Origin of the sequence: Photorhabdus sp. RM323S (assembly GCF_042879375.1) — a bacterium.
In the GTDB taxonomy this organism is placed as follows: Bacteria; Pseudomonadota; Gammaproteobacteria; order Enterobacterales; family Enterobacteriaceae; genus Photorhabdus; species Photorhabdus tasmaniensis.
In genome coordinates this window covers 1-40,996 of sequence record NZ_JBHFKZ010000048.1, presented here as the reverse complement: position 1 = coordinate 40,996, position 40,996 = coordinate 1, and the positions used below count along the sequence as shown (strand labels likewise).

At 42.3% G+C, this 40,996-nt stretch carries 38 protein-coding genes, 2 tRNA genes and 1 pseudogene; 19 read left to right on the top strand and 22 right to left on the bottom strand.

Annotated elements, in window-relative coordinates; all coding sequences use genetic code 11:
• The coding region (locus ACGF7G_RS17195; RefSeq protein WP_387467065.1) for a type VI secretion IcmF C-terminal domain-containing protein at window positions 1–658 on the top strand (658 nt) is incomplete at its 5' end.
• Between the two features lie 111 nt (window positions 659–769).
• Here the strand turns inward: ACGF7G_RS17195 and pykF are convergent.
• From pykF to ACGF7G_RS17175, 4 genes are all read right to left on the bottom strand, one after another.
• Window positions 770–2,179, bottom strand: coding sequence for a pyruvate kinase PykF (gene pykF / locus ACGF7G_RS17190; protein ID WP_387467064.1), 1,410 nt, complete (start codon window positions 2,177–2,179; stop codon window positions 770–772).
• Window positions 2,180–2,594: 415 nt separating this feature from the next.
• Window positions 2,595–2,671 (bottom strand) — tRNA-Val (locus ACGF7G_RS17185).
• Window positions 2,672–2,703: 32 nt separating this feature from the next.
• Window positions 2,704–2,780: transfer RNA gene (locus tag ACGF7G_RS17180), tRNA-Val, on the bottom strand.
• A gap of 170 nt (window positions 2,781–2,950) precedes the next feature.
• Window positions 2,951–4,324, bottom strand: coding sequence for an MATE family efflux transporter (locus ACGF7G_RS17175; protein ID WP_387467063.1), 1,374 nt, complete (start codon window positions 4,322–4,324; stop codon window positions 2,951–2,953).
• Window positions 4,325–4,550: 226 nt separating this feature from the next.
• On the opposite strand from ACGF7G_RS17175, the gene ACGF7G_RS17170 reads away from it, so the two are divergent.
• Both ACGF7G_RS17170 and ACGF7G_RS17165 read left to right on the top strand, forming a co-directional pair.
• Window positions 4,551–5,207 (top strand): riboflavin synthase subunit alpha, encoded by a 657-nt coding sequence (locus ACGF7G_RS17170; protein ID WP_133812841.1) that lies wholly within the window; start codon window positions 4,551–4,553, stop codon window positions 5,205–5,207.
• 427 nt (window positions 5,208–5,634) lie between these two features.
• Window positions 5,635–6,612 carry a leucyl aminopeptidase gene (locus tag ACGF7G_RS17165; protein WP_387467062.1) on the top strand — a complete coding sequence of 326 codons (978 nt, stop codon included), beginning with the start codon at window positions 5,635–5,637 and terminating at the stop codon, window positions 6,610–6,612.
• 52 nt (window positions 6,613–6,664) lie between these two features.
• On the opposite strand, the gene cfa is transcribed toward ACGF7G_RS17165, so the two are convergent.
• Both cfa and punC read right to left on the bottom strand, forming a co-directional pair.
• A complete protein-coding gene (gene cfa, locus ACGF7G_RS17160) occupies window positions 6,665–7,816 on the bottom strand; it encodes a cyclopropane fatty acyl phospholipid synthase (RefSeq protein ID WP_387467060.1) in 1,152 nt (383 codons plus the stop codon).
• Between the two features lie 270 nt (window positions 7,817–8,086).
• The gene (punC, locus tag ACGF7G_RS17155) at window positions 8,087–9,286 is read right to left on the bottom strand and encodes a purine nucleoside transporter PunC (RefSeq protein WP_387467058.1); all 1,200 of its coding nucleotides are present in this window, start codon (window positions 9,284–9,286) and stop codon (window positions 8,087–8,089) included.
• A gap of 146 nt (window positions 9,287–9,432) precedes the next feature.
• On the opposite strand from punC, the gene punR reads away from it, so the two are divergent.
• Window positions 9,433–10,341 (top strand): DNA-binding transcriptional activator PunR, encoded by a 909-nt coding sequence (gene punR, locus ACGF7G_RS17150; protein WP_387467056.1) that lies wholly within the window; start codon window positions 9,433–9,435, stop codon window positions 10,339–10,341.
• 6 nt (window positions 10,342–10,347) lie between these two features.
• Here the strand turns inward: punR and purR are convergent, their stop codons facing one another.
• On the bottom strand, window positions 10,348–11,373 hold the full coding sequence (purR, locus tag ACGF7G_RS17145) for an HTH-type transcriptional repressor PurR (RefSeq protein WP_387467055.1): 1,026 nt from the start codon (window positions 11,371–11,373) through the stop codon (window positions 10,348–10,350).
• A 494-nt stretch (window positions 11,374–11,867) separates the two neighbouring features.
• Window positions 11,868–11,990: pseudogene (locus ACGF7G_RS17140) on the bottom strand (hypothetical protein); the annotation flags it as partial.
• Window positions 11,991–12,140: 150 nt separating this feature from the next.
• Between ACGF7G_RS17140 and ACGF7G_RS17135 the strand changes: the two are divergent.
• Window positions 12,141–12,488, top strand: coding sequence for a Grx4 family monothiol glutaredoxin (locus ACGF7G_RS17135; protein ID WP_387467068.1), 348 nt, complete (start codon window positions 12,141–12,143; stop codon window positions 12,486–12,488).
• 114 nt (window positions 12,489–12,602) lie between these two features.
• Here the strand turns inward: ACGF7G_RS17135 and rnt are convergent, their stop codons facing one another.
• Window positions 12,603–13,259 carry a ribonuclease T gene (rnt, locus tag ACGF7G_RS17130; RefSeq protein WP_387467053.1) on the bottom strand — a complete coding sequence of 219 codons (657 nt, stop codon included), beginning with the start codon at window positions 13,257–13,259 and terminating at the stop codon, window positions 12,603–12,605.
• Window positions 13,259–13,672: a lactoylglutathione lyase gene (gene gloA, locus ACGF7G_RS17125; protein ID WP_387467051.1), complete on the bottom strand. Its 414-nt coding sequence runs from the start codon at window positions 13,670–13,672 to the stop codon at window positions 13,259–13,261. Before gloA ends, rnt begins: the two co-directional genes overlap by 1 nt.
• A 172-nt stretch (window positions 13,673–13,844) precedes the next feature.
• Between gloA and ACGF7G_RS17120 the strand changes: the two genes are divergently transcribed.
• Window positions 13,845–14,084, top strand: coding sequence for a DUF1289 domain-containing protein (locus ACGF7G_RS17120; RefSeq protein ID WP_387467049.1), 240 nt, complete (start codon window positions 13,845–13,847; stop codon window positions 14,082–14,084).
• Window positions 14,085–14,643: 559 nt separating this feature from the next.
• Window positions 14,644–15,075 carry a transcriptional regulator SlyA gene (slyA, locus tag ACGF7G_RS17115; protein ID WP_036849508.1) on the top strand — a complete coding sequence of 144 codons (432 nt, stop codon included), beginning with the start codon at window positions 14,644–14,646 and terminating at the stop codon, window positions 15,073–15,075.
• 87 nt (window positions 15,076–15,162) lie between these two features.
• Here the strand turns inward: slyA and ACGF7G_RS17110 are convergent, their stop codons facing one another.
• Complete coding sequence (locus ACGF7G_RS17110; protein WP_023045584.1) at window positions 15,163–15,633, bottom strand: glycine zipper 2TM domain-containing protein; 471 nt, start codon at window positions 15,631–15,633, stop codon at window positions 15,163–15,165.
• Between the two features lie 344 nt (window positions 15,634–15,977).
• Here ACGF7G_RS17110 and anmK point away from each other — a divergent pair, with 344 nt between their 5' ends.
• The 4 genes from anmK to pdxY all read left to right on the top strand — a co-directional run bounded on the left by anmK (window position 15,978) and on the right by pdxY (window position 20,274).
• Complete coding sequence (anmK, locus tag ACGF7G_RS17105) at window positions 15,978–17,090, top strand: anhydro-N-acetylmuramic acid kinase (RefSeq protein WP_387467067.1); 1,113 nt, start codon at window positions 15,978–15,980, stop codon at window positions 17,088–17,090.
• A gap of 48 nt (window positions 17,091–17,138) precedes the next feature.
• Entirely contained in the window at window positions 17,139–17,792 is a 654-nt protein-coding gene (gene pdxH, locus ACGF7G_RS17100) for a pyridoxamine 5'-phosphate oxidase (protein WP_387467046.1), read from the top strand.
• Window positions 17,793–17,911: 119 nt separating this feature from the next.
• Complete coding sequence (gene tyrS / locus ACGF7G_RS17095) at window positions 17,912–19,186, top strand: tyrosine--tRNA ligase (protein WP_387467044.1); 1,275 nt, start codon at window positions 17,912–17,914, stop codon at window positions 19,184–19,186.
• A 224-nt stretch (window positions 19,187–19,410) separates the two neighbouring features.
• Window positions 19,411–20,274, top strand: coding sequence for a pyridoxal kinase PdxY (gene pdxY, locus ACGF7G_RS17090; protein WP_387467042.1), 864 nt, complete (start codon window positions 19,411–19,413; stop codon window positions 20,272–20,274).
• Between the two features lie 71 nt (window positions 20,275–20,345).
• On the opposite strand, the gene gstA is transcribed toward pdxY, so the two are convergent.
• The 9 genes from gstA to pspF form a co-directional block, all read right to left on the bottom strand.
• On the bottom strand, window positions 20,346–20,951 hold the full coding sequence (gstA, locus tag ACGF7G_RS17085; protein WP_387467040.1) for a glutathione transferase GstA: 606 nt from the start codon (window positions 20,949–20,951) through the stop codon (window positions 20,346–20,348).
• 383 nt (window positions 20,952–21,334) lie between these two features.
• Window positions 21,335–22,093 (bottom strand): hypothetical protein, encoded by a 759-nt coding sequence (locus ACGF7G_RS17080; protein WP_387467038.1) that lies wholly within the window; start codon window positions 22,091–22,093, stop codon window positions 21,335–21,337.
• Window positions 22,094–22,504: 411 nt separating this feature from the next.
• A complete protein-coding gene (gene fabI, locus ACGF7G_RS17075; protein ID WP_387467036.1) occupies window positions 22,505–23,293 on the bottom strand; it encodes an enoyl-ACP reductase FabI in 789 nt (262 codons plus the stop codon).
• A 165-nt stretch (window positions 23,294–23,458) separates the two neighbouring features.
• On the bottom strand, window positions 23,459–24,277 hold the full coding sequence (sapF, locus tag ACGF7G_RS17070; protein ID WP_387467034.1) for a putrescine export ABC transporter ATP-binding protein SapF: 819 nt from the start codon (window positions 24,275–24,277) through the stop codon (window positions 23,459–23,461).
• The gene (sapD, locus tag ACGF7G_RS17065) at window positions 24,278–25,270 is read right to left on the bottom strand and encodes a putrescine export ABC transporter ATP-binding protein SapD (protein WP_387467032.1); all 993 of its coding nucleotides are present in this window, start codon (window positions 25,268–25,270) and stop codon (window positions 24,278–24,280) included.
• Complete coding sequence (sapC, locus tag ACGF7G_RS17060) at window positions 25,270–26,160, bottom strand: putrescine export ABC transporter permease SapC (RefSeq protein WP_387467030.1); 891 nt, start codon at window positions 26,158–26,160, stop codon at window positions 25,270–25,272. Before sapC ends, sapD begins: the two co-directional genes overlap by 1 nt.
• Window positions 26,147–27,112 (bottom strand): putrescine export ABC transporter permease SapB, encoded by a 966-nt coding sequence (sapB, locus tag ACGF7G_RS17055; protein WP_133812860.1) that lies wholly within the window; start codon window positions 27,110–27,112, stop codon window positions 26,147–26,149. The genes sapC and sapB overlap by 14 nt, the downstream gene beginning before the upstream one ends.
• Entirely contained in the window at window positions 27,109–28,773 is a 1,665-nt protein-coding gene (sapA, locus tag ACGF7G_RS17050) for an ABC transporter substrate-binding protein SapA (protein WP_387467029.1), read from the bottom strand. Before sapA ends, sapB begins: the two co-directional genes overlap by 4 nt.
• 257 nt (window positions 28,774–29,030) lie before the next feature.
• Window positions 29,031–30,035 (bottom strand): phage shock protein operon transcriptional activator, encoded by a 1,005-nt coding sequence (gene pspF, locus ACGF7G_RS17045; protein WP_387467028.1) that lies wholly within the window; start codon window positions 30,033–30,035, stop codon window positions 29,031–29,033.
• A 183-nt stretch (window positions 30,036–30,218) separates the two neighbouring features.
• Between pspF and pspA the strand changes: the two genes are divergently transcribed.
• The 6 genes from pspA to tyrR all read left to right on the top strand — a co-directional run bounded on the left by pspA (window position 30,219) and on the right by tyrR (window position 35,866).
• Entirely contained in the window at window positions 30,219–30,893 is a 675-nt protein-coding gene (pspA, locus tag ACGF7G_RS17040; protein WP_387467026.1) for a phage shock protein PspA, read from the top strand.
• 36 nt (window positions 30,894–30,929) lie between these two features.
• On the top strand, window positions 30,930–31,148 hold the full coding sequence (pspB, locus tag ACGF7G_RS17035; protein ID WP_021325598.1) for an envelope stress response membrane protein PspB: 219 nt from the start codon (window positions 30,930–30,932) through the stop codon (window positions 31,146–31,148).
• Complete coding sequence (gene pspC / locus ACGF7G_RS17030) at window positions 31,148–31,501, top strand: envelope stress response membrane protein PspC (protein WP_387467023.1); 354 nt, start codon at window positions 31,148–31,150, stop codon at window positions 31,499–31,501. The genes pspB and pspC overlap by 1 nt, the downstream gene beginning before the upstream one ends.
• 66 nt (window positions 31,502–31,567) lie before the next feature.
• A complete protein-coding gene (locus ACGF7G_RS17025) occupies window positions 31,568–32,965 on the top strand; it encodes a YcjX family protein (RefSeq protein ID WP_387467021.1) in 1,398 nt (465 codons plus the stop codon).
• Window positions 32,962–34,026, top strand: coding sequence for a YcjF family protein (locus tag ACGF7G_RS17020; RefSeq protein WP_387467019.1), 1,065 nt, complete (start codon window positions 32,962–32,964; stop codon window positions 34,024–34,026). The genes ACGF7G_RS17025 and ACGF7G_RS17020 overlap by 4 nt, the downstream gene beginning before the upstream one ends.
• Window positions 34,027–34,282: 256 nt before the next feature.
• The gene (gene tyrR, locus ACGF7G_RS17015; protein WP_387467018.1) at window positions 34,283–35,866 is read left to right on the top strand and encodes a transcriptional regulator TyrR; all 1,584 of its coding nucleotides are present in this window, start codon (window positions 34,283–34,285) and stop codon (window positions 35,864–35,866) included.
• 41 nt (window positions 35,867–35,907) lie between these two features.
• On the opposite strand, the gene tpx is transcribed toward tyrR, so the two are convergent.
• On the bottom strand, window positions 35,908–36,411 hold the full coding sequence (tpx, locus tag ACGF7G_RS17010; RefSeq protein WP_132351589.1) for a thiol peroxidase: 504 nt from the start codon (window positions 36,409–36,411) through the stop codon (window positions 35,908–35,910).
• A 170-nt stretch (window positions 36,412–36,581) separates the two neighbouring features.
• Here tpx and ACGF7G_RS17005 point away from each other — a divergent pair, with 170 nt between their 5' ends.
• Together ACGF7G_RS17005 and zntB are read left to right on the top strand one after the other, a co-directional pair.
• A complete protein-coding gene (locus tag ACGF7G_RS17005; RefSeq protein ID WP_387467016.1) occupies window positions 36,582–38,204 on the top strand; it encodes an ABC transporter substrate-binding protein in 1,623 nt (540 codons plus the stop codon).
• A 17-nt stretch (window positions 38,205–38,221) separates the two neighbouring features.
• Window positions 38,222–39,205 (top strand): zinc transporter ZntB, encoded by a 984-nt coding sequence (gene zntB, locus ACGF7G_RS17000; protein ID WP_387467014.1) that lies wholly within the window; start codon window positions 38,222–38,224, stop codon window positions 39,203–39,205.
• A gap of 355 nt (window positions 39,206–39,560) precedes the next feature.
• Here the strand turns inward: zntB and ttcA are convergent, their stop codons facing one another.
• Window positions 39,561–40,493: a tRNA 2-thiocytidine(32) synthetase TtcA gene (gene ttcA / locus ACGF7G_RS16995; RefSeq protein WP_387467066.1), complete on the bottom strand. Its 933-nt coding sequence runs from the start codon at window positions 40,491–40,493 to the stop codon at window positions 39,561–39,563.
• Window positions 40,494–40,996: the final 503 nt, after the last annotated feature.

Genomic DNA, 40,996 nt, shown 5'->3' with positions numbered 1-40,996 from the left:
GATGTTGGGGCAGTTTATCCGTCCGGACACCGGGCGCATTGAGCAGTTTTTGACGCGTCAGTTAGGCGGGGTGTTGCACAAAGCGGGCAACCGCTGGGTGCCGGACCGGGTGAACGGTCAGGGATTGCGTTTTAATCCGCGTTTCCTGAAAGCGGTGGATCAGCTCAGTCAGTTATCGGATGTGCTGTTTGCGGACGGCAGTCAGGGGCTGCGGTTTGAACTGCGTGCGCGAGCGGCGCGGGATGTGGTGGAAACCAACCTGACGATAGACGGTCAGAAACTGCGTTACTTCAACCAGATGGAAAGCTGGCAGCGTTTTCGCTGGCCGGGAGAGACCTATAAACCGGGGGTGATGTTGACCTGGACCAGTGTCAATGCGGGCGCGAGGCTGTTTGGTGATTATTCGGGAAGCTGGGGGTTGATCCGCTGGTTGGAACAGGCGAAAGCAGAAAAGCTGGATGAAAGCCGTTACCGGCTGACGTTTACTATGCCGGACGGTTTACCGATAACCTGGATATTACGCACGGAAATGGGCCGCGGGCCGCTGGCGTTGCTGAAACTGCGGGGATTTACGCTGCCGAAAGAGATTTTTATGGTAACGCCGGATGATGACACGCCTATGCCAGCGACTGATGATGGTGATTGGGAGGATGAGTAATGTTGCCTTGGTGGTTTGGTGTTACATCAGATTAGCAGGGAAAATCAACTATCTAATGTCCTGAAACACCGCCGTTTTTGCGGTGTTTCAGAAATAAAGCTACATATTAAATTAAAGGACGTGAACAGACGATGTGTTAGTTGTGCCGCTTGGCACCAGAGCACCAGATACCATAACCACGATTTCGCCTTTCTTCGCCAGCCCACTGGCCAGTGCTGCTTCTTTACCGATGCGATAGAAATCGTCGGTAGATGCGATTTCTTTAACGATTTGAGTAGCAACACCTTTAACTAATAGCAATTGGCGTGCGGTCAATTCATTGGTGGTTAATGCCAGAATAGGTGCACCAGGGAAGTACTTACGGATAGATTTAGCAGACTTACCGCCATAGGTTGCGACTACAATTAGGGGGGCTTCCAGCTTTTCGGCTGTCTCAACGGCACCACGGCATACCGCTTCAGTTACGCGCAGTCTACGGCAATTGACTGCTTCAATGCGGCTTGGCATGACACGATCTGTGCGCTCACAAATCGTTGCCATGATAGTCACGGCTTCTACCGGATATTTGCCTTTTGCACTTTCACCGGAAAGCATAACTGCATCAGTACCATCCAAAATGGCGTTAGCTACGTCACCGGCTTCAGCGCGGGTAGGGCGTGGGTTTTTGATCATGGAATCGAGCATTTGGGTTGCAGTGATAACAACTTTGCGAGCCATGTTACATTTTTGGATCATCATCTTCTGGGCGAAGATAACTTCTTCTACCGGGATTTCAACACCGAGGTCACCGCGGGCAACCATGATCCCGTCAGAAGCTTCCAGGATCTCATCAAAGTTGTTCAGACCTTCCTGATTTTCAATCTTAGAGATAATTTGAATATTTTCACCACCGTGCGCTTGCAAATGTTTGCGGATTTCCAGAACGTCAGAGCGTTTACGGATGAAAGAAGCGGCGATGAAATCAACACCTTGTTGGCAACCAAAGACCAAATCTTGTTTATCTTTTTCTGCCAGTGCTGGCAGGCTGATAGATATACCTGGCAGGTTAACACCTTTATTTTCACCTAAATCACCGTTGTTCAAAACCTGACAAATGACTTCTGACTGAGTGACTTCTTTAACTCTCATACCGATCAAGCCGTCATCAACGAGAACGGTGTTACCTGGAGCTAAATCCGCAGGGAAACCATTGTAAGTTACAGCAACGCGGTCTTTATTACCGATAACGGTTGTGTCGGTGGTAAAAGTGAAAGTCTGACCAGCAGTCAGGGAAACATCATTGCCACCTTCCAGCTTCATGGTTCGAATTTCAGGGCCTTTCGTATCCAGCAGAATAGCTGCCTGTTTACCTGTCTTAGTCATAACTGAACGGATATTTTGAATACGCTGGCCGTGCTCTTCATAGTCTCCGTGCGAAAAGTTGAGGCGCATAACATTCATGCCTGCATCCAACAGTTCGGTCAGTTTTTCTTCGGATTCTGTTTTTGGTCCGATAGTACAAACAATTTTGGTTTTTTTCATGACAACTTATCTACAGGTTTTAATGGATAAAATAGTGAACCACCAACTTTATGGTTTGCGCAGATACCATAGGGTGCTGAATGTTGCGCAACATCATTAAGGACAGGTGACGGGGAAGACATGCAGTGTTTTTTGTGTGAAATCAGGCATATGTAATTATATGAGTTTATGCATACTACCAATCTGTCATTTTTCAGCATTCAGCAAATTAATGGGCTGAAACCATTCAACTATAAATTGGGTCGTATTATAGAGATTTATTTCTGTGAAATGAATCAAAAAATGATTATATGAATTAATTATAACGTTAGGACGAAGAAATAATGCAAATAACAGCAGGGATGATAACTTACTGCTCAATTTTTTATGGAAAATCAACTGATTATTTCAGAACGGAAGAATGATTTCAGAGATTTGGTGCGTCCGAGTGGACTCGAACCACCGACCCCCACCATGTCAAGGTGGTGCTCTAACCAACTGAGCTACGGACGCACTAAAAAGAGAGCGCTATCAATCAAGCAATTTGGTGCGTCCGAGTGGACTCGAACCACCGACCCCCACCATGTCAAGGTGGTGCTCTAACCAACTGAGCTACGGACGCAATCTAAATTGCATTGGTGACAACGGGGACGAATATTAGCGGCGAGTGAGCCTTCTGGCAAGGGGAATAATACAAATTGTTGTTCAACTGTTCGTATTTGCATCGGCTACAGTGAATTTGTCGTTTATTTTACCAGTTAAATATTCGTCCCCGGTTTTAGGGAAGGCAAATCAGTGGTTTGAGCGCCGCAGAACGACCTCGTCTGATTGTTTTTGTGTCCATAAAATACGGGAGGATATCATCACTGCTGATGCGGTCAGGCCAATAATAAAGCCAATCCAAAATCCTTGTGGCCCCATAGCGGGTACAACATGATCGGTTAATCCCAGAATGTAACCACTTGGCAGCCCGAGAATCCAGTAGGCGATGAACGTGATATAGAAGATAGAGCGCGTATCTTTATAGCCACGTAAGACACCGGAGCCCACCACCTGTATGGCATCAGACAGTTGGTAAAAAGCGGCAAACAGCATCAGATTTGATGCCATGATGATAACTTCAGGGTTATCGTTATACATCAAGGCAATCGGTTCGCGCAGAATGATAGTAAAAGCCGCGGTTAAGCAGGAAAACATTAAACCGACGGCAATACCGGTATATGCTGATATCCGGGCATTTTCGATAGATTTTTGCCCCAGATTGTAGCCAATGCGGATTGTGGTTGCTACAGCTAAGGATATTGGAAACATAAACATCAATGAACTGAAATTCAGTGCTATCTGGTGCCCAGCAACTGCGGTAATGCCCAAAGGGGTGATCAATAATGCCACTATTGCAAATAGCGTAATTTCAAAAAATACCGCCATAGCAATAGGCAAGCCGAGGGCTGAAATACGTTTCAAGGTATGCCATTCTGGTGCCACCAAACGATGTTTAGGGCGGATATCCTTTTGTGATGACGAATGTTTCACATACCAGCGCAGTGACAGGAACATGGCCCAGTAAACACTGGCGGTAGCGACACCACAACCAATACCACCCAGAGCGGGAGCACCGAATTTACCGTAAATGAGTACGTAGTTAATCGGAATGTTAATTAATAATCCTAAAAAACCAATGATCATTCCCGGTTTGGTTTTCGATAAACCTTCACATTGATTACGGAGTACCTGATAAAACAGATAGCCCGGTGCACCCCACATTATTGCGTGGATAAATCCAACCGCTTTTTCTGCCAAAAGCGGGTCTATATTGTGTTGCCTGTCAATAAGAAATTTGCTGTGGTATAAAATAACAATAATGATGATTGAGAGGAAAGTCGCTAACCAGAACCCTTGCTGAGTTTGATTGGCAATCAGGTTTCTGCGCCCAGAACCGTTCATTTGCGCAATAATGGGTGTCAACGCTAATAGTAAGCCGTAACCAAATAAAATCACTGGCAGCCAGATAGAGGTACCAACAGCCACCGCGGACATTTCTGTTGCACTGACGCTACCCGCCATAACGGTATCCACAACCCCCATTGCAGTTTGTGAGAATTGGGCAATAATGACGGGGATCCCCAAAGCGAGCAGACTACGCGCTTCTTTTAAATACTTCTGCACGTATTACACCTTTTTTAAAAGTAAAAGAATATTAAGAAAAACTCCTGCATATAAGAAACGATTTTTGAAAAATCAACCGTTTACTAACTGGGGTATTGTATCTGTTTAATTCTATATTAGCCAACAATAATGCTGAATTTATATTCAAACGCTCAGGTGGTATTTATAAGTGACAACTTGATATAAACTCACTAATAATTTTATATGGTCATCAAGAGGTTCTTTTATGTTCACGGGTATCGTTCAGGGAAAAGCGCCATTAGTTGCTATTGATGAGAAAAATAATTTTCGGACTCATGTCGTTAAATTCCCGGCTGAATTATTGCGAGGTATTGAAACAGGCGCATCGGTTGCTAATAACGGTTGTTGTCTGACGGTAACCAAAATAGAAGGCGATGAGGTCAGTTTCGATTTAATGAAAGAGACGCTGCGCTTGACCAATCTTGGTGATTTACAGGTAGGGGATGATGTGAACCTGGAGCGGGCCGCTAAATTTGGTGATGAAATTGGTGGACATTTGATGTCCGGTCATATCATCACTGTTGCCGAGATCGCTAAAATTTTCACTTCAGAAAATAATCATCAAATCTGGTTCAGGATCCACGATAAGCAATTGATGAAATATATCCTGCATAAAGGATTTATCGGCATCGATGGGATTAGCCTGACGATTGGTGATGTCGTGAATAATCGTTTTTGTGTCCACCTTATCCCTGAAACACTGGAGCGTACAACATTAGGTAAAAAACGTCTTGGTCATAAAGTGAACATTGAGATTGACTCACAGACTCAGGCGCTTGTCGATACAGTGGAACGCGTTCTTGCTCAGAAAGAACGGGAACGCGTTATCTCTCAGCAACCAGCCACTGTTATTGGCGAATAATCAATAAATTAACAAGCGACAGGAAGACTTGGCTTGTCGCTTCCGAACAAAATGAGCCTGTATTCCAACAAGGCTCGTTGAGCCTATTAGTGATCCTTTTGTGATTTGCATCTCAGTATTCTGTGTATTATGTTACTTAATATAGTTTGTGTTGTTATTATTGTGTTAATGCGCTTTGTCGTAAAGTGCAGGTTAACCTTACAATTATATTCTTAGAGACGACTTTAATGGAAAACGCGATTGAATTAGATGAATGGCTTGAAGAACCTACACATGATGATGCTGTTGAAATGATGAATGCACAAGCTATTGTACCTTTCGGTACAGCACTTTGGCCTTAATGGTTCCTATAATAGAGCCTTTAGCGGTTCTCTATAATTGAAGTAAGGGGGCTTCCCCTTACTTAAAAATAAATAGGATTGCCCTCATGGATAAAAGTTTTGAAAATATGTATCGCTGTTTATCATATCACCCTGCAATTTCGGATAAAGTAAAAAAGGGTGAATGTATAAAGATATTGATTGGATCTGATACTGAGCATAGCGAAATTGCACAAAAGATGCATGGGTATAAAAAGAATTTTAATGTAAAATCTGATTTCGTTTCTTTAGAAGAAACATCAGTAGACGATATAAAACAAAAAATATCCGATTGTGATTTATTTATCTTTCTTTATGCATCATCAACATTAAAGAATGCATCTCCACAAGGGCCAGAATATTTAATCAAAATAAGAAAATTTATTACTGAATCGTGGAAGAAATCAGTACTGTTTAAAGATTATGGCCCTCATTTTATTGAGGCATTCAGTGAACCACAAACATCAATAACAGAAAGGAACAAAAAGCTGATTGAACTATCAAGTCAATCACAGAAGATTCAATATACAGATAATCAAGGAAACTCAATTATAGGTTATTTGGAGAAAGACCATAAGTGGACGTCCATTGATGGTAATGGAAATCTTGATGTTATTCCTGGGGAAATTGCGAGCCATATAAAGAATCTTAACGGTAGTGTTAGTTTTAGTGGCACTTTTTTGAGTACTGCGCCATTTGCCATAAAATATGGGGTTGTCAATGATATGATGACGATAAATATAAAAGAGGGTGAAATCATTGGGTTTGATTGTGACAATGCAGAATTTAATAGAGACTTTAATTTATATCTAAACCATAATCACGGAAATCGAGTTGTTGAAGAGTTTGGTATTGGCACCAACACGGGAGTGAAAGCGCTTTACGGCAGAAATGCGGGTTTTGAAGAACGCCATCCTGGTTTACATCTTGGCTTAGGAGGTGGTGTAAAGGGAAGCCATCATTTAGATTTGATATTTTCTGGTGGAAAAATAGCATTTGATCAAACGACCTTTTTTGATAATGGCTATGTTGGTTATTTTCGTTAGTGAAAAATACATCTATAAGCCACAGTGGGTTCCCACTGTAGCTTTGGATTAATCACCGGGCTACCCGTAACCCGCCTTCAATACCTTTTGGGCTGAACATGATTTGCCATAATTGAATATCGCGCGCACGAAATGCACCTGCACAGGCGTTCAGGTAATAGCTAAACATACGTTTAAATGTTGGACTATAGCTATTTTGTATCTCCGGCCAACAGGCAATAAATCTTTCATGCCAGGCCATCAGTGTGCGATCATAATCTGCACCAAAATTATGCCAATCTTCCATAACAAAACGTTTTTTGCTGGTGTGTGCTATTTGCTCAATAGAAGGTACGCAGCCATTGGGAAAAATATATTTGCTGATCCACGGGTCAGCGCTGACTTTACTTTTGTTGGAGCCAATGGTGTGCAGCAGGAATAAACCATCAGGTTTTAGGTTTCTTTGAACAACGTTGAAGTAAGTTGAATAATTCTTCGGGCCGACGTGTTCAAACATACCAACAGAAACAATCCTATCAAATTGCTTATGTAAATCCCGATAATCTTTCAGAATAATGTTTACGTCCAGATTTTCACATTGTTGCTGTGCATATTTCTGTTGTTCAGCTGAAACGGTTACACCGGTTATGGAAACACCATAGTTTTTCGCAGCATAAAGTGATAACCCTCCCCAACCACACCCAATATCCAACAAGGTCATACCGGGAGAGAGTTCTAATTTCTCGCAGACGAGCTTCAATTTATCAAGTTGAGCCTGTTCCAATGTTTCAGCTTGTTTCCAGTATCCGCAGGAATATTGCATATGAGGGTCAAGCATACGGGTAAAAAGATCATTGCCTAAATCATAATGTTTATGACCGACAATCCATGACCGTTTTGGTGTTTGTAAATTACGTAAGCGGGTTATTGCGATTTTCAGTGTATCTTTGAAACTACTGGGAATTTTATTTTCTAATCCAGCACGTAAAACGCGATAAAAGAAAATATCTAACCGTTCACAATCCCACCAGCCATCCATATAACTTTCACCTAATCCCATTGAACCCTGTTGTAAAACTCGTTTATAGAAATCAGGGTTTTTTACTTGGATATCATAGGGATTGTGACCATTAATTTGAACCCCTGCTTCTTGTAGCATTTCATTGGCAATTCGCTGCCAGGAATTAGTGACGGTTTTTTGGTTTTCAATGTGCGATGAACTCATATACTCTCCAATGTTAGGGCGATGGAATATTGAGGATCTCGTTTTAGCTAACAAAGCAGAGTGCAAAATGCAAAAGCGAGAAATCCTAAAAATCACTAATCCATAAGTTTAATATGGGAATTATTGCTCCTAAAAACCTCAAATTCAGGTTATTTAGAATAAGGAACTTATACGAGTATAAAAGCGGAAAATTGTTTCATCAATTAATAAATAAAGACTGTCATGAATTGATAATTAACAGTCTTTATTGAAGTAACGATTTGATTAATATCAGGAATGTTTTTCAACAGCTTGAATACAGCGATCAGCTTTTTTTTTCCACTGTATAAAATATCCTAGTGCCATCAGAATAACGGTAGAAGCCATGACAGTAGTTGTCGATATAAGCGGATTGTTAATAAATGCTGAAACAATCAGGCTGGCAATAAAACAGAGCCCTAATTGGAGGGTGTTTTGCAATGCAGCTGCTTTTCCACTGTCTTGTGGATAAGTGGATAAAGCATTAGCGACTGCAATGGGATATGAAGCACCATTCATCGCGGCCATAAAGCAGAAAGGGACCAGAATCGTCAACATGGTCGGCTCGCTGAATTTTGCGATTAAATATAGCACAATCATGCTGACAGCATAGCCAACCAACAGATAAGGGAAAACAATTTGACTTCTTATTTTGGTCAAAATACTGCGGCATCCATAACCACCGGCCATAAAGGCTAATGTTTGTGGTACATAACTCAAACCGATATCGTTTGGGCTATAGCCCATATTAGCGAGAATAAAAGGTGAACCTGTTAGCCAGGCGAAAAAACCAGCGCTACATGATGCAAATATCAGGACGTTGCCACTAAACATCGGCGATTTTAGTATCGTAAGGAAAGATACATGGCTTTTCTGCGTTTCAGTCTCACTGTTTTTTTTGCGGTTTTCTTGCAGGAACAGAGTAGGCAGCAGCAGTAATAACGTAATTGCCAGTAATACCAGGAAAATGATACGCCAGCCGCCATGTTGTAACAGCCAGGCACCCATCAAAGGCGCCAGGGCAGGGGAAAGTGCGACCAGGGGCATGAGTGTGGCAAAAACGCGTTTAGTCTGGTTGGCGTCATAACGATCAATAACTAATGCTTGCCATGAAACCGCAGCTGAACAAACACCTATGGCTTGGATAAAACGCAAAACTAAAAGTTGTGTGGCATCTGTTATCCAAAGCATACCCAGACAGCTAACAGAAAACATTGATAACCCAGCGATGATAATAGGCTTTCTGCCAAAGCGATCTGAAAGAGGTCCCCACAAAAGTTGAGCAAAGGCAAAACCTGCAAGAAAGATACTTAGACTGGCACTAATTGCTCCCGCCGATGTGCCCAATTCTTGTTGCATAGAACCGAATGCTGGCAGATACATATCAATAGCCAGATAACCCAGCATACTCAAGCCTGCAAGGTAGAACATGAACTGACTTGAGTTTTTCATTTGATTACTCTCTTTGGATGTCATGATTGAAACAACTTGCTGTGTAGGTAGATAAGAAAATTTGTGTATATTCTATATGTCGTGATTTTTACTTGTGAAACGGTAATATTTGGATAATGCTGTGAAAAAAACTGAAAGGTAAAATTATGTGGTCAGAATATTCACTTGAAGTTGTGGATGCAGTTGTCAGAACGGGAAGTTTTAGTGCCGCTGCATCGGAACTTCACCGTGTCCCCTCGGCAATCAGTTATACCGTAAGACAACTGGAGGAGTGGCTTGCCGTCCCGTTGTTTGAACGTCGTCATCGGGATGTGGAATTGACAGAGTCAGGCACTATTTTTATCAAAGAGGCCCGCATTGTTATCAAAAAAATGAATGACACTCGTCATCAGTGCCAGCAGGTTGCAAATGGCTGGAGAGGACAATTCAGCATTGCTATTGACCGGGTTGTTAAACCAGAACGCAGTCGTCAACTTATTCTTGATTTTTATCACCATTTTCCTGATATAGAGCTGTTTATTCATCAGGAAGTCTTTAATGGTGTATGGGACGCGCTGGTGGATGGTCGGGTTGATGTTGCAATTGGTGCTACCCGTGTCGCTCCGGTAGGGGAAAGGTTCAATTTTCGGGATATGGGATTTATGTCTTGGCTGTGTGTCGTCAGCACCGGTCATGCTCTGACTCAACTGACCGGTCTACTGACTGATGATCAAATGCGACCTTATTCAAGTTTGTGTCTTGAAGATACATCCCGCAATTTACCGAAGCGTGACACTTGGACTTTGGATAATCAGCGCAGGCTGGTGGTCCCTGATTGGGAATCTGGTCTGGCTTGTCTGAATGAGGGGTTATGTGTGGGGATGGTGCCTAAGCATAGGGCAATGCCGCTGATCCGGCAGAAGAAACTGGAAGCATTGGCATTAGAGCAGCCTTTGCCTGATAGCCCATGTTGTTTAACATGGGTGCAAAATAGCCATTCTCCGGCATTAAGTTGGCTTCTTGGCTATCTCGGCGATAGTGAAACTCTTAATGCTGAATGGCTTCAGGATGAATAGGGAGGATTAACGGCGATAGTCGATAAATGGGCCATCGGTGACAGAACGCCGTTCAACCAAACGTGGATGTACTTCAATAGTTTGAGCATCTTCACGTTTACTGACTATTCTGTCTAGCAACATAGAAAACGCCATTTGTCCCAGACGTTCTTTTGGCTGATGGATAGTTGTCAATGCCGGAGAGAAATAACGGGCGTTGCGTATATTATCGTAACCGATCACAGAAATATCCTGTGGGATGCGTAATCCTAATTCATCAGCAGCACAAATAGCCCCCATTGCCATAACATCACCACCACAGAAGACCGCCGTCGGACGCTGTTTTTGATTTAGAATTTGATGCATGGCTTTGTAGCCCGATTCTGGTTCAAAATCCCCCTGAACAATCCACTCTTCTCTGATTGGAATGCTGGCTTCTTTTAATGCTTTCAAGAACCCCTGATGACGGCCACCACCGGTGTTTCGTGCCAGGGGACCAGGGATCGCACCAATATCACGATGACCACGCTCAATAAGATAGCGACCAGCCAGATAACCGCCGTGGAATGCGTTATCAATAATAGTATCAATGAAATCACCTCTGGCTTGTCCCCAATCCATGACGACCATGGGAATATTGCGATAATCTTCCAACATTCCTAATAACTGTTCCGGGTATTCTGAACACATCACCAGCAATCCATCCACCCGTTTTTGTGCCAACATGGCCAGATAGGCTTTCTGTTTATCAATGTTATTGTGTGAGTTACACAAAATTAGCGTATAGCCTTTGCTATAACAACTGTTTTCAACGGATTCAATAACTTCAGCAAAATAGGGAGCTTCGCTGGACGTGGCCAGTAATCCGATCGATTTTGTATGGTTAACTTTCAGACTGCGGGCAACGGCACTGGGTGAATAACTCAGCTCTTTGATAGCAGCCCAAACGGCAGCCTTGGTATCTTCGGCGACGAAACGGGTTTTATTAATAACATGGGATACAGTAGTGGTTGAAACGCCAGCGTTCTTAGCCACATCTTTGATCGTTGCCATGAGATGAAAGACTCCTGACCTTTTGGTCTAAATTTAAAACTCTTTGTTAATCGTTTGCCAGTATCTTTATACATTAGGGTATCCGCTGGCAATAAATTAGCGATAAATCCTGAATTTTGTCTGATCTGGCTCAAAAGTGAAAGCAATAATCAATGGTATAAAATGCAGGGTAGTCACTATTTTATGTTTTTTCCTTAATGTAAGGATAATTAACTATGTTAACTGAATGGTATTTGTGGTTATAGACTTCTACTCTGAGGGGGAGCGATGGATACCGATTTGAAGCTTGGCTTATTTACTGCGGTGAGCACGTTGGTGATGATTGCCATTTTTGCCGCTGTTTGCTTGATCTTTGCCTGATGTTTTGAATTGATTAGGTGATGTAAAAATTGGGTTTTTATATTGAAAGGTTAGCGGGCAGACAGCGTCAATGGCTTATCTGCCCTTTTAATGTTAGTTCGGATAGTCATCAGGCAAACTGATGGTGATTAACCCAGGTTATTCAGGTTTACAGCAGAAGTGTTATGGTGTTTGCCATAGCGGTATTCCAGTGTTTCGGCGGAGATATGTGGTTCTAATGCATCTTTAGTGTGGCTATTTTTGCTAGTTATCTTAATAACTTCTACGATAAATAACAGTCAAAAAGAAACCATCCGTTCCAGGATAAAAAAATATCAGGATGCATATTGGTGAAAGAAAATGGTATTCTCGGCCAAGATTGTGACGATGTTGGTTATCAACATACTGTTGGTTTAAAGGAAATAAAAATGACGACTATTGATAAGATTGAGCGCCAAATTAAAGAGAACCCGATTCTGCTGTATATGAAAGGCTCCCCTAAATTACCAAATTGTGGCTTTTCTGCACAGGCTGTTCAGGCTTTATCTGCATGTGGTGAACGTTTTGCTTATGTAGATATTTTGCAAAATCCAGATATTCGTGCAGAATTGCCAAAATATGCTAATTGGCCAACTTTTCCTCAGCTTTGGGTCGAGGGTGAGTTGGTAGGTGGATGCGATATTATCATTGAGATGTATCAGCGTGGTGAGTTACAAACATTAATTAAAGAAGCCGCTGATAAATATCGCTCTCAGGACGAAAACGCGACAGAGTAATTTTTAAATTAGCGACAGGCTATTATGCTATCTCCCCATATGTTGATATATGGGGGTTTTTGTTATTGCTTAAATTTCAATTTGATTGTATTAATCTTATAGTTAGCTATAAGTTTATCCGGTTTTTTCTTCTTCTGTTGTCGCTAAGGGCCAGCCACCAAGTTGTTTCCAGCGATTAACCATTTCACAGAATAATTCAGCGGTACGCTCAGTATCATATAAGGCGCTGTGAGCCTGATTATTATCGAATGGGATCCCGGCTGTGGCGCAGGCTTTTGCTAAAATCGTTTGTCCTAATACCAGGCCACCTAAAGCCGCCGTATCAAAAGTCGCAAAGGGATGAAATGGATTCCGTTTCAGTCTGGCGCGTTCTGCGGCAGCCATAACAAAGCTATGATCAAAGTTAGCATTGTGCGCAACGATAATGGCCCGACTGCAATGACTATTTTTTATCCCTTTACGAACCATTTTAAAAATAGCGTGCAGAGCTTCATACTCGCTTACTGCTCCACGTAGCGGGTTTGATGGATCGATGCCGGTAAACGCCAGGGCTGCTGGTTCAAGATTTGCGCCCTCAAATGGCTCAATATGGAAATGAAGTGATTCGCTGGGTGCCAGCCAACCTTGATCATCCATCTCCAGTGTGATGGCGGCAATTTCAAGTAACGCGTCTGTTTTGGCATTAAAGCCGCCAGTTTCAACATCAATAACGACAGGGTAATAACCTCGAAAACGCCCACTAAGGACGTTTGGCTCTTTTTTGTCAGACATCAGATTGAGTTACCCAGGGCGTTACTGGCATTTTTGTTTTCAATAAGCTCAATTTTGTAACCGTCTGGATCTTCAACGAAAGCAATAATGGTTGTTCCACCTTTTACCGGGCCGGCTTCACGGGTAATGTTACCACCTGCTTTGCGAATAGATTCGCAAGTGGCTGCGACATCATCGACACCTAATGCAATATGACCAAAGGCATCTCCCATTGCATAATGGTCAACTCCCCAGTTATAAGTTAACTCGATTACCGCCCCTTCGCTTTCATCTGTGTAGCCAACGAAGGCGAGTGAGTACTTATATTCTGTATTCTCACTGACGCGCAGTAGGCGCATTCCTAATACTTCAGTATAAAAATCAACGGAGCGTTGCAGATCACCAACGCGGATCATGGTATGGAGTAAGCGCATAATTACCTCTCATTTAATGGTTTTACCAGTATTTTTGTGCGGCAGGTCGCACAAAAACCACTAACTATAACGTGTCTTACGGTTACAGTTCAATTTATCCATAATTATAATTTATTCTCATCTGGGTTTATAATTAAATATAGTATATGAATTGTATAGGGAACGGGATGTGATGGTCGAGCAACTAGAGTTCTTTGCTATTCCTAGTCCTTGTCGAGGAATTTGTCAGACTAATGAGCGGGGTTTTTGTTTGGGATGTTATCGCAGCCGAGAAGAAAGATTTAATTGGATGAAAATGTCAGATGGGCAAAAGCGTGAAGTATTGAGATTGTGCCGGCAAAGATATTTACGTTCAGTGAGAGCACAAAATCAGACAGATGAAGAACTACCTGAGCAGCCATCACTATTTTAATTAGAAAATTTTGAGGTTATTAGAGTTAACAATTCAATGATTTACTTATATAGGGTTATATTTTTGGCGAAGTTATAAATGTTCTACTATAATTTACAGTGTTTTGTTTGTTATTTTTTTATTTATTGCTTAACGGGATGGCTAACGGTTTTTATTTTAAGTGTTTTTATAACTTCATGTTTTAAATGGAATTTTTAGTTTGATTGTGTGATAAATGTAAAATAAAAACAACATTAATGTAAAAATAGATAGCTTAGCATTTAGATGACAGCTATCCTTATAGTACTTGGAATAAAGTATTGAATGATATTTATTGGTTTCTATTTGTTTGTATTCATATTTCTGATAGTTTTTGTGGTAAAAATATTGTATGTTAATTGTTTTGTTCTAAATTGAATTTAAGTTTAGTTGTTCTTGGTTATAGTTACCTGAATTAGTTAGTTACTAAGAGTTTACTGTGATTACACAGAAGTTATATCTATTTTTTTAAGGCTAATTAGCCTGGTTTAGAAAAATTTGGCTGTTATGTTTAGTAGGCTAGTTATTTAAGGAGGGACAATTGGAATCTACATTGGGATCAGATCTGGCACGGTTAGTCCGTATTTGGCGTGCTTTAATTGACTATCGTTTAAAGCCGTTGGAATTAACTCAGACTCATTGGGTAACGTTATACAATATTAGCCGGTTACCCCAGGAGCAATCTCAGATACAGTTGGCGAAAGCTATCGGTATTGAACAACCATCTTTAGTCAGAACATTAGATCAGCTTGAGGAAAAAAGACTTATCACCCGGCATACTTGTGCCAATGATCGTCGTGCCAAAAGAATCAAGCTGACTGAAGACTCTGCATCGGTTATTAGGGAGTTAGATGGTGTTATTGCATCGACAAGAAATGAGATTCTGGATGGTATTTCACGCGAGGAACTTGCTTTTCTTTCCACTTTAGTGCAGAAACTAGAGCAAAATATTATCCAATTACAGAGTAGATAGTAATTACGATATCCATGAAATGCTAACCAGATGAAAGAAGACCGCGACTTACAAAGATCAAGTCACGGTTTTCTTATCTATATTATTTTATTGTCGAGGTGAAACCGTCAGATTATTGCCTTGGCCTGCGATTCTGACACGTTGGCCTTTACTGAAGACTGTTTTGCCTTGTTTTTGAACAACAATGATGCTTTCACCGCTGTCACGACGAATTTCCAGTTCTACACCTTTAGTTGTGTTGAGTGCCCCCTGAATGTTTTGGCCTGCAACACCACCAGCAACTGCACCTGCGGCAGTCGCCAATGTGTTGCCACTGCCACCACCAATAGTATTACCAACCAGGCCACCCAGAACTGCGCCACCGATAGCACCTAATACATTCTCATTGCTGCCTGCTTGAATATTGACAGGGCGAACGGAAACAATCGTACCGTAAGAGACTGTCTGGACTTGTTTAGCTTGTCCGGCAGTATAGGTATCACCAGAAAGGGAATCGGTGTTGACACAGCCTGATAATGATGCGACTGCAACCGCGCTAACTAAAAAATGCTTAAACATAGTAACTCCTGATTTTGATGCCTGACTGCGGAAATCTGATAGCTTATGGGCAACCAGGCTACAACCGGCATTGGCAACAAGTAATAAAAAATTTATTCGGATAGAATAATTGGTACATTAGCAATCTAGTGCTAAACATATATTAAACGTCAATAGAGATTTTTAAAAGAAATAGCTATTAATGAAAAATTCCACATTTTTGTGAAGTTGTTTCCAAAACTTAGGTTTTATTCCTTTGTTTTCCTATTAACCATATACAGCTAAAACCACCGCGCTTTATAGTTATTGGCGTGATTTCTGATTTTATCAAGACAGATTCTAAGCGGGAAGGCAAATTAATGGTTATGAAGTCAGGTCGTTATATTGGTGTTATGTCGGGTACAAGTCTGGATGGGGTTGATGTGGTGCTTGCAGCAATCAGCGATAAAGTTGTTGCTCAACAAGCCAGTTATTCACATCCATTTCCATATGAACTCAAGCAAAAAATTCTTGCAGTTTGTCAGGGGCAACAAACGACATTATCTGCGATAGGCCGGTTAGATTATGAACTGGGTTCTTTATTCGCTGAGGCTGTACAAGGTTTACTCACTAAAACTGGGTTAACGACAAGCGATATCATTGCAGTGGGATGTCATGGGCAGACCGTTTGGCATGAGCCGGACAGTCATACGCCTTTCACTATGCAGCTTGGCGATAATAACCGTATCGCGGCGTTAACCGGGATGACCACTGTTGGTGATTTTCGCCGGCGGGATATGGCATATGGTGGGCAGGGTGCGCCATTAGTTCCGGCTTTTCATTTCGCTGTGTTAGGTCATCCAACAGAACGCAGGATAATTCTCAATATCGGTGGTATTGCTAACATAACGACGCTGTTACCTGGATCGTTAGTTAAAGGGTATGACACAGGCCCGGGTAACATGCTGATGGATAGCTGGGTATGGTGCCATCAGAAAAAACCTTATGATAAAGATGGTCAATGGGCACGAGAAGGTGTCGTTAATAACAGCTTACTCAGACAAATGCTTTCTGATCACTATTTTTCACGGCCCGCCCCTAAAAGTACTGGCCGGGAGTATTTCAATATGAGCTGGCTAGAGGCACAATTGGTTAATTTTAATGATATATCTTCTGTTGATGTTCAGGCCACACTGGCCGAGCTGACAGCGGTATCTGTGTCACAGCAAATCATGTTGAGTGGTGGGTGTGAACGTCTGCTGGTTTGTGGTGGTGGTGCGCGTAATTCGCAAATAATGAATCGACTTTCTGCATTATTGCCGGGGACGGAAGTGTGTCCGACAGATAAATATGGTCTTAGTGGTGATGATATGGAAGCACTGGCATTTGCCTGGTTAGCATTCCGTACGATGTCAGGAGTTTCAGGGAATTTACCTTCTGTTACCGGCGCCAGCACTGAAACTATTTTAGGTGCAATTTATCCTGTTACTAATGAATAACAATGGTAAGCTGTCTGGTATTTAATAAGTCATAAGCAGAGCTACATAATGTCAGAACGTAATGAATTTGATGTTGCAGAGTTACGCCGCGAATATGTTCGTGGCGGGTTAAGACGTAAAGATTTGACCAAAGAACCCATCGAACTTTTTGAACGTTGGCTCAAGCAGGCATGTGAAGCCAAATTGTATGATCCAACGGCAATGTGTATCGCAACGGTTGATGAGAATGGTCAACCATATCAACGTATTGTGTTATTGAAGCATTTTGATGCCAATAGTTTGGTTTTTTATACAAATTTAGGCAGCCGAAAAGCAAAACATTTGACGCAGAATAACAAAATCAGCCTTCATTTCCCTTGGCATCCATTGGAAAGGCAAGTTTCTTTTCTGGGTAAAGCTGAACGTCTCTCTCCTGTTGAAGTGGTGAAATATTTCCATAGTCGCCCCAAAGATAGTCAGATTGCTGCATGGGTGTCGCAACAATCTTCCCGTATTTCCACGCGTAGTGTTTTGGAAGGGAAATTCCTTGAGCTAAAACAGAAATTCCTAAATGGTGAGGTTCCTTTACCCAGCTTTTGGGGGGGATTTAAAGTGACCTTTGATTCTGTTGAGTTTTGGCAAGGTGGTGCAAATCGGCTCCATGACCGGTTTATTTATCAACGGGAAGGCGATAACTGGCATATTGATAGGCTTGCACCATAAATTGTGGATTACTATTTTTAGTACTGGCACTTATAGTATTGGCGCTTTATGCTATGCCGCACTCTTTTTGAATCGCGATTTATACAACAGACGAAATAAACAAACTGATGGAGTCATTAATGTCTAGCAATAACCTGATAAAACAACTGCAAGAGCGGGGCCTCATTGCCCAGGTTACGGATGAAAATGCGTTAGTAGAGAGACTGGCGCAAGGCTCTGTTTCCCTCTATTGTGGTTTCGATCCGACCGCTGACAGCTTGCATTTGGGGCATCTGGTTCCCTTGCTGTGTTTAAAACGATTCCAACTGGCTGGGCATAAGCCTGTGGCGTTGGTTGGTGGGGCTACGGGTTTGATTGGCGATCCGAGTTTCAAAGCGGCTGAACGTAAATTGAATACCGAAGATACCGTTAAAGAGTGGGTAGAAAAAATCCGCCGGCAGGTTTCACCTTTTCTGGATTTTGATTGTGGTGAGAGCAGCGCTAAAACAGCCAATAATTACGATTGGTTTGGCAACATGGATGTTTTGACTTTCCTGCGTGATATTGGCAAGCATTTCTCAGTTAATCAGATGATTAATAAAGAGGCGGTTAAACAGCGTTTGAACCGTGATGATGTGGGTATTTCTTTTACTGAGTTTTCTTATAACTTGCTGCAATCGTATGACTTTGCCCGCCTGAATGAAGTGCATGGTGTTGAGTTGCAGATTGGTGGTTCTGACCAGTGGGGGAATATTACTTCTGGTATTGATTTAACCCGTCGTATCAACCAGAAACAAGTATTTGGTATGACTGTTCCGCTGATTACTAAATCTGATGGTACTAAATTTGGTAAGACAGAAGGTGGGGCCGTTTGGTTGGATCCGAAGAAAACCAGCCCATACAAATTCTATCAATTCTGGATTAACACTGCCGATGCCGATGTCTATCGCTTCTTGAAATTCTTTACCTTTATGAGTCTTGAAGATATTGATGCTTTGGAAGAAGAAGACAGAAACAGTGGCAAAGCGCCTCGTGCCCAGTACGTATTGGCGGAACAAGTCACCGGCATGGTGCATGGTGCAGAAGGGTTGGCAGCCGCTAAACGTATTACCGAAAGTTTGTTCTCCGGTGCGGTCGCTGATTTGACCGAAGAGGATTTCGCTCAACTGGCACAGGATGGTATGCCGGTAATCGAGTTGGAAAAAGGCGTAGATTTGCAACAGGCTCTGGTTAATGCCGGGTTAGTCCCTTCCCGTGGTCAAGCACGAACTATGATTAGTTCCAACGCTGTTGCGGTTAATGGTGAAAAACAGCCTGAGCCTGAGTATGTGTTTACTGACAGTAATCGTCTGTTTGGTCGTTATACATTGTTGCGTCGTGGTAAAAAACACGATTGTTTGATTTGCTGGAAATAACCAATATTGCGTATATACCCAATAGATTTCAAGTTGCCGCGCGGCAGCAAGTGAACGCATCCCCAGGCGCATAGATAACTATGTGACTGGGGTAAGTGAAAGCAGCCAACAAAGCAGCAACTTGCAAGATGAAGGGTATAAATGGGCAACGGTAATGTTGTCCATTTTCTTACTATGACGTTATCTTACAAACAGAAGCCAGAATAAAAATATAGGCCACGATTGTGAAAAATATCCTTTCTATTCAATCTCATGTTGTCTTTGGGCACGCTGGTAACAGCGCTGCGGAATTCCCTATACGACGGATGGGGATAAATGTTTGGCCGTTGAACACCGTCCAGTTTTCAAATCACACCCAATATGCTCAATGGAAAGGGTGTGTTATGCCGGCTGACCATCTCACCGACATCGTTCAGGGCATTGAAGAAATTGAACAGCTTAAATCTTGTAGTGCCGTTCTGAGTGGATATATCGGTTCACCAGAGCAGGGTAATCATATTATCGATATTGTGAAACGGGTAAAGGCAGCGAATCCTGATGCTTGGTATTTCTGTGATCCCGTGATGGGACATCCAGAAAAAGGTTGCATTGTTGCGCCGGGGGTTGCTGAATTTTTGTGTGAAAAAGCGCTTCCTGTGAGTGATATCATTGCCCCAAATTTGCTGGAGCTTGAAACGCTCAGTATGCAGAAAGTGACCAATGTCGAACAGGCGGTTACGGCTGCCCGATCTCTGTGCGAAAGAGGGCCGGACATTGTACTGGTTAAACACCTTAGTCGTGCTGGTTATCGGGCGGATCGTTTTGAAATGCTATTAGTGACTCAAGAGCATAGTTGGCATGTTAGTCGGCTTTTGGTGGATTTTGGCGAACGTCAGCCGGTTGGTGTTGGTGATTTAACCAGCGGTTTGCTATTAGTTAATCTATTAAAAGGAGAGTCTTTACAAGCGGCTCTTGAACATGTCGCTGCTGCGGTTTATGAAGTGATGATAACAACCAAAGATATGGACGAATATGAGTTACAGATTGTCGCTGCTCAAGACAGAATGGTGATACCTGACCATGAATTCCGTGCGACACAATTAGATTAATACGTAATTAGATTAATAATGTATTTAACCGTTCCACTGATATTGTGTGGAACGGTTTGTTTATCTGTAGATCAAATTAACCCCTCAGCTTTCAATGCATCACGAACGTTTGGACGTTCTGCAATTTTTTCCTGATAGGCTTTAAGATGTATCAGGCCGGATAAATCTAACTGAATCAAAGGTGCCCAGTTGCTGACTGTAAATAAATAGGCATCAGCAACAGTAAAGTTATCTCCGGCAATGTAGGGCTGTTTTGCCAATACTTCATCTATATAATTGAATTTTTTAAGTAGATAATTAATAGCAACAGGACGATAATTGTCTGGTGTTCCTGGTAAAAACAGTGGCGAATATCCTTTATGAATTTCACTGGAAATATAACTAAGACATTCAAGCTGGTGATATCGCTCCATTGTCCCTGCGGGTGCAATTAATTTTCTCTCCGGTTTCTGGTCTGCAATATATTGAACAATAACAGATCCTTCGGTAAGGATCTCATTGTTATCTAACAGGAGAGTTGGTACCTGGCCTTTTGGGTTAACGGCGAGAAAGTCGTCGCCGTTCTCCGTTTTTTTCGTTTTTAGATCTACTTTAATAACGCTGAAATCAAGCCCTGCTTCACGGAGGATGATGTGAGGAGATAGGGAACATGCTCCAGGCTGGTAATAAAGTTTCATGTATCGCTCCTTAAAAATTTCCGGTAGTAAATACAATGGGATAAAGGAACTCAGTAAGGCGTTTGTCATAGCCTCAATATATATTACCACGAAATATGGAAATATGTTATGTGAAATTGATAATTAAGCAGATATAAGGTGGTGTGATTGTATCGTGATGCGGTTTTTCTTTATCTCTTTGCTTATATAGTGGGTATTCTGTTTTTCATAATGTTTTCTGATAGATTGATAGTTAATATCGAAATTTAGGGTCAGTTATGGATGCAATTATTTATCCAGAACTGACCAGAATTTTGTGTTATATAGCATATTTACATCTAATTATATTATACGAAATAAATAATAGAGATTGTTGATAATTTCAGAAATTCATTTTGTATTAGTTATAAAATAATTAATATATTATTCTTATTAAATGATTTGTAATCATAAGAAAATAAATTTAATTTGTTGGTTAGGTCACTGAAATAAACCATGCATTGCCTATAGTTTCTTGTAAAAATATCTTTTTTATTTTCTTTATTAAAATGTTCAATTAAATTATTGTAAGTATTGTTAATTGTTTTTATTTGTCCATTAAGCCTATTCACTGAGTTGTTTATAGTTTCCAGGCTAAATGAAACATCTGATATGTTTAAAATAATTTCTTCTATCAATAAATAAATTTTATATATCTGGTTTTTATTTTCTCCGTCGGGAATGATTTTTAATAATTTTTGGATTTTTATATGTGTTTTCCCGGCGAAATTTTTCTTACACTCAAAATTAACTTTAGCTATTTCAAATGGTTGTGTTATTTTTGAAATAAAATCATTTACCTTACTAAAATCTGATTCAATTTCTTTCAATGTATGACTGATTCTGGCAATATAACCATGACCTAAATATCCACAGCCAAGTGATCCTAAATAAGTTGTTGCTTTTTTTATATTTTCAATAATTGAGTCAATATCTTGTTCATCGAATTTATATGCATATTCATAATTTTCCAATGCTGATGGCCAGCCATATAATGATCTACTAAATTCATTCCAAAAAGATCCAATTTCTTGTGATGGATCATAATCTTTCAGACATTCTGGTAGTGTTATATTCGTAATGGATTTAAACATATTGGATATAATTAAAAAGTCATTTTTCATTTTATGCACCTTACTAAAATAATAAACATTATTAAACTCTATAAAAGTATGAAATATAATGTTTGAACTAAAAGGTTAAAATAATAATAAAATATTGTATTGATAATCGATTTTATGAAAGTTAACTTATTGATTATATTAAAGGATAGATTACTGATTAGTGCAAGGAAATGAGATGATATTTTTTATTTTATTAAAATACTTATAAGTTGATATCATTTAACTACTTAATTACAAAGGCTTTAATCTATTTTCAAAAATGTTTTTTTATATTTTAATTTAAAATTAATCTTTATCTATTAGTGATAATTTAACTAAGAAATTGATGTATTATTTCTATCCATAATAAAAGGCCCGAAAAAACTCATTTTCCCGGCCTTTTACGCTAATCATCAAGGATGATTAATCGGATTATCTCAATTCCAGCTCATTCATTGCTGCAATGCTAAAACCACCGTCAACATGCAGGATTTCACCGGTAATACCGCCGGACAGATCCGAGCACAAAAATGCCGCAGCGTTACCGACATCTTCAGTTGTCACAGTACGGCGAATTGGGTTAATGGACTCACAGTGAGCCAGCATTTTACGGAAATCTTTGATGCCGGAAGCGGCTAAAGTGCGGATAGGGCCGGCAGAGATACCATTAACACGAATACCTTCCGCACCCATAGTATTAGCCATATAACGCACGTTAGCTTCCAGAGACGCTTTTGCCAAACCCATCACGTTATAATTAGGGATTGCACGCTCTGCCCCCAAATAGGTGAGGGTCAGCAAAGCGGAATTTGGATTTAGCATTTCACGGCAAGTTTTTGCCATCGCAACAAAGCTATAAGAACTGATGTCGTGTGCGATTTTAAAGCCTTCGCGGGTCACGGCATTCACGTAGTCACCATCTAATTGATCAGCAGGTGCAAAACCAATGGAGTGAACAAAGCCATCAAATTTTGGCCATACTTTGCCCAATTCAGTGAACAGGGTTTCAATACTTTTATCTTCAGCAACATCGCAAGGCAGAACGATAGCTGAGTTTAGGGAAGCCGCAAATTCTTCAACACGAGGTTTCAACTTGTCATTCTGATAAGTGAAAGCCAGTTCGGCACCCTGATCATGCATTGCTTTTGCAACACCATAAGCGATGGAGAGTTTACTGGCGACGCCAGTGATCAGAATGCGCTTGCCGGTCATAAAGCCCATAACAGTATCCTTGTGTAATAAAGCCAATAATGATATTAATGGATTAAAATTGCTAACAGAGACAATATCAATATGGCGTTTTATTGTTAATAAACCCAGTGATTCTATCACGCTGGAGAGAAATGTGCTGTATTTTGCGTTCTGCTCCGAGCAGTGATTATTGTTTTATATGCGTAAAGGAATATCCTGTCGCCAAGCATCAGAGGTGAGTGGCTCACCGAAATGGCTGGCGATCAGACGGCGGGTCATATCATGCAGCGGAGAAGCCAATACTTCTGCGGTATTTCCTCGTTCGACAACTTCGCCTTGATGCATGACCAGGACCTGATCGCTGATATGTTTCATCATGCCAAGATGCTGGGTAACATAGAGGTAAGAAATACCCTGTTTTTCCTGTAATTCCAACATCAGATTAATTATTTGAGAGCGCATAGACATATCAAGTGATGCTAATGCTTCATCGGCAATAATAATCTGAGGCTGTAATATTAATGCCCGCGCCAGTGCTACCCGCTGTTTTTGGCCTGAGGCTAACATATGAGGATAATAATTGGCATGGTCAGGTAACAGGCCAACTTGCCGCAGTGTTTGATTGATCCGTTTTTCCCGCTCGGTTGTATTGAGTTCGGTATTGAGCAGAAGAGGAACATCAAGAATTTGCCCAATCCGTTGGCGAGGATTCAGTGAGGTGCTTGGATCCTGAAATATCATGCGAATGCGTTGACTGCGATAGCTATAGTCACCATAAGTGAGTTTATGCCCTTTAATCATGATTTCGCCGGAAGTGGGTTCCATGACACCTGAAAGCATTTTTGCCAGGGTTGATTTTCCAGAACCGTTTTCACCAATAATTGCCAGGGTCTGTTTTGCTTTTAAGGTGAAGCTGACAGGCTTTACCGCGTCAAGATGCTGACGATGAAAAAAACCCGTACGATAACGGAAAGTTTTAGCTAAATTCCTGACTTCCAGCAAAGTATTAACCAATTACTGTTCCTCCAGATTCAATGGAAAATGGCAGGCAAAAGCATGGTTTCTAATTACCCGCAACCGTGGTGTTTCAATACAGGTTTTTTGTGCGTAAGGGCAGCGTGGACCTAAACGGCAGCCGATGGGCAGATGCTCAAGGGATGGAATGGCACCTGGCAATGTATTTAACCTACTTTTATGGAGCAGAGAGCTACCGAAATCAGGAATAGCGCGGCTTAACGCTTGTGTATAGGGGTGGTGTGGTGTGACCAATAATTCATTGGGCGCGGCGCTTTCGACAGTTTGACCACAATACAGAACATTAATGCGATCCACCAGTTTGCTCATGATTTGCAAATCATGGCTTATCAGTAAAATGGTGGTGTTATTGTTCTGATTCAATCGAGCTAACAGCCGGAAAATCTGAGCTTGAGTGGTTGGTTCCATTGCATTAGTGGGTTCATCTGCAATCAGCAAGCGTGGTTGGTTAGCCAATGCAATAGCAATCATCACTTTCTGGCATTCCCCCTCAGTTAATTCGTAAGGGAAACTACTCATAATATCTTTATGATCTTTAATTCCTACACGGTGGAGTAACTCGATAGCCCGGCGTTTTCGCCATTTGAAGCGTTGCCACCAACGGCCTTTATAAGTCCAGCCGGGGATTGCCTGAATAAGTTGCTGACCAATATTTTCAGAAGGATCAAGACAAGATTGTGGCTCCTGAAAAATCATTGAGATATTGTGGCCGATCACTTTTCGGCGCTGCCGGGGAGTCAGGCGCAGCAGATCAATATCATCGAAACGAAAACGGTCAGCAGTCACTTTGAGATTATCTTTAGTGACCCCGCTTATTGCTTTGGCAATCAGGCTTTTACCAGAGCCTGATTCACCAACCAGACCGCGTATTTCACCTTCTGTCAGTGAGATACTGACGCGATCAACGGCTTTAACTGGCCCTTTGGCAGTCATAAATTCAATAGTGAGATTGCGAATATCAAGTAATGGCATTATTCCACCCCAGAATTAATTGCACGGTGTAATCCATTACCCAGTAAATTGATCAACAAGACACTCACCATTATCGCCGCGCCTGGCAGCATAACGGTCCAGGGCGCAACATAGATTAGCTCCAGTGAATCGCCCAACATAGCTCCCCATTCAGGCGAGGGAAGTTGGGCACCAAGATCAAGAAAACCAAGAGAAACGATATCAAGTATGGCAATAGAAAGGGCGCGGGTCAGCTCGCTAACCAATACGGCGGTAATGTTTGGTAATACGGCATACCATAGAATATGGTAATTAGAGGCACCATCCAAGCGTGCGGCAATAACATACTCTTTATCCAGTTCATCATGAACCGCACTGTAAACCGTGCGAACGATACGTGGCAATAGCGCCAGCCAAATAGCGATTATGGCATGGGACAAACTGGCACCGACAAAAGCGACGACAATAATTGCCAGCAATAATGAAGGGATAGAAAGTAATGAATCAAGAATATGATTGAGCACGGCGGATTTCAGCCCCCGTGTCATGCCTGCCAGACAGCCGATGATCAGACCGCATAAAGTGGCTGCCAATGTGACCAGCAGTGCCGAACCGAATGTGGATGCCGTACCTATCAATAATCGGCTGAGAATGTCGCGCCCAAGATCATCGGTACCCAAAAAAAAGGCGATATTACCGTGATGTGACCACGAAGGTGGCAGCAGCTGATGCCCAAGAAATTGTTGATCGAGTTGATAGGGTGCCAAATACCCCCCAAACAGACTTAGGGCAACCAGAATAAATACCCCATAAAATCCCGTCATTGCCAGCATATCAGAAGAGAAAAAACGCCAGATCACCTTTATCGGTGACGGCATTTTCTTTTCACGATAAAAATTATCTAAGGGCATACCATTCCTTATGCTTCAGAGGGGTAGTCATTGTGCCAATGATATCAGACAGAATATTGACCAAAATAACCAGCGTGCCAATAACCATCACACCCGCAGAAATGGTGGAGTAATCTTGCTGGCGGATTGCACTGACTAACCAGTGGCCAAGCCCCGGCCAGTTAAATACCAGTTCCGTCATCATCGCCAGTGTTAGCATGGTGGAAAATTGTAATCCCAGCTTCGGAATGATGGGAGGCAGCGCATTATGCAAGACATGACGACGGATAATTGTCAGCCTTGATAAACCTCGGGTTGAGGCGGCTTTAATGTAGTTTTCACCAAAAACGTCTTCTGTGCTGTTTCTCATCAGCCGGATAACTTCGGTTGTTGGTGCAACCGCGAGTGTAATCACTGGCAGGATCAAGTGGCGCATGGCACTGATAATCATTTCATTGCGATAGGGTGATTTTGATAACCAGGCATCAATGAGTGAAAAACCGGTTACAGGCTCAATCTGGTATAGCAGATCAAAACGACCGGAGACCGGTAGCCAGCCAAGATAAAGGGAAAAAAATAGGGTCAATAATAACGCCAACCAAAAAATTGGAATAGAAAACCCGACTAAAGCAATAGAAGTGATAACGGTATCCGCTGCTTTGTTACGCCACACTCCCGCGATAATACCCAGAGGGATACCGGCCAGTAAGGCAGCAGAGAAAGCCAGAATACAGAGCTCCATTGTGGCAGGGAACACTTCCCATAGTTGTTCGCTGATGAGTTCACCATTGATACTGGACACACCAAAATCCCATAGTAATAAACTATGGAAATAGAATGTATAAGCGTCGAACAGGGATGCGCCGCCAAGTGGAGCATTGGGGGTAAAGTAACTGAGGCTGAAACTGATCAGCGACAGGAAAAATAGGGTGATAATCAGCAGTAGCAGACGACGGAGAATGTAAATAATCATTTTTCACCCTTCTGAGTCATTTGGTTAGTCTCTTTTTCCCGGTAAACACCGGCAAAAGAGGTATTTCCAAATGGGCTGAGTACCAGCCCTTTAATATCATAACGATAAGCCTGCAAGCGCAAGGAATAGGCTAAGGGTAATACCGGTAATTGCTGTTCAAGAATTTGTTGAGCAGCATGATAATACTTAATTCGGGATAATAATTGCTGGTTAATCAAAGCTTGTTGCAAGATCTTGTCAAATGCTGGATTACACCAATGGCTGAAATTTGTCTGTGAAGCAATCGCCGCGCAACTTAGCAATGGCCGGAAAAAACTGTCTGGATCATTACTGTCAGTGGACCAGCCTGATAGCGTCATATCATGGGATTTATCCATCAGTTTGGTTTCCTGAAAGCGGCCTTCAACAGGTTTGATATGCATGGTAATCCCCACTTGTGCTAAATCAGCCTGGATCAGTTCTGCCATTTTTAGTGGACTTGGATTATAAGACTGAGAAGCGGAAGGGACCCATAAGCTCAATTGCATGCCATTCAATCCAAGGTCATTCAGCATTTTGCGGGATTTTTCCGGGTTGTATTCTGTAATCTCAGTTTGATTATCATAAGCCCATGACGCCCGCGGTAAAATTGATGCGGCGGTTTCCGCAGTTCCATAATAGATGGATTGCATCAGCCGTTGGTTATTAATTGCGTAGGCAATAGCTTGTCGAACTTGTAATTTATTAAGTGGTGGTTTGCTGGTATTGAAAGCCAGATAGGCGATATTCATTCCTGGGCGTAAAGTGAGACGCAGGCGGGGATCGTCCCGCAGAACTTTAAGCTGACTGGCTGCGGGATAAGCTAATACATCACACTCGCCAGTTAAAAGTTTGGACATCCTCCCTGTGCCGCCGGCACCGACGTCAATCACAATTTGTTGCATCTGTGGCTTGCCTTTCCAGTATTTATCATGGCGAACCAGACGGATAAATTGCCTGGTTCGATGATTTTCCAGCATAAATGGGCCTGTGCCGACAGGTTTCCAGTCAATTTGCTCATGGCGGTTCATTTCATGCAATTGCTGCCCATATTCTTGTGAAAGTATTGGGGCATAATGAGTTGCCAAATGCCAAAGAAAAGAAGCATCGGGTTCGTTCAGACGAAATTCCACCGTATATTGATCAATTTTACGGATACTTTGAATAGAATCGGCTAACTGGAGACTGTCAAAATAGGGATAATGCCCGCCATTGACGTAATGATAATAGTGTTGCTTATCAAACAAACGTTTAAAGCTAAAAATGACATCATCGGCATTCATGTTACGGGTCGGAGTAAACCAGCCTGTTGATTGAAATGAGACATTACGGCGTAAATAAAAACGGTATGTTGCGCCATTATCCAGCACCTCCCAGCGGGAGGCTAATTCAGGCAGCAGGCGGTAAGTATAAGGGTCGACATCTAGCAGACGTTCATAGAGTTGGGCTGCCAGAGTATCGACCGTTAAACCGCTGGTAGTCAGTTGCGGGTTAAAGGTATTCAGGTTGCCATTAACGCAATAAACAAATCCTTGCTGCCGGATATCAGCCGGAACACGGGACTTTTCTTCAGGCGTAGCCATTGTCTCTGCAATAGCCGGAGCTGAGAGGGATAATATGATCCAATAAATCAAACTACGCATATAAGGCATCTGTTATTAATTAGAATTGACACATTGTATCTCAATTAGCGCTTGAGCCCAAAAAAACAGGGTGATGATGATAATGAGAAAAATTCTCAATAAAGTGCTTTACAAATCGTATTGAGAAACATTATCATCTGTATCGCACTTCCGGGGAACAGTTTTTGTTATCCTAGGAAAGGCACGACATTGCTCACATTGCTTCCAGTGTTTTTTAGCCAGCTCGGGTGCTGGCTTTTTTTTATCTGTCATTCGGATCACTTATCGCTTGTACTGATATTATGTTTCTTTATTAAGCCGCGCAATTGATGATAGGTCAGCCCTAGTTTTTCTGCCGCTTTTCTCTGATTAAATCTATTGGCTTTTAATGATAATTCTATTAATTGTCGTTCGCTATCGTGTTGCCATTGTTTCAGATTAACCGGCAGGGAAGGCAGAGGCGGTAAAGATGAATCGTTATTGTTATCAACATCGACGATAGAATGCGGTGCAGAAACGAATGGATTAATAATAATATTATCAAGTTGATCGAAATTTTCGCCGTGACGATAAACCGAGCGTTCCACCACATTTTTCAGTTCACGGATATTACCGGGCCAGTTGTAATGCTGTAACTGTTGTTTTGCCTGTGCAGTGAAACCGGGAAATAATGGCAAATCCAGTTCACGGCACATCTGAATAGCAAAATGTTGTGCTAGTAACATGATGTCCTGCTGCCTTTGGCGCAATGGTGGGATTTGCACTACATCAAACGCGAGTCTATCGAGTAAATCCGCGCGGAATTTACCTTCGGTTGCCATTGCTGGCAGATTATCATTGGTCGCGCATATCAGTCGAACATCGACCTGCAATGGCTGGCTGCCGCCAACCCGTTCAAGATGCCCATATTCAATGACGCGCAACAACTTTTCCTGAACCTGCATAGGGGCGGTTGCCAGCTCATCAAGAAACAGCGTTCCGCCATCAGCACGCTCAAATCTTCCCTGATGCTTTTTTTGTGCGCCGGTAAATGCGCCAGCCTCATGACCAAATAGTTCTGAATCCAGTAAGTTTTCGTTCAGCGCAGCGCAGTTTAGCGAGATAAATGGTCCTTGCCAACGGGGAGACAGGTAATGCAGACGGCGGGCAATCAACTCCTTGCCTGTTCCTCGTTCACCAATAACCAGCACCGGTTTATTTAATTTTGCCAGAGCAGATACCTGCTCCAGAATTTCAATAAAGCTGTTTGCTTCACCTAGTAGGTTTTCTGTAACGTCATTCATGGTTATTTTCGCCAATAGTTGGTTATTATGACCACTTTATTTCGTTATGATAAAAAGTCAAATAAAAAAATTTATTTATATTTCATGTGGATAAAGAGAATAAAAAAGTTGGCACGACTCTTGATAGTATGTCATTAGCAGTACAACAAATCTGAAAATCTTAGCTAAAGAGGATAATTTACTATGGGTATTTTCTCTCGTTTTGCCGATATCGTGAACGCCAACATCTCTTCATTACTGGATAAAGCGGAAGATCCGCACAAAATGATCCGCCTGATGATTCAGGAAATGGAAGATACTTTGGTTGAAATTCGCTCAACTTCTGCGCGTACGCTGGCAGAAAAAAAACAGTTATCTCGCCGCATTATGACCGGCGAACAGCAAATACATGACTGGCAGGAAAAAGCTGAATTGGCGCTGAATAAAGATAGAGAAGATTTGGCGCGGTCGGCACTGATTGAAAAACAGAAAGTTGCTGCTTTAGTGGAGACACTGAAACATGAGTTAACCATACTGGAAGAAACCCTTGAGCGTATGAAAGGGGAAGTGACTGAGCTTGAAAACAAACTCGGCGAAACCCGGGCAAGACAGCAAGCGTTAGCCTTGCGTCATCAGGCTGCCGCTTCTTCCCGACAGGTTCGTCGCCAGCTAGACAGCGGTAAAATTGATGAGGCAATGGCTCGTTTCGAGCAATTTGAGCGCCGTATTGATCATATGGAGGCTGAAGCGGAAACTGTGGGCATGGGGAAACAAAAATCCCTGGATCAACAGTTTGCTGAATTAAAAGCAGACGATGAAATTAGTGCGCAGTTAGCGGCAATGAAAGCTAAAATAAATGCTAATAAAGAACAACATTAAATGTTGGTGCACTCAACTCACCATTGAGGAAAAATGATGAGCTCTATATTTATTGGCATTCCACTGATTATCTTTGTACTTTTTGTTTTACCCATCTGGTTGTGGTTGCATTATAACAGCCGGAATTCAAATCAAAGTCAGTTGGATCAGAATGAAGTTCAGCGCCTGGCAGAGCGCGTACAGCATATGCAGGCACGCATCAAAACACTGGAAGATATTCTGGATGCGGAGCATCCTGACTGGAGGCAATCATAATGTCGCATTATAACCGTCGGAAACTGTACCGAATACCTGAAAAAGGCAAGATTAAAGGTGTTTGTGCTGGGTTGGCTTACTATTTTGACGTCCCGGTAAATTTAATTCGCGCAATGACTATATTGTCGCTGTTCTTTGGCCTGTTTGGTTTAGTCGTTATTGCTTATATTGTACTGGTTTTCGTCTTGGATCCGGTCCCGGCCAATTATACCGAAGAAGCCGGTTTTTCGGTGCAGAAATTACTGAATGAAGCCGATTATCAATTGAAAGCGGGTGAGCTTCGTCTGCGCCAAATGGAGCGTTATGTCACCTCAGAAACATTCAGTGTTCGCAGCCGTTTCAGACAGCTTTGAGAGTAAGAATGGCATATTGCCTGGCCGACATAATAAAATTGTCGTAAGACTTACCATAGGACAGATATGAAACGGCTACAAAACGAATTAACGGCGCTTGTTAATCGCGGGATGGATCGTCATTTACGGTTAGCTGTTACAGGATTAAGCCGTAGTGGTAAAACAGCGTTTATCACATCTTTGGTTAATCAGTTACTTCATCTCCATAGCGGTGCCCGGTTGCCGCTATTTTCCGCTGTGCGTGATGGTCGCCTGCTGGGGGTGAAACGGGTTCCTCAACGGGATTTGGGTGTTCCTCGTTTTGCTTATGATGAAGGATTGACCGCGCTTTACGCTACTCCTCCCACCTGGCCGACACCGACTCGTGGTGTCAGTGAAATCCGCCTGGCACTTCGTTACCGTTCAGAGAATTCTCTGCTGCGCCATTTTAAAGAGACTGCCACATTATATCTGGAAATTGTCGATTATCCCGGCGAATGGCTGTTGGATTTGCCGATGTTGGCACAAAATTATTTAGCATGGTCACGCCAGATGAATGGTTTATTACAGGGACAGAGAGCTAAATGGGCAAAACCCTGGCTGGAACTGTGTCAACAGTGCGATCCATTGGCACCGGCGGATGAGGATCTATTGGCTGCTATTGCTCAGGCATATACGGAATACCTGATTAAATGCAAAGAACAAGGATTACATTTTATTCAACCGGGGAGATTTGTTCTGCCAGGTGAAATGATGGGGGCTCCGGCTTTACAGTTTTTTCCGTGGCCGGATATCGGTCATATCACTGAGTCACAGTTTGCTCAGGCAGATCAACATACGAATATCGGTATGTTGCGTAAGCGTTTTGAATATTACTGTCAGTCGGTTGTGAAGGGGTTCTATAAAGAACATTTTCTGCGTTTTGATCGGCAAATTGTGTTGGTAGATTGTTTACAGCCATTAAACAGCGGGCCACAGGTGTTTAATGATATGCGCCTAGCGCTGACACAATTAATGCAGAGTTTTCATTATGGTAAACGAACACTCTTCCGCCGCCTGTTTTCCCCTTGCATTGACAAGTTAATGTTTGCGGCCAGTAAGGCTGATCATGTTACCGCAGATCAACATGCCAATCTGGTTGCTTTACTGCAACAGTTGGTGCAGGAAGCCAGACAAAATGCGGCTTTTGAAGGTATCAGCATGGATTGTGTGGGTTTGGCATCGGTACGGGCGACAGAAAGTGGAACGATTGAACATCATGGCGAAAACGTTCCGGCGCTGAAAGGATGTCGCCTGACAGACGGTAAATTACTGACCTTTTTCCCTGGTGAAGTGCCACGGTGTTTACCTGAGGATAATTTCTGGCAAAAGCAGGGTTTTGGTTTCGAAGAATTCAGCCCCCGTCAGGTAAACATTGATACACCATTGCCGCATATCCGATTGGATACCGTGCTGGAGTTTTTACTGGGAGATAAAGTGAAATGACAGATTCCCTAAAGCCAAGAATTGACTTCGAAGAACCCTTATTGGAGCCGCAAGAAGCGGTTTTAAAACCCGCTCAGATCTTTGATGGAAAAGACACGGCGAATTTTTATCCTGCCTCACCAGAGCTTGAGGATGAGGAGGGCGAAGGCCAGGTAGAGGGAATAGTGAATGCGGCATTGAAGCCCCGGCGCAGTTATTGGCGCAAAATGGTCTATAGCGCATTGATTTTACTGGGAATGAGTGTTGTTGCTCAGTCTGTGCAGTGGATTTATCGGTCATGGCAGCAACAGGATTGGATTGCGTTAGGTGTGGCTGCGGCGGGGAGCATGATAGTCTTTGCCGGTATGGGTTCTATGGTCAGTGAATGGCGTCGTCTTTACCGGCTAAGAATGCGTGCTGAAGAACGTGATACCGCGAGGGAACTACTGCAACATCATGGTGTGGGTAAAGGCCGGGCATTTTGCGAGAAGCTGGCAAGTCAGGCGGGTATTGAGCCGCATCATCCGGCGTTACAGCGTTGGCAGGCGGCTTTGCATGATACACATAACGATCGTGAAGTGGTGGCGTTGTACGGTAAATTGGTTCAGCCTGTTTTGGATTCGCAAGCAAGCGCTGAGATCAGCCGCTATGCTGCGGAATCAGCATTAATGATAGCCGTCAGCCCGTTGGCAATAGTCGATATGGCATTTATTGCCTGGCGTAATATCCGGCTGATTAACCGTATTGCTGCGCTGTATGGTATTGAACTGGGATATTTCAGTCGTATTCAGCTTTTTCGTCTTGTTTTGCTGAATATTGTTTTTTCGGGTGTTTCAGAGGTGGTGCGGGAAGTGGGGATGGATTGGTTATCTCAGGATATTGCGGCGCGTCTTTCTGCCAGAGCTGCTCAAGGGATCGGTGTGGGGTTACTGACAGCCCGGCTTGGCATTAAAGCGATGGAGTTATGCAGGCCATTGCCTTGGATAGAAGGTGATAAACCTAAATTAGGAGATTTCCGTCGTCAGTTAATCACTCAACTTAAGCATATCCTGCCAAATAAATCTAAGAATGTGGTTGATTAAATGATATATACTTTAATTCTATACTAACGCACAAAATATCCAGATAACGGCAGCATTTTACGTTATTTTATTAAACCGTTTTATAGTTAATCTTGGAATCTGTTTATTTTAGTGAAAGTTTCAAATGCTGTGTTATTTACGCCACTAAAAAACCGGAGTTTTGTCAATTTTTACTGACAGAATGCTTCATATGAATAATAGTAGAGAGTAGTATTTAGAAAAATTATATGTATTAGTGTAAATAAGGTCAAAACAGATGCGCTTAGAAGTTATTTGCCATGATCGAATCGGGTTGACCCGGGAATTGCTTGATCTACTGGTATTACAGGATATTGACTTGAAAGGGGTGGAAATATCCCAAACTGGCCGGATTTATCTTAATTTTTCACCCGTTGATTTCAATATATTCCGTAGATTAATGGCAGAAATTCGCCGTATTAATGGTGTTATTGATGTTCGTACGGTCTCTTTTCTACCTTCGGAAAGAGAACACAAAGCAATGTGCGCACTGTTGGAATCTTTGCCTGAGCCTGTTTTTTCGGTTGATCTAAAAGGAAATATTGAGCTTGTTAACTCTGCTGTGTACAAGCTATTTGGCGTTAGTGAGGAAGAAATCTATCAGAAACCTATCGGGCAGTTTATCAGCGGTTATAACTTCACGCGCTGGTTTGAAAATAAAAATACCCAGCAACGTGTGGAGAGGATAACGCTCAAAGGATTGGACTACCTGATGGATATTATGCCGCTTCATTTGGCTGATGAAAAGCAGCAAATGCAGTGTATCGGCACGGTGATTATGCTCAAATCCGCTGCCCGGATAGGTCATCAACTGAAAAAACTGACTGTCAATGATGGTGGTGAGTTTAGGCAAATTATCTCTGTCAGCCCAAAAATGACTCAAGTTATTGAGCAGGCCCGCAAAATGGCGATATTGGATGCGCCACTGCTTCTGATTGGTGAAACAGGAACCGGTAAAGATATTTTGGCAAAAGCGTGTCATTTACACAGTTTGCGCGGAAAACAACCTTTTCTAGGATTAAACTGTGCATCGATGCCGGATGATGTGGTAGAAAGCGAACTGTTTGGCTATGCTGCCGGTGCTTATCCTAATGCTATTGAAGGGAAAAAAGGTTTCTTCGAGCAGGCCAATGGCGGCACTGTTTTACTGGATGAAATTGGCGAAATGTCGCCACAGATGCAGATTAAGCTGCTGCGTTTTCTTAATGATGGGACTTTCCGCAGAGTAGGGGAAGAAAACGAAGTCAAAGTGAATGTCAGAGTCATCTGCGCTACACAGAAAAACCTGGTTGAATTAGTACAGCGGGGGGAATTCCGTGAAGATCTCTATTATCGCCTTAATGTACTGACTGTTATGCTTCCGCCCCTGCGTGATCGTAAAGCGGATATTATGCCGCTGGTGGAATACTTTATTGAGCGCTTTGCTGAAGAACAAGGGGTACCGAAACCTAAACTATCCCCTGAACTTTCTCACTTTCTGGCTAGTTACAGTTGGCCCGGTAACGTAAGGCAGTTACAAAATGCCGTCTATCGGGCATTGACTCAGCTTGAAAATATGGAACTGGCTCCGCGGGATATACAATTGCCGGAATTTGAAACAGAGATCTCTTTCAATGAAGATGTATTCAATGGTTCTCTGGATGAAATCAGTAAACGTTTTGAACGCTCGGTGTTAACGCGTCTTTACCGGCACTACCCAAGTACGCGTAAACTGGCTAAACGTCTTGGGGTATCGCATACTGCGATTGCCAATAAATTGAGAGAATATGGTCTGAGTAGCCGGAAGCATGTTACTGGGCATGAATTGGATGATGATGAGTGAAATAATGCCCACTTTAAGTGGGCATTATAAAATCAATGGGATTATTTCAGTGCCGCCAGTGCACTGTCATAATCTGGCTCATTAGTGATTTCATCAACTAACTGGCTGTAAATCACGTTATCGTTTTCATCAAGCACAACGACTGCTCGGGCTGTGAGACCACTCAGAGGGCTGTTGCTGATAGCAACGCCATAATCTTCAGTGAAAGTACCGCCACGCAGGGTAGAAAGAGTAACCACATTTGACAACCCTTCCGCGCCGCAGAAACGTGACTGGGCAAAAGGCAGATCGGCGGAAATGCACAGTACAACGGTGTTTTCCAGGTCATTCGCGACCTGATTAAATTTACGGACCGATGCTGCACAAACACCGGTATCAATGCTTGGGAAAATATTCAGCACCTTACGTTTTCCGGCATAGTGGCTGAGAGAGACATCGGAGAGATCTTTGGCTGTCAGAGTAAAATCTTTCGCTTTTTCCCCTGATTTTGGGAAATGGCCGCTTACGGAAATATCATTACCTTGAAATTTTACTGTTTGTGTCATAGTTTTCTTCCTCTGATAAATGAACCACAGTCTCCCAGTGTAGAAGAATAGTCGGCTCTTGCCCATCAAAATAGCGTCTATAAAGTAAAATTGTCTGATTGTGCCACTTTGACAATGGTTTATAATTCGATTCTGGAATAATTATTTTACATACAGGGCAGATTACCTTAATGCGCTATTTCAGCTTGACTTCATGTGCACTACTTATCAGTGGTTCCTTTCTTATTGCTTCGGCCTTCGCTGCGGAAGTGCCTCCCGGTACTCAGCTTAATGACAAACAAGAATTGGTGCGCCACCTAAAAGATGAACCGGCATCCTTAGACCCGATTAATGCGGTGGGCTTGACGGAAGCTCAGGTTCAGCGTGATCTGTTTGAAGGGCTGGTCAATCAGGATGCGCATGGCAATGCAATCCCCGGAGTCGCGACAGCGTGGAAAACGGCAGACAACAAAACCTGGTTTTTTACCTTGCGTTCTGATGCCCGTTGGTCAAATGGGGAACCGGTTACTGCGGTGGATTTTGTGTATAGTTGGCAGCGATTAGTCACTCCAGTTAATACCTCTCCTTTTGCTTGGTTTGCCGCCTTGGCGGGTATTGAAAATGCGCAGGAAATTATTGACGGAAAACTGCTTCCTGCAAAACTGGGTGTTAAAGCCATTGATAAGCACATATTACAGGTGACGCTAAACCGGCCTGTACCTTATTTTCCTAATTTGACTGCGAATTTCAGTCTTTATCCGGTAAATAAGAAAATAGTAGAAAAATATGGGAAAGAGTGGATAAAGGTTGGTAATTTGGTGGGGAACGGTGCTTTCAAATTACATGATCGGGTTGTGAATGAGAAAATCGTTCTGACACCAAATATTTATTACTGGGATCATAAAAAAACAGTTCTGACCGAAGTCACATTTGTCCCCATTAATCAGGAATCACACGCGACTAAACGCTATCTGGCGGATGATCTGGATATCACCGAATCCTTCCCGAAAAATATGTACAAAAAGTTGCGCCATGAATTACCTGGGCAGGTTTATACGCCGGATCAATTGGGCACCTATTATTATGCCTTTAACACACAGCGTGCACCCACCAATGATGCCAGAGTGCGTAAAGCGCTTTCTATGGCGATTGACCGTAAAGTTATTGCGGAAAAAGTATTGGGGACAGGAGAGAAACCCGCTTGGCATTTCACGCCGGATGTGACTGCCGGTTTCCATCCTGTGACCAGTGATATGGAACAACACACACAAGCAGAGCTGGATCAACAGGCCAAGACATTGTTACAGGCGGCGGGTTATGGTCCGAACAACCCCTTGACACTTTCTCTGCTCTATAATAGTTCCGAAAACCATCAGAAAATTGCTATTGCCGTCGCCTCTATGTGGAAGAAAAAACTGGGGGTGCAGGTGAACCTGGTGAATCAGGAATGGAAAACGTATATTGATAGCCGTAACACCGGCAATTTTGATGTGATTCGGGCGTCTTGGGTGGGGGATTATAACGAGCCATCCACGTTTCTAAGCCTGTTAACTTCAACGCATAGTGGCAATATTGCCAAATTCCATCAGGCAAATTATGACCAATTGTTACAATCTGCCAGCTTGCAAACGGATGATGCCCGGAGAAACGATGACTATAACAGAGCGGAACAGATGATTGCTGAACAGGCACCTATTGCTCCGATTTATCAGTATACGAACGGCAGGTTGATAAAACCCTGGTTAAAAGGATACCCGATCACCAATCCTGAAGATGTGGCTTATAGCCATACTATGTACATTATCAAACACTAAATAGTAAGGAGCTGGATGTGGAAACAATTTATGGTTCATCATTTAAAGATGCCGATGCAGTCTATACCTGTCAGTTTGATGGTCAAGGCGGTATGACACCGATAGATATGGATGCATCAGCCACACCAGCTCAACCTTTCTGGCAACATCTGGATTACCGTAATCCCAAGAGTTATCGCTGGATAATAGCGACGGATTTATTACCAGAATCAGTCAAAATGGGGCTGGCTGGAGAAAGTTTGAGGCCGAAAATAATCCGTACCGGCGATGGTACGATGATCACGCTGCGAACAATTAATAGCAATGAAAGTGAACGCCCCGATCAGCTGGTGGTGTTCCGTATTTATATTAATGCTAAAATTGTTATTTCCAGCCGCCATCGTAAAGTTCATTCACTTGAACAGGTTTTGAGTGATTTGCAAAATGGTATTGGCGCGCAAACTACCGGGCACTGGCTAGTCAACATGGTTGATGCAATCACTGATGAAGTCGGCAATTTTATTGAAGATCTTCATGACAATCTTATAGAGCTTGAGAATATGATTCTGGAGCAGCGAATGCCGGGGCGGGGTGGATTGGCCTTGCTGCGTAAGCAATTGATTGTTTTGCGTCGTTATATGGCACCTCAAAGAGATGTATTTGCCCGTCTTGCTAGTGAAAGATTACCTTGGATGAGTGATGAAGATCGTCGTCGGATGCAGGAGATTTCCGAGCGTCTGGGAAGGGAATTGGATGATTTGGATGGTTGCATTGCCCGTACCGCCATTATTTCAGATGAAATTACATCAATGATGGCGGATGCGATGAATCGTCGTACTTATGTAATGTCATTATTTGCGATGGTTTTTTTGCCAACAACATTCCTGACCGGATTATTTGGCGTCAATCTTGGTGGTATTCCTGGCAATGAATATTATTGGGGCTTTAGTATTTTTTGCTTGTTATTACTGGGATTGATTATATTTGTTGCGTGGTGGTTAAAGCGCAGTAGATGGTTATGAAAATTAAATAATTGCTCAGAGCAGTGAAACACAGCTACCGGGAAATATGGCTAAAACTGACCCTGAATTTGAGATATATCAATACTCACCCGGCGTCATTGGGGCATTATGTTCCCGCAGGTGAAAACAACGTTAAGCGATAAACGTTGTTCTCCGTAATTGTAGTTTTTCTCACATGAGTCTTTATACAGAATAATTGCCCATTCTTGTGCCGATATTATTTTTAATATCGGCATTTTTTATTTTTCATGACCACTGTCAGTAGAATGGGGAAATAGTCAATAAAAATGGCAGTAAGAAAATAACAGAAAATTACCGCTCTGAAATATATTCAGAGCGATATTATTAAGGATCACTATTTTACTTCGATAATATCCAGTCGTTCTGATGGATAATCGGGTTGATCTTCTATATTAACGGCGGGGGGTTGTATTGGTAATTCTTCGCGGTCAAAAGCGAGATCACCGCCATCAATAACATCACTGCCATGAGTGATATTCTTAAAATCGAACAGATTAAAATCACTGAGATGAGAAGGCACGACATTTTGTACCGCACGGAACATCGTTTCAATTCTTCCCGGATAGCGTTTATCCCATTCCCGTAACATATCTTTGATAACCTGGCGCTGCAAATTTGGCTGCGAGCCACAGAGATTACAAGGAATGATAGGAAACGCTTTGGCGGCAGCATAGCGTTCAATATCTTTTTCACGGCAATAGGCGAGGGGGCGAATCACAATATGTTTACCGTCATCACTCATTAATTTGGGTGGCATACCTTTTAATTTGCCGCCGTAAAACATATTGAGAAACAGGGTTTGCAAGATATCATCGCGGTGATGGCCTAATGCAATCTTGGTTGCGCCCAACTCTGTTGCTGTGCGATATAAAATACCCCGGCGCAGACGGGAACAGAGCGAACAGGTTGTTTTACCTTCAGGAATCTTCTCTTTCACAATGCCGTAAGTGTTTTCTTCGACAATTTTATATTCGACACCCAGTTCATCCAGATAAGCGGGAAGGATATGCTCAGGAAATCCTGGTTGTTTCTGATCCAGATTAACTGCAACAAGTGAGAAATGAATTGGGGCACTTTTTTGCAGATTTTGCAGGATGGACAACAAGGTATAGCTGTCTTTACCACCGGAAAGGCAGACCATAATACGGTCGCCTTCCTCGATCATATTGAAATCGGCAATGGCCTGACCGACATCACGGCGTAAACGTTTCTGTAATTTGTTTTGGTTATATTGTGCTTTCTGATCCACCACGGACGCTCTGTAAATAATGTTTAAATGGGATTTAGGGGGGAGAGTATACCATTTTTATCATCTTGTACCTTAACGAGTTTGTGATCAATTCTGCTCGTTTTTACCTGTCAATGCTGATGAATTGATAGTTTTTTCTGTTATAGAAGATAAGGAGCGCGTATTCAGATTGACGGTGGGTGTTATATGTTTACATTTATATAAGATATTTAACCATTTTTTACAATTTTATCATTGAAACCAAATAAAAGGGGTTAACAATGGCGGTTTAAATTAAACCATGGGGTAAATATGATTTATCTAACGATAAAAGGTGAAACGCAAGGGCTTATATAAAATTGATGATATCTGACATGAGATTATTTATCGATAGAAAAAATTTGTTTATCATCACTATTGCATTCATGTTTTTCTCTTAATTTCGTTGAATAATCATGAATATTTTCTGTATTTTCAGGCATTCTATTTGATATTGCGACAGATAAAAATCATGTAATTAATTAAGTCTTTTATGTTTTTTT

What these genes read in the sequence shown, in the direction of transcription:
- pykF (WP_387467064.1), bottom strand. Translation starts at nt 2,179, where the DNA reads ATGAAAAAAACCAAAATTGTTTGTACTATCGGACCAAAAACAGAATCC.
- ACGF7G_RS17170 (WP_133812841.1), top strand. Translation starts at nt 4,551, where the DNA reads ATGTTCACGGGTATCGTTCAGGGAAAAGCGCCATTAGTTGCTATTGAT.
- ACGF7G_RS17165 (WP_387467062.1), top strand. Translation starts at nt 5,635, where the DNA reads ATGGATAAAAGTTTTGAAAATATGTATCGCTGTTTATCATATCACCCT.
- cfa (WP_387467060.1), bottom strand. Translation starts at nt 7,816, where the DNA reads ATGAGTTCATCGCACATTGAAAACCAAAAAACCGTCACTAATTCCTGG.
- punC (WP_387467058.1), bottom strand. Translation starts at nt 9,286, where the DNA reads ATGAAAAACTCAAGTCAGTTCATGTTCTACCTTGCAGGCTTGAGTATG.
- punR (WP_387467056.1), top strand. Translation starts at nt 9,433, where the DNA reads ATGTGGTCAGAATATTCACTTGAAGTTGTGGATGCAGTTGTCAGAACG.
- purR (WP_387467055.1), bottom strand. Translation starts at nt 11,373, where the DNA reads ATGGCAACGATCAAAGATGTGGCTAAGAACGCTGGCGTTTCAACCACT.
- ACGF7G_RS17135 (WP_387467068.1), top strand. Translation starts at nt 12,141, where the DNA reads ATGACGACTATTGATAAGATTGAGCGCCAAATTAAAGAGAACCCGATT.
- rnt (WP_387467053.1), bottom strand. Translation starts at nt 13,259, where the DNA reads ATGTCTGACAAAAAAGAGCCAAACGTCCTTAGTGGGCGTTTTCGAGGT.
- gloA (WP_387467051.1), bottom strand. Translation starts at nt 13,672, where the DNA reads ATGCGCTTACTCCATACCATGATCCGCGTTGGTGATCTGCAACGCTCC.
- ACGF7G_RS17120 (WP_387467049.1), top strand. Translation starts at nt 13,845, where the DNA reads ATGGTCGAGCAACTAGAGTTCTTTGCTATTCCTAGTCCTTGTCGAGGA.
- ACGF7G_RS17110 (WP_023045584.1), bottom strand. Translation starts at nt 15,633, where the DNA reads ATGTTTAAGCATTTTTTAGTTAGCGCGGTTGCAGTCGCATCATTATCA.
- anmK (WP_387467067.1), top strand. Translation starts at nt 15,978, where the DNA reads ATGAAGTCAGGTCGTTATATTGGTGTTATGTCGGGTACAAGTCTGGAT.
- pdxH (WP_387467046.1), top strand. Translation starts at nt 17,139, where the DNA reads ATGTCAGAACGTAATGAATTTGATGTTGCAGAGTTACGCCGCGAATAT.
- tyrS (WP_387467044.1), top strand. Translation starts at nt 17,912, where the DNA reads ATGTCTAGCAATAACCTGATAAAACAACTGCAAGAGCGGGGCCTCATT.
- gstA (WP_387467040.1), bottom strand. Translation starts at nt 20,951, where the DNA reads ATGAAACTTTATTACCAGCCTGGAGCATGTTCCCTATCTCCTCACATC.
- ACGF7G_RS17080 (WP_387467038.1), bottom strand. Translation starts at nt 22,093, where the DNA reads ATGAAAAATGACTTTTTAATTATATCCAATATGTTTAAATCCATTACG.
- fabI (WP_387467036.1), bottom strand. Translation starts at nt 23,293, where the DNA reads ATGGGCTTTATGACCGGCAAGCGCATTCTGATCACTGGCGTCGCCAGT.
- sapD (WP_387467032.1), bottom strand. Translation starts at nt 25,270, where the DNA reads ATGCCATTACTTGATATTCGCAATCTCACTATTGAATTTATGACTGCC.
- sapC (WP_387467030.1), bottom strand. Translation starts at nt 26,160, where the DNA reads ATGCCCTTAGATAATTTTTATCGTGAAAAGAAAATGCCGTCACCGATA.
- sapB (WP_133812860.1), bottom strand. Translation starts at nt 27,112, where the DNA reads ATGATTATTTACATTCTCCGTCGTCTGCTACTGCTGATTATCACCCTA.
- sapA (WP_387467029.1), bottom strand. Translation starts at nt 28,773, where the DNA reads ATGCGTAGTTTGATTTATTGGATCATATTATCCCTCTCAGCTCCGGCT.
- pspF (WP_387467028.1), bottom strand. Translation starts at nt 30,035, where the DNA reads ATGAATGACGTTACAGAAAACCTACTAGGTGAAGCAAACAGCTTTATT.
- pspA (WP_387467026.1), top strand. Translation starts at nt 30,219, where the DNA reads ATGGGTATTTTCTCTCGTTTTGCCGATATCGTGAACGCCAACATCTCT.
- pspB (WP_021325598.1), top strand. Translation starts at nt 30,930, where the DNA reads ATGAGCTCTATATTTATTGGCATTCCACTGATTATCTTTGTACTTTTT.
- pspC (WP_387467023.1), top strand. Translation starts at nt 31,148, where the DNA reads ATGTCGCATTATAACCGTCGGAAACTGTACCGAATACCTGAAAAAGGC.
- ACGF7G_RS17025 (WP_387467021.1), top strand. Translation starts at nt 31,568, where the DNA reads ATGAAACGGCTACAAAACGAATTAACGGCGCTTGTTAATCGCGGGATG.
- ACGF7G_RS17020 (WP_387467019.1), top strand. Translation starts at nt 32,962, where the DNA reads ATGACAGATTCCCTAAAGCCAAGAATTGACTTCGAAGAACCCTTATTG.
- tyrR (WP_387467018.1), top strand. Translation starts at nt 34,283, where the DNA reads ATGCGCTTAGAAGTTATTTGCCATGATCGAATCGGGTTGACCCGGGAA.
- tpx (WP_132351589.1), bottom strand. Translation starts at nt 36,411, where the DNA reads ATGACACAAACAGTAAAATTTCAAGGTAATGATATTTCCGTAAGCGGC.
- ACGF7G_RS17005 (WP_387467016.1), top strand. Translation starts at nt 36,582, where the DNA reads ATGCGCTATTTCAGCTTGACTTCATGTGCACTACTTATCAGTGGTTCC.